Source organism: Anoxybacillus suryakundensis, from assembly GCF_001418025.1.
In the GTDB taxonomy this organism is placed as follows: domain Bacteria; phylum Bacillota; class Bacilli; order Bacillales; family Anoxybacillaceae; genus Anoxybacillus; species Anoxybacillus tengchongensis.
Genome location: NZ_LIOK01000001.1, coordinates 173,015 through 229,479, shown reverse-complemented (window position 1 = coordinate 229,479; position 56,465 = coordinate 173,015). Strand labels below are relative to the sequence as shown.

Below are 56,465 nucleotides of genomic sequence, written 5' to 3'. Positions count from 1 at the left end.
GTTTTCGATCCGAAAGCCTGTCGGCGTACCTTCAAAGGCATGTACGTTCGTAATTAAAATGGCAGAAGCGGCTGCCCCAATGGCAACAAACGTCAAGCTCACGATGCGCATCGTTGGAGAAATGCGGTTAGCAGCATATACGTAAATGGATAAAAACAACGCTTCAACGAAAAACGCATAAATTTCAATTTGAAATGGGAGTGCCATCACTTTGCCGATCACTTCCATAAACCCTGGCCATAAAAGAGAAAGTTGTACGCCCGCAATCGTTCCAGACGGGATTGCTACGCCAAGCAAAATGGCAAGCGCTTTCGTCCAACGATTTGCCATGAGTGCATAGTCATTGTCTTTTGTTTTTTGATATAGCAACTCAGCTAATAAAATCATAAGCGGAATACCAACTCCGAGCGTCGCAAAAATAATGTGAAACGCCATCGTTGTTCCAAAGAGCGTTCTTGCTGTTAATACGTGATCCATACCGAAATGTTCATTCCTTTCCATACATTGTCGTTTCATAGTTTGATGTGAAAAGAGAAAAAATATGCAAAAAAAATAAGCGACCGTTACGATCGCTTATTGTAGTGCTTTTTTTAATGCCGATATATTGTCATTCATAATGGCAAAGTAATCTTTGCTATTTGCGATATCATCATTTGTACGAGCTTCTAAATTATGAAGAATGAGCACATCAGCACCAACTTCATTTTTTACAACTTCAGCAATTTTGGATGTCACGTTTTGTTCAAAAAAGATATAGCGTATATTATGTTCTTTTGCCTTCTTGATGATTGAAGCGAGTTGTTTTTGTGAAGGTTCGTTTGTTGGTGATAGCCCCGTTACGCTTATTTGTTTTAAGCCATATCGTTTTTCCCAATAGCCGTATGCGGCATGAGCAACAAGAATTTCTTTTGTTTTCGCGTCTTTTATCAATTGTTGAAACTGGCTATCGAGCTGTTCAAGCTGCTGTTTTAACGAAGCAAAGTTTTGTTCAAAATCTTGTTTCGCCTCAGGTTTTAGTTCTATTAGCGTTTGTTTAATTGTTTCAGCCATTTGAATGGAATAAATCGGATCCAGCCAGATGTGAGGATCTACATCTCCATGATCATATTCGTCTTTTTGTTCATCTTCATGCGCATGTTCGTTTTCGTGAACATGCTCATCTTCATGAGTATGATTGGATCGAAGTAAATCCATTCCTGCGGTTGCTTCCACGAACTTGACTCGCTCATTTTCTAGCGTTTTGACGATGCGTTCAACAAATCCTTCCATGCCTTGACCGATGTAAATGAAAGCGTCAGCATCTGCGATTTGTTGCATCGTTTTTGCTGTCGGTTCATATGTGTGAACATCGACACCAGGAGGGTATACGCTTTCCACTTGAACGTGCTCGTCGCCGATTTTTTGAGCAAAATCTTGAAGTGGGTATACAGTTGTATAAATGATAAGTTTGTTGTTTGTTTTCTCTGTCGTTGACGGCGCTAGTTGTTCTTGTTTATTACATCCAAATAATGTTAGTGTGATCGTAAGAATGATTGATAAAATGATGTTCAACCTCATTTTTTTCCTCCTTCCAAAAAGAAGGATGTCTCTGAAAAACAGAAAACATCCTTTTCTCTCGTTTTATTATATCGTAATCGTTACGATTTGAAAACTATGAAAAACTAACAAATGGCGGAAGTGGGTCGACAAATGTTGACCAATCTTTGCCCATTTCTTCATCCGTTAACAAGCATGTATCGAGTGAAGAAGAAATTTCCTGTTCATCCATATCGATTCCGATAAACACGAGTTCTGTCATACGATCACCATACGTATCATCCCATTTTGCACGCAATTCTTGTTCTTCTTGCAAAATGCGTTCACGTTCATGTGAAGGATATGTCGCAATCCATTCGCCAGCCCCCTGAATCATAATGGACGGTCCAGCTTGCGAAAGAAGTCCACACATATTGTTGCGCGAAGCGAGCCAGAAAAAGCCTTTTGCACGAACGATTTCAACAGGCCAATGTTCAAGCCAATGCATCAAACGCTCAGGGTGAAACGGTCGACGGCGTCGATATACAAAAGAAGAAATACCATATTCCTCTGTCTCTGGTGTATGTTCTTCATTTAGTTCTTTGATCCATCCAGCCGATTGACTTGCTTTTTCAAAGTCAAATAAGCGCGTATTTAAAATATCATGGAGCGCTACTTTTCCATATGTCGTTCGAATGATTTTCGCTTCTGGATTTAATTTGCGCAAAAGAGTTTCTAATTCGTCTGCATCTTCTTTTGAAATACAATCGATTTTATTTAAAATAAGCACGTTCGCAAATTCAATTTGATCAATTAATAGATCAACGACTTCGCGTGTATCCGTTTCATCGATCGCTTGTTTACGATCCAATAACGTTTCACCTGAAGCGAAATCATGCCAAAAACGATTAGCATCTACAACTGTAACCATCGTATCTAATCGACAAGTTGATGTTAAGTCAATACCAAACTCTTCGTCGATATACGTAAACGTTTGTGCAACAGGAATCGGTTCGCTAATGCCGGATGATTCGATAACGATATAATCGATGTTTCCTGCATCAACAAGTTTTTTGACTTCTTTCATTAAATCTTCCCGCAGCGTACAGCAAATACAGCCGTTTTGAATTTGTACAAGTTTTTCTTCGGTGCGTGAAAAGCCACCTTGTTGAATGAGTTCGGCATCAATATTGACCTCGCTCATGTCATTGACGATGACAGCAATTTTTAATCCTTCCCGATTGTTTAAAATATGATTAAGCAACGTTGTTTTCCCAGAGCCTAAATACCCACTTAATACGGTGACAGGAACTTTCATCAATATTATTCTCCTTTCTTAAAACGTAATTATTACGATTTACATCGTTTATCATACCGAAAAAAAAGAGAAAGGGCAATTATTTTTCCTCTTTCTCTGGTACAGGATCAAATCCACCGGGATGAAACGGATGGCATTTTAAAATGCGTTTTATTGTTAAATAGCCTCCTTTAAGCGCACCGAAGCGACGAATAGCTTCTAATCCATAATGAGAACAAGTTGGATAAAAGCGGCATGTTGGCGGTTTTAAAGGGGAAATAAATCGTTGATAAAAGCGAATGAGTAAAATGAATATATGCTTCATATCATACACCTACCCCTATTTTTTCTTATTGTAACATAGATGTATAAATCCATTCCAACAAAAAAAGATGAAAAAAGTCGGACTTTTGTGTATGATAAAAACGTAACAATTAAAAAAGAGGTGGGACATATGCCTTCAGTAGAAAGCTTTGAGCTGGACCATTGTGCGGTCAAGGCACCGTACGTTCGCCATTGTGGTGTCCATCAAGTCGGCAGTGACGGTGTTGTGAATAAATTTGATATTCGCTTTTGTCAGCCAAATAAAGAAGCAATGCAGCCAGCAGCCATTCATACGCTTGAGCATTTACTAGCGGTGCACATTCGTAAGCATGCCGAAAAATATGATCATTTCGATATTATCGACATTTCCCCGATGGGATGTCAAACAGGTTATTATTTAGTTGTTAGTGGTACACCAACAGTCGAAGAAATTATTGACTTGCTTGAGGCGACAATGAACGAGGCATCGATGGTTACAGAAGTGCCAGCCGCAACAGAAAAAGAGTGCGGTCAAGCGAAATTGCATGATTTAGAAGGAGCCAAACGGCTTATGCGCTATTGGCTATCGCAGCCAAAAGAAGAATTGAAAAAAGTGTTCGGTTAAAAAGTTCAGGATTTTTTCCTGAGCTTTTTATAAAATAATACAGTACGTTTCATTTTCCAAAAATTTTTTTGTTTGCTACAATGAAGAAGGGGAAAGTTTATAGTTAAGGAGGGAATAAGCGTGAAAGAGAAATTAATTGACATAGTTAATAAACAAATTGCAAATTGGAACGTGCTTTATGTGAAGCTACACAACTATCATTGGTATGTGAAAGGACCACAGTTTTTTACATTGCACACAAAATTTGAAGAGTTATACAATGAAGCAGCGCTACATATCGACGAGTTGGCTGAGCGTCTGTTGGCGTTAGGTGGAAAACCGTTAGCGACGATGAAAGATTATTTAGCGGCAGCTTCTGTACATGAAGCAAAAGGAAATGAAACAGCAGAAGAAATGGTGGAAGAAATCGTTCGCGATTTTGAAACGATGATTCAAGAGCTAAAAGATGGCATGAACTATGCGGGAGAAATTGATGATGAAACGACAGGTGATATGCTTTTAGGCATTCATCAAAGTTTAGAAAAGCACGTATGGATGTTAAAATCGTTTCTTGGATAAGGTGGGGAATCCCACCTTTTTGTGTTTTGTCGAGCGTTTTATGCTTTCGTTGCATGAAAACAAATGGATCGACTCACACTAACCGTAACAAATGGAAAAGAGGTGGGCCGATGAAAAAAACGTATTATGTTTCAGTGGCACGCGGTGAAATTTCACAAATAAAAACCGCTTCACCATGGGAATTTCGCATTGAGGCGACGGATGAAGAAATCATTCAATTACGTGAGTATTTTGATGAAATGTACTCATCCGATTGGCAATCATTTTGGCGCGCACATGTGCCATATGTGCAATACCATTATGATCGGCCGAACGACGGGTATGACAACGCAATGAAAAAAGTGTATGAAATAATTTATGAACTTGGAGATGAAGAAGCAAAACAACAAATTGAAGAGATGGGAGTTATAGAATCGTAAAAGCTGTCGATCATCGACCTGTGTGGTACAATAAAGAAAACATCTAGTTGAGGGTAGACGGTGATGATAGTATTTCAAGATTATTACGGATATGATGTTCGCCTTTCTTTTTCTGACCATCCTTTTTCAAGACACCCGAAACATGTATTTGTCATTTGCCGTTACGATAACCATTGGCTGTTGACAAATCACGAAACACGCGGTTGGGAGTTTCCGGGTGGAAAAGTGGAAGAAGGAGAAACAGCGAAACAGGCTGCCATTCGCGAAGTAAGAGAAGAAACAGGGGGGATTGTTCAAACGATCACATATATCGGGCAGTATGAAGTGAAACGCCCAAATGAAACGATCGTAAAAAATATTTATTTTGCCTACGTAGCTTTTCTTGAACAGAGAGAGTCGTATTTTGAAACAAACGGTCCTGTACAAATGGAGTACATACCAGATGATGTAACGACAGACGGGCGGTTTAGTTTTATTATGAAAGATGGCGTATGGGCATATACGAAACAAGAGTTACAGCGGCGGGGAATGATTTAAAACCCCACCGCTTTTTCTTTATGCGTGGGGTTATACGCGTTTTATTAATTTTTTTTCAAGCCAACCGACAAGCTGGTACATGATGCTAGAGAGCAAAGCAATCATAAGCAAACTTAATAAAACGAGCGTAAAGTTAAACACTTGGAATCCGTAAATAATCATATAACCGAGCCCTTGTTTAGAGACGAGAAATTCACCGACGATGACACCGACCCAAGATAAGCCAACGTTCACTTTTAGCGTTGAAATAATGGTCGGAAAGGAAGCAGGTAAAATGGCTTCTGTAAACCATTGTCGCTTCGTTGCACCGAACGTTTGAAGTACTTTCATATAATTTGCATCTACTTCTTTAAACGAGGTGTAAACGACAATCGTTGTAATAATGATCGAAATGATCGCTCCCATCGCGACAATCGATGTCATATTTGGTCCGAGTGCGACGATGAAAATCGGGCCAAGTGCTACTTTTGGCATGGCGTTTAAAATGACTAAGTACGGATCAATAATTTTTGAGACGCGAGGAAACCACCAAAGTATTGCAGCAAAACAAACGCCAATCATCGTGCCAACAATAAAGCCGAGTATGGTTTCTGTTAATGTGACGGTTGTATGTGAAAGCAATGTGTGATCGCGTATTTTTGTCATAAACAAATGCCAAATCGAGGACGGTGAGCTAAATAAAAGAGGATCGATCCAATGAAAACGGCTTGCGATTTCCCATAAGCTGAAAAATGCAATGACAATGATCGCTTGAAAAAAGCGGACAATTCGTTTTTCACGTTTTTCATATGCCATATACTGATCGTATATACGTTGCAACCATTCATGTTTGTTCAATGCTCTCTAACTCCTTCCAAATCATTTGAAAGAGCGGTGAAAAATCTGGATGTTGACGAGCTTGAAACGGTGTACAAGCTCTTAATGAATCTGGAACGGTAATGATTTTTTGAATTTTTCCTGGTCTAGCGGTAAATAAAACGATCCGATCGCTCATTGCAATGGCTTCACCAATATCGTGCGTGACGAGAAGTGCCGTTTTTCTATATTGTTTTAACGTCTCCCATACGAGATCTTCTAGTTTAAGTTTTGTTTGATAATCGAGCGCAGAAAAAGGTTCATCTAACAACAATATTTTCGGATCGGTTGCAAGTGTACGTACGAGGGCGGCACGCTGGCGCATTCCTCCTGACAATTCATTCGGATAGCGGTTATCGACATCGCGCAGACCGATTTGGTGCAATAAGGCGAGCGTTTGTTTCTTCGTTTTCTCGCTATATTTGCCCGTTAGTTTTAATCCGAGTGTGACGTTTTGTTCAATCGTTTTCCACGGGAACAAATAATCATGTTGGAGCATATACCCAATCGCTTGGCGCATTGTGTGTATCTCTTTTCCTTCGATCAGCACACGCCCTTTTGTCGGGGTGATCAATCCAGCAATAATGGAAAGAAGCGTCGTTTTTCCACAGCCGCTTGGGCCGAGGAAGGAGAGAAATTCTCCTCTCTCGACATTGAGCGACAAATGATCAAGCGCTAATACGGCAGATTGATTGGTGACGTAGGCGTGCATCACTTGATCAATTGTTAAAATGGGCATGATGTTCACCTACTTTTTCGCTTTTTCAGCGAACGATGTATTCACTAAAATCGAGTGGTCAATGTAGGAAGGTAACTCATTTGCTTCTTTCATCACGTTTTGAAGATGATTCCACTCTTCTTCGTCTAAAATCGGATCAGTTGCATATGAGCCTTGATTTTTATAGCGCTCGACGACTTTTTCGATAAGAGAGATATGTGTATTTTCAAAGTATGGCTGAATGACTGTTGCAATTTCTTTTGCATCGTGTGCTTGCACCCATGTCTGTGCTTTATAGAGGGCACGTGTAAATTTTTCGATGACATCTTTATTTTCGTCAATAAAACTTTGTTTTGCCATAAATGTTGTGTACGGGAGGTGTCCAGATTCTGTTCCGAACGAAGCGACAATATACCCTTTTCCTTCTTGTTCAAAAATACTAGCCGTCGGTTCGAATAGTTGGACGAAATCACCTGTTCCGCTCGCAAACGCATTGGCAATATTGGCAAATTCAATATTTTGAATGAGATGTAAGTCTTTATGTGGATCGATTCCGTGTTGCTTCAAGACATACTCTCCGACCATTTGCGGCATACCGCCTTTTCGTTGCCCTAAAAATGTACTTCCTTTCAGTTGATCCCAAGTGAAGTTGGCGATTGGTTCGCGGGAAACTAAAAATGTACCATCGGTTTGTGTCAATTGCGCGAAATTGATGACCGGATCAACGGCTCCTTGACTGTATACGTAAATAGATGTTTCGGAACCGACAAGTGCAATATCTGCTCCGTTCGATAAAAGCGTCGTCATTGTTTTATCGCCGCCCCACGTTGTATTTAGCTCAATATGAAGTCCTTCTTCAGCAAAAAAACCTTTCTCAATTGCCACGTATTGTGGAGCGTAAAAAATTGATCGAGTGACTTCGGCAATGCGCAACGTTTTTACATCATTTGATGAGCAAGCCGCGAGTAAAAACGTCAAAGCAATGAGCAAAAACCCCCATTTTCGCATCTTCTTCCCCTCTTTCCTTTCGTTTGCTTTATCGTATGCGCCTAATAAAAATGTGTGAATGCCCGAAAAAGAAAACCGCCGTGACAGGTGACACGACGGTTTAATTAATCGAATGTAAGGAAATCAATTCATATGTAACGATCGTTGTCTCGTTTTCAAGAACAAGTTTTTTGACAACAGCTTGCCCTGTTGCTTCTCCGTGTTTTGTTCGTCTTACTTCTAATGGGATATCAAGCGGATATAGACGATAGCCTTCTTTTTGCAAAGTGAATAGATTATGTTCGATTCGTTTTTCTTTTCCGTTCGTGACGATCATCGTTTGAATCTCTAACGGCATACCCATATGGATCACCCCACATTTTTACCTTCATTGAAACACATTTATGACAATTACACAACTACATTTCATATTTTTGTAACTATATCATATAAACAAATCATATTACCTAGTAATAAATTCTATTGACAGGACAAGAATGTAAATGATACGATGGCAATAAGCTTTAGAAAGAGATATTAGAATATTCATTTCTTTTTGAAGCGAAGTGTTTATGTATGAGGGGAGTTTTTTTATTGATGAAACAATTTCATTCATTTGGGTGGTACGCGGCTCGCATTGCCCCGTATTTGCCTGAGGAAGCGTTCCGTCCTGTTCCATCTCGTCTGTTCGGTGGCCTTGCTTACATGCTCGTTTTAGTTAGTAGCATTGTCACGATTTCTTTATTTGATCTACATTGGTTATGGAATGGATTGCTTTCGATTGTTATTGGGTTTTGTTTTGCAGGTTTAGGGTTTTTAGGACATGAAATTTTGCATGGAACGGTCGTAAAGAGAGCATGGCTTCGTGATTTATTAGGCGGCATCGCATTTTTGCCGCTTTGCACAGGTCCAAAGTTATGGAGAAAGTGGCATAACGCAACGCATCATGTGCATACTCAACATGAGGAGCTCGACCCAGATGCGTGGCCGACGATCAAACGTTTAGCTCAAAGTCGTTTTCTTCGCTGGATTTACCGCATTCCGTTTCCGATTCGTGCGTTTTTCTCATTTTTGTCTTTAGCAGGGATGTTTACGGTTCATTCACTTCATATGCTTCTTCACTTTTGGAAGGAGTTTGAACGGGGCAGTCGTCGGGCTGTATTTTGGCAGTTTGTATTACCTTGGTCGATATGGATTGGGTTATTGTTGATGATCGGAGTGGAAAAATGGCTCTTTGCGTTCGTTCTTCCATTGCTTATTGGAAATGCGATCGTTATGGGGTACATTTCAACGAATCATCGCTTAAATCCACTCGTTCCGGTTAACGATCCGCTAGCTAATAGCTTAACAGTTATTGTGCCGAAATGGGTTGATGTGTTGCATTTTAACTTTTCACACCATACAGAACATCATTTATTCCCAGCAATGAGTTCAAAATATTATCCGCTAGTTAAACAATATATTAAGCAACTATGGCCGGATCGTTATCATGAAATGCCGATGACAAAAGCATTAATTGCTCTATGGAAAACGCCGCGGCTTTATCATGAGCAAACAGAACTCATCGAACCACGCCAAGGATACGTATACGGAACGCTCGGAAATGGATTGAATATAGATGATCTTTCTCATAAAGTGAAAGAAAATGTTTTAGAAAAAATGGTCAAACAAAAATAAGCGTCATATATGGGCGCTTTTTTTGTTTGTAGAATAAAGAGAAGACGTGGCAATGAGCCACGCCTTATTTTTTCCTTTGCAGCATAAGAGGGAGCTCTAAGTGATGTTCATGTAAAAACGGTTCGTTCGTTAACACGTTTTCTGTCGGACCGTCGTATACGATCGTTCCGTTTGCAAGTACAATCGTTCGCTCACAACATTCAAGTACGAAGTCAAGGTCATGTGTCGTTACAATTTTTGTGTGTGGCAACTCTTGAACGAGGTGAATGAGCGTTCGCCGCGCTTTCGGATCTAACGCCGCCGTCGGTTCATCCATCAGCAAAATTTTCGGTTTCATTGCAAGCACAGTTGCTATAGTGACGAGTCGTTTTTCTCCTTCAGACAAACGATAAGGTGGACGATCTTTTACATGCATAGCACCAACAATCGTTAAAGCATTTGCTACCCGCTGGTTCACTTCATCTTCATTTATGCCGTCATTGCGAAGTGCAAATGCGACATCATCGTAGACAGTTGGCATAAATAATTGATCATCTGCTTGCTGAAATGTAAAGCCAACAATTTGACGAATATGTCGTAACGTTTGTTTCGACATGCGCATATTGTCAATGACAATGCATCCACTTTGTGGTGTATATAATCCGACGAGCAGTTTTAATAACGTTGATTTCCCTGCCCCGTTTGCTCCAATAATCCCAATGCATTCTCCCTTTTGAACCGAAAAGGAAAGATCGCGAATGGCTTCATGACCATCTGGATATACGTAGAAAACATTTGATACACTTATCATCATATGATCACCAAACGATAAACGATGAACAATATAACCGTTACATATGTGTATACCATCTCTTTCATTGTCCATCGTTTTATTTTTATATGCATATGTTGAATAGAAAAGCCTCGCAACGTCATTGCTTCATACACGCGCTCAGCGCGATCGAAAGTTCGTAAAAGTAAATGTCCAACGAGCGATCCCCAAACAGATAGTTTGATAGCGCGATGGTGTGGGGCTCGCAACATGTACGCCTCGCGAAGGCGTTTTGCTTCCTCTAAAAATAAAAAAATGTATCGATGTGTCAAAAGCAATTGAATAACGAGAAAGCGTGGAATGCGCAAAGAAAGGAGCGCACCAGCAAGTTGTTCAATCGGTGTAGTTAAAAATAAAATGGTTGCTGCAAGTATTGCAAGTGTGTTTTTTAAAACAAATGTAGAAAATGCCATCCATCTTGCTTCGATGTACCAATGAAAAAATAATATATGTTCATCAATAAAAAGCAATTGCGAAACTCCTATGACTGTAGCAAATGGCAATGAAGCGATGAGTACGTGTTTTATATGACGAATAGAAAGGCGATAAAAAATGATCATAGCGATCGGGTAAAGCGATAACGGTACCATTTCAATAAAAGCATATGAATGAAACGATGCAACGACGAAGATGTATGTAAACGTTATAATTAGTATACTTAGCGGATGAATATGACGTCGTTGCACAATGTTTAGCATATGTGGATAGATCAAGCTTCTCTTCTCCATTTTTTAATGATGTATGGCGCCACGATTGCTACAGCAACAATGAATGCACCGATAACACCAGAAATACTTGTCCCGATATCTAGCCATCCGATTGATGTGCCTCCGCCTTTCAGATTGTAGTCAGGAAGCAAAGCAAGCGATTGTTGGAGACGTTCAAGTGCGTGATGAATTGCCGTTGTTGCATGCAGTTCATCCGTACCGATCGTATGAAAAATAGACCACTCTAATCCATCTGGCTTAGAAGAAGCGATGGATGAAAAAATGCCACCAATGATGAGAGCAAGCAAACCGAGCGTCCCGATGAGGCGATTCATCGGCGTCTCTATTGTTGGCGAAAGCTCTGGTTTTGTTTTTGCAACAAAGGAGATAACAGTAGCGGTAGCTATTCCTTCTACAATGCCAATCGCTAAGTGAATAGGTTGCATAAATAACGTGAAAGTTGTAAATGGAAGCTCGACTTTGCCTGACAACAATGTTTGAACGACGACACTAAATGCACCGAGTTGTAATCCAACGACAGCAGCGATAATGGAGGCGAACCATATGTTCGTTCGACGAATGAGCTGCTTATATAACGGATACGCGATAAAACATGTGTAAAAGCCGAGATTAAGCACGTTACATCCGAAAGCTAAAAGTCCACCATCTGCGAAAAAGAGTGCTTGTATAAATAAAACGACGGATAACGTTAAAAATGCTGCATACGGACCGAGCAAAGCGGCAAGCAACAGTCCACCTCCTAAATGTCCGCTCGATCCTGTACCCGGAATAGCAAAGTTAATCATTTGCGCGGCAAATACAAATGCTCCGAGCACTCCCATAAGTGGCAGCTTTTTTTCATCAGCTTCAATGTTCAGTTTTTTTAATGAGTAGCTTGCTATACCTGCTGTAGCCCCCCACATCGCTATTCCTACCGTAGGTGAAATGAGCGCATCTGCCATATGCATCGCCAGTATCCCCCCTCATGCTTTATTATAGGGGAGATGTACGATGAAAAGCTATTTTATTTTTTCTTTTAGCTTACTTATTATATAATTTTTCGTCTTTTCGTCATAAACACCATTTTTATTTCCACCAGAAAACATGAGATTGACCCGTTGCACAGCATCTAACGTTTTTTTGCCGAATATCCCGTCTTCTGCTCCACATTTGAAATTGATTGCATTTAATGCTTGTTGTAAGATGCGCACGTCTTCACCACGATCACCGTATCGTAATACTTTATTCGGAAGTTTGCTTATTAGTTGTTCAATTGGATTTTGCTGTTTTAGTGGTTGATTGACCGATTGCGATGGAGACTTGACTTCTGATTTGTTTACTTGCTTTTCGATAATTATTTGTTGGCCAGGCTGTAATGTTCGTGGATTGATGTCTGGATTTAGACGAAGTAACGTTTTTACACTTACCCCTGTTTTTTGGCTAATTGCCCATAACGTATCTCCTTGTTGAACGGTATATTGTTTTACTTCTTCTTTGATCTGAACAGTGACGTTTTCTTTTTCATTTAGTACTTCTAAGTAGTTAAAGCACGGACATTGTTTCCATTCATATCCTTTCAGCTCGTTATGTCCTTTTACGTCTTTATAGTTCGGCATGATGCTGACAAGTGTTTTGTATAATGCTTTCAATGATTGTTTTTGCTCATTTGTCGGTTGTTGTGTGCGAAAATCCCCTGTTAAACAAATGCCAATGCAGTATGAGTTATGATTACCAACATGGTAGCTAATTGTTTCTAAATCGTTGCAAAAATGAATCGTTCCGTCTTGTTCGATAACAAAATGGTATCCGATTCCTGGCCACCCCTTGCTAACATGATAATTAGCAAATGCAAATGCCGAGCCTGTTTTCGTTAAACTATGATGAATAATAATATGTGTTTTTTGCTGCAATGTTGTTTTTTTGTACGACTGTCCAGAACGAGTAGGGAGAAGATGACGTACATCTTTTAATTGCGGGAGAGCAAATAGTCCATTCATTTTGTATCCTCCTTTTGTTCACTTCTATACACTACTATATGTTTCATAGTAAAAATGGTTTGTACGAAGTCATTAAAAATAAAAAAAGCTGCCGAATAAGCAGGCAGCTTTTGTCATTTATCCAATTGGTCCACCGAACTGTTCAATGCGTGGATCAACGTTTTTGAATTTCTTGAAGTTTTCGCGGAACTTCGCCGCAAGCTCTTTTGCTTTTTGTTCGTACTCTGCTTGATCCGCCCATGTACTTTTTGGTTGTAGCACTTCATCAGGAACACCTGGGACGTGAAGTGGAATGTGTAATCCAAAAATAGGATCTTGAACGGTTTCGACGTTATTTAACTCTCCTTCTAACGCTGCTTTCACCATCGCGCGCGTATACGACAGCTTCATTCGTTCACCAACGCCGTATCCACCACCAGTCCAACCAGTGTTCACTAAAAAGACTTGAACGTCGTGAGCATCGATTTTTTGTCCGAGCATGTCTGCATATCGTGTTGCTGGAAGCGGTAAAAACGGCGAGCCGAAGCATGTAGAGAACGTTGCTTCTGGTGCTGTAATCCCGCGCTCTGTACCTGCTAACTTGCTTGTATACCCGCTTAAGAAATGATACATTGCTTGCTCTTTTGTGAGTTTGCTAATTGGTGGCAATACACCGAACGCATCTGCTGTTAAAAAGACGATTGTATGCGGGTGGCCAGCAACGCTTGGCTGAACGATGTTATCCATCGCTTCAAGCGGGTATGCGGCACGTGTATTTTCAGTTAACGTCGCATCGTCATAGTTTGGTATGCGCGTATCTGGGTCAATCATGACGTTTTCTAATACAGAACCGAAGCGAATCGCGTCAAAAATTTGTGGCTCTTTTTCACGTGATAAGTTAATGCACTTAGCATAACATCCGCCTTCAATATTAAAGACACCGTTGTTTGACCAACCGTGCTCATCATCGCCAATTAAGCGACGGTTTGGATCGGCAGAGAGCGTCGTCTTTCCTGTGCCTGATAAACCGAAAAAGAGCGCGACATCTCCTTCTTGACCAACGTTTGCTGAACAGTGCATCGGGAAGATTCCTTGCTCTGGCAATAAGAAGTTCATGACGGAGAAAATTGATTTTTTCATTTCACCTGCATATTCTGTCCCACCAATTAGCACAGTGCGACGTTCAAACGAGATGATAATAAATGTTTCTGAACGCGTGCCGTCAACAGCTGGATCGGCTTTAAATGTTGGAGCAGAAATGACTGTAAATTGTGACTCATGCGCTTGTAATTCTTCCGTTGTTGGACGAATGAATAACTGATGGGCGAATAAGTTATGCCAAGCAAATTCGTTGACAACTTGAATTGGCAAACGATAAGCTGGATCAGCGCCTGCAAAGCCATTAAATACAAACAATTCTTCTTTTGTCATTAAATAATCGATCACTTTGTTGTAAAGTTTATCAAATACTTCCTCAGAAATTGGTTGATTGACAGTTCCCCAATCAATTTTATGTTTAACAGATGGCTCTTCGACAATATATTTATCTTTCGGGGAGCGACCTGTATATTTTCCTGTTGTTGCACAAATCGCTCCTGATAAAGTAAGAATGCCTTCTTTCCGAGTTAATACTTTCTCTACTAGTCGTGGTACAGATAAGTTATGAAAAACCCCATCCCTTTGTAAGAGTGTCGATAATTTGTTTGTCAGTTCAATGGAATTCATTGGACAAAACCTACCTTTGTTTGATTTATCTTTATGTAAAAAGTATAACACATTTTAATAAATAGTCCATACTAATTAGCGTATTTTTCTTGAATTTATTTTCAAAATCATTACAGTAGAAAAAACGTTGACTCGCTGATGATATATGTGATATGATGCTGAGATGAACGGATACTCTTATCCCGAGTTGGTGGAGGGAGACAGGCCCGATGAAACCCAGCAACCGTCACGTATGTGAAAAGGTGCTAACCTGTGGCAAGGGAACGCCCTTGAACGATAAGAGTGAAAGGCGCAGACAAATGCAAAAACCTTTCCTCTGAAGGAAAGGTTTTTTTCACGATAGACCATAATAAGAGGGATGAGTACCGTATCATTTGTCATTATTATTGAGGAGGAATGTTTGAATGCCTAAACGTCGTCTGTTTACATCTGAATCTGTAACGGAAGGGCATCCGGATAAAATTTGTGACCAAATTTCCGATGCGATTTTAGATGCGATTTTAGCGAATGATCCAAATGCGCGTGTTGCGTGTGAAACGAGCGTAACAACAGGGCTTGTTTTAGTGAGCGGGGAAATTACAACATCTACATATGTAGATATTCCGAAAATTGTCCGTGAAACGATTCGTGAAATTGGCTATACGCGCGCAAAATACGGCTTTGATGCAGATACGTGCGCTGTATTAACATCAATTGATGAGCAATCTCCAGATATTGCGATGGGTGTTGACAAAGCGTTAGAAGCTCGTGAAGGGCAAATGACAGATGAAGAAATCGAGGCGATCGGTGCAGGTGACCAAGGATTAATGTTTGGCTTCGCGTGCAACGAAACGAAAGAGCTTATGCCGCTTCCAATTTCGCTCGCACATAAACTTGCGCGCCGTCTAGCTGAAGTGCGTAAAGAAGATATCTTACCTTATTTACGTCCAGACGGAAAAACGCAAGTGACAGTGGAGTATGATGAAAACGGCAAACCTGTACGTATCGATACGATCGTTGTTTCTACACAACATCATCCAGAAATTACACAAGATCAAATTGTACGCAACATTAAAGAGCATGTCATTCAACCTGTTGTTCCAGCGGAGTTGATCGATGAAAACACAAAATATTTCATTAACCCAACAGGTCGTTTCGTGATCGGTGGTCCACAAGGTGATGCAGGGTTAACAGGACGCAAAATTATCGTTGACACGTACGGTGGTTATGCTCGTCACGGTGGTGGAGCATTCTCAGGAAAAGACCCAACGAAAGTAGACCGTTCGGCAGCATATGCCGCTCGTTACGTAGCGAAAAACATCGTTGCAGCAGGTCTTGCAGATAAATGTGAAGTGCAGTTAGCGTATGCGATCGGTGTGGCGCAACCAGTATCAATTTCCATTGATACGTTCGGCACAGGTAAAGTATCTGAAGATGTATTAATTGAAGTGGTGCGCAACAATTTTGACCTTCGCCCAGCAGGAATCATTAAAATGCTTGATCTTCGCCGTCCAATTTACAAACAAACAGCTGCTTACGGTCACTTTGGTCGCACAGATATTGATCTTCCTTGGGAGCGTACTGATAAAGCGGAAGCGTTAAAACAACAAGCGTTACAGTTAGCGAAGTAAGAAAAGGGAGAGAGTTACGTCATGTAGCTCTCTCTATTTGTTAGTGAAACGGGGTGAAAACATGTGTGGCTTTGTTGGAGTGATATATGATCAACCAAATCAAATATGCGGTGAATGGAAACAAACGTTTCGTCAGATGAATGATGCGATTATTCATCGTGGACCAGATGACGAGGGATATTTTTTCGATGAGCATGTGCATTTTGCTTTTCGTCGTCTGAGCATTATTGATTTAGAGGCAGGTCATCAGCCGCTTTCCTATGAAAATGATCGATATTGGATTATTTTTAATGGAGAAATCTACAACTATATTGAATTGCGCGAGCAACTTGAGCAAAAAGGATATAAATTTACGACACATTCAGATACAGAAGTTATTTTAGCGTTATATGCTGAAACAAAAGAGGCTTGTGTTCAACAATTGCGCGGTATGTTTGCTTTCGTCATTTGGGATAAAGAAGAAAAAATAGTATTTGCTGCACGCGATCCGTTTGGTATTAAGCCATTTTTTTATACGATTGAAGATGATCGTCTTCTCGTTGCTTCGGAAAAGAAAAGCCTCTTATTAGCAATTGATGGAGATATCAACAGAGAAGCACTCCATCATTATTTAACGTTTCAATATGTGCCAGAGCCACTTACAATGACAGCAAATATTTGTAGACTGAAGCCTGGGCATTATATCATGAAAAAAATTGGCGAGCAACCAATGTTTGTTCGTTATTTTACACCAACATTTATGCCGATCCATCAATCAGAAGAAAAGTGGATTAGTGATATTCGTGATGCGCTATTCAAATCCATTGAAGTGCATATGCGTAGCGATGTGCCTGTCGGTTCTTTTTTATCCGGTGGGATTGATTCCTCACTTGTTGTTGCAATAGCTAAACAATTTCATCCGCAGCTCGAGACGTTTTCGGTTGGATTTGCTCGAGAAGGGTTTAGTGAAATAGATGTGGCGAAAGAAACAGCTGATCAACTACACGTTCGACATTACAGCTATATCATTTCTCCAGAAGAGTACGTACAAGCACTTCCACGTATCATGTGGCATATGGACGACCCGCTCGCTGATCCTGCCGCTGTTCCGCTTTATTTTGTCGCTCGTGAAGCGAGAAAGCGTGTGACGGTCGTTTTATCGGGTGAAGGGGCAGATGAATTATTTGGAGGTTACAATATTTACCGTGAACCATATTCGTTGCGCCTATTCAACCATCTCCCTCGGCCGATGAAGCGCGCATTGCGTATACTTGCCCGTCTTCTTCCTGAAGGAATGAAAGGAAAAAGTTTTATTGAACGCGGTACGACACCATTGCGTGATCGGTATGTTGGCAACGCGAAAATGTTTGAGGAAAAAGAAAAAGCTCTTACATTAAAAGAATACAATAGTGATTGGGAATATACGAACGTAACGAAACATTTATATGATGAAACAGCGTTATACGATCCTGTCGAACAAATGCAATATGTCGATTTGCATACGTGGTTATGTGGAGATATTTTGTTAAAGGCTGACAAAATGACGATGGCTCATTCGCTTGAGTTGCGTGTCCCGTTTTTAGATAAAGAAGTGTTCGCTGTGGCTAAACATATACCTGCTCACTTGAAAACAGCTAACGGTACAACAAAGTATATATTGCGGAAAGTGGCAGAAGGCATTGTTCCAGATCACGTATTGCATCGTAAAAAACTCGGTTTTCCTGTTCCGATTCGTCATTGGTTAAAAGATGAGTTGTACGATTGGGCAAAAACGATGATCCAACAAAGTGAAACGAATCATTTATTCCATAAGCATGTTCTTTTGCAGTTGCTTAATGACCATGCGACAGGAAAAGCCGATTATAGTCGAAAATTATGGACGGTACTGATGTTTATGGTTTGGCATGCCGTGTACGTAGAAGAAAAGTACGATTTTGCAAAGCTATCTCCACTTCTTCGCTCTTACGCGTAACGAGACTCGCGTTTATGCATCACTTGTTCATAGTGGGAAAGAAGTTCGGTGAATATGCTGTTCCAGTCTTTCGTTTCTGCGTATTCCCGAGCGGCTTTCCCCATTTGTTTTCGTTTTTCTTCATTTTTTAACATATATTCAATTGCTGCTCGCCAAGTGTTTAAATCATGAGGAGGGCATAATAAACCTGTTTGTTGCTCTTTCACAATTGTTGTTACGCCACCACGATTTGCGCAAACAACAGGAGTTCCTGATGCGAATGATTCTAATACGACATTGCCAAACGTTTCTGTTGGCGATGGAAATGCAAATACGTCCGCTGCTGCATATGCTTCAGCGAGTGCATCGCCCCTTAAAAACCCTGTAAACGTCACATTACTTGGAGCTATTTGTTGTAATTGCGCTTTTAACGGGCCGTCTCCAACGATCATCCAACGAATAGAAGAAGGCATTTGTTTGGCGAGTTGGATGAGTAAATCGACATTTTTTTCCCGCGCTAACCGACCGACATATAAAACGATATACGGTTCAGTAATGCCATATGCCTGTCGGAATGATCGGTTGTCTTCTTTCGGATAAAATATTGTACAATCAACGCCGCGCGACCAAATGTGTAAGTTTGTAAAGCCGCGCTGTTGCAATTCGTTGAGCGTTTCTTCAGAAGGGACGAAAATTTTTTCGGCAGAACGATGAAACCAATGCATATAACGCCAAAGCCACGGTGATAAAAAATCGAGGTTGTAGTAGTGTAAGTATTGATCAAAATGGGTATGATAAGAAGCGACAAAGGGGATATTCATTTTTTTGGCATAATGCAAACCGCACAGACCGATGTTAAATGGAGTAGCAATATGGATGAGCGTCGGTTGAAATTGCTCTAGCTGCTCTCTTATAGTCATCGTGTTTGGGATTGCCAAACGACATTCGGGATAAAGAAAAAAACGAAAGCTTTTGAAGTGATAAATACAATTTGTCGAAACATCTTCTGTCCGCGTTTCCGGAGCGAAAACGCGGTACGCAACTTGGTGACTTTCTAAAAAATCGACCCATCTTTTTAATGTGTGGGCTACCCCGTTTACTTCAGGGGCAAACGTGTCGGTGAATAAAGCAATTTTCATGCCCATTCCTCCCTTATAAAATGACAGAAAATGAAGCGACGCCAAACAACGTACCGAGCATACAACCGGCAAGCACATCAGACGGATAATGGAGCCCTAAATAAATGCGTGAAACAGCGACACTACATGCGATTGGCAACAGCCAAATCATTAATGGTGGAGCGTATAATAAAAATGGAATAACGACAGAGAATGTGGCCGTCGTATGTCCTGATGGAAATGAATGGTCAGTTAATGGGTTTTTTGTTACCTTCGTGTTATGCAGTGAAATATACGGTCGTTTGCGAGGATACATTTTTTTCATTATTGCGACAGGAATATGGCTAAGTGCTAAGGCGATCGCACTTGCGATAGCAGTATCGCGCCATTCATCATGCAATAACCAAATGGCTAGCATAACGGCTGTAATGGAAAATGTTGCCCCTCCAATGTGTGTAATCGAACGAAAATAGGCGTTTAGCCATTTCTGATCAAAATAACGATTAATGTTGTAAAATAACTTGCATTCCCATTCGTACCATTTTCGTAACATAAGCAAATCCCCCTGACTTTATGATAAAATACATATGTTAAGTAAATAATAAAACAATGTAAAAATACCACGCTTATTTGTCGCGTGGTTTGTTTACTTGAAGTGATTTATAATATTGACCTTTTTCTACGTATTCTCGGCGAATGCGTGCCATTTCACGCTCATCTTCTTCAGTTAGTTCACGGATCACTTTCGCTGGGCGTCCGAATGCAAGTGTGCGGGGAGGGATTTTTTTCCCTTGAGGCACGAGGCTGCCAGCACCGATAAATGCACCTTCACCAATTTCAGCACCGTCTAAAACGATAGAACCCATGCCGACGAGAGCGCCTTTTCTGATGATGGCACTATGTAAAATGACTTGATGTCCAACGGTGACATCATCTTCAATGATGAGTGGGTTGTTTGGACTTTGATGAAGGACAGCGTTGTCTTGAATGTTTACACGGTTGCCGATGATTGTCGGTGCGACATCTCCGCGAATGACCGTGTTAAACCAAACGCTCGTTTCCTCTCCAATCGTTACATCGCCTGTAATTGTGACATAATCTGCGATAAAGGCGGAAGGTGCAATGTTTGGTGTATGTTCTTTATACGGATAAATCATTTCACTCGTCCCTTTCGTTTCGATTTGTTATATTTAGTGTACAAATTTTTCGGCTATTCGTAAATATAAAGGGGGGCAGTATATGTGGAAATGGGAAGGAGAAAACGCTAAGGGAACGATCGTGATCGTTCACGGTGCAGCTGAGCATCACGGTCGGTATAAATGGTTGATTGAAATGTTTCGCATGCACGGTTTTCACGTTGTTGCAGGAGATTTACCGGGGCAAGGAACGACATCACGCAGTCGAAGAGGACATATCGATTCATTTGACGAATATATTGAAGCAGTCGCAAGTTGGGTTCATGAAGCAAGCGTGTATGAACAGCCTATTTTTTTACTCGGTCACAGCATGGGTGGGCTCGTTGTTATTCGCACATTGCAAGAAAAGCGTCTTCCTGTGCGAGGTGTCATTTTATCTTCCCCATGTTTAGGACTCGTTCATTATCCATCCAAAGCACTTGAAGTCGCCTCGCGCATTTTAAATATTATTCATCCGAAAAAGCGTTTTCCATCAGGGTTAACGGTAGAGATGGCGACCCGAAATGAAGAAGTGCGCGAGATGGATAAAAATGATTCATTATATGTGACGAAAGTGTCTGTTCGTTGGTATCGTGAGCTAGTAAAAGCCATTCGCATTGCTCACGAGAAAATTGCGGATTTACCAGACGTTCCGATGCTTGTCATGCAAGCAGGAGATGATAAAATTGTCGATAAAAGTGCAGTGAAATCATGGTTTGATCAGCTGACGGTAAGCGAAAAAGTGTATAAAGAATGGCCAAAGCTATATCACGAAATTTTTAACGAACTTGAACGTGAACAAGTATTTTTATATGCCCATACGTTTTTAGCTTTGCAACTGCAAAGGGGTGAACTCATTGAACGTTCCGACAAATCCGTTTAGTCTCATGCGAGCTGTATATCGTCGCGTTTTTCCGCTTGTTCACCGCGAATTAGCTGTTTGGAAGAAAAGGGCAGAAGCTATTCCGGATGAAGAATTGCGCAAACAAGCGTTAGCGAGCATCGCAACAAAAACGTTTCATTGTGAGGGAGGCGCCATTTTATCTTTACTTGCAGGAAAAGAAATGGAGCGATGCATTCGTTTTATCGTTGCTTATCAAACGATTAGTGATTATTTAGATAATTTATGCGATCGCAGCACGTCGCTTGACCCGACTGACTTTCGTGCGTTGCACGATTCGATGATCCATGCGTTAACTATCGGGGCAAAAAAAGAGGCGTATTATCGTTATCGTGCCGAACAAGAGGACGGTGGCTATTTGCATGCTCTTGTCGATACGTGCCAAGAAATGTTGCAAGAAGTGAAACATTATGACGTCATTGCTCCATTTTTACATGAACTTGCATCATATTATTGTGACTTACAAGTACATAAACATGTAAAAAAGGAAGAGCGCATTCCCCGCTTGAAACAATGGTTCGCTAAACATGAAGCATCGTTGCCAAAAATGGAGTGGTACGAATTTTCCGCTTGTTCTGGTTCGACGCTCGGTATTTTTTGTCTAGTTGCTTACGCTTATACCGACTCGTTTGATATTCGCCTTGCTGAACGGGTACGGGATAGCTATTTCCCATATGTACAAGGATTGCATATTTTGCTTGATTACTTCATTGATCAAGAAGAAGATCGACAAGGTGGAGATTTAAACTTTTGTTTTTATTATCCAAATGAGGAGACGTTATTTGCTCGTTTATGCCACTTCGTTGAAGAAGCAGAACGTCATATTGCACAGTTGCCACATCGTGAATTTCATCGCTTTATTCATCGTGGTTTGCTCGGATTATATTTATCAGATGAAAAAGTGCATGAACAAGAAACGATTCGTCAGTTGGCGAAACAATTGTTGCGCGCTGGTGGCATGACATCTCACTTCTTTTATTGGAACGGCAGAATGTATCGAAAATGGCAAAAATGGATGTATGTATGAGAAAATCGCTGTATAATGAAAGAAAAGAAAAGAGGGATGATCATGTCGTTTCCTCGCTTTTCGCATGTGACGTATGAACAATATTTAATGATGCGCCAAAATAGTGATGAAAGGTTAGAATACATTAATGGTATTGTTTATATGACTCCTTCGCCTAGCATTCAGCATCAACTTGTATCGAGCAATCTTCATACGATATTTGGGAATTATTTAAAAAGAAAGACATGTAAAGTATTTGCGGCTCCAACAGATATTGAATTAGTGAGTGAGAAATGTTCTGAGCGAAAACTTGTCATTCCTGATTTAAGCATTATTTGTGATCCATCAGGATTTACAGACACAAAATATGTTGGTGTTCCAACGTTAATTGTTGAAATATTGAGCCCTTCCAATCAAGCGCATGATTTAGTAACGAAATTTAATTTATATATGGAATATGGTGTAAAAGAATATTGGATCGTTAATCCGATGAAACAAGCAGTTACCGTTTATGCATTAAATGAAGACGGGTTGTACGAGCAGGCAGATATTAAGGTGAGCATAGGGATTGTTCAATCTGTTTACTTTTCGGATTTGTTTGTTGATTTAGAAGAAATATTTCACTAACTAAACAAAAGTAGCGATAGGGAGAACTGATCGCTACTTTTTTATCTCTTCTCAATCGCGACGATAAACGGTGGGTGGTTGATTTGATTGATAAATTCGTATCGCATGACGTGTGCGCGTTGTTGATCGATTGCTGAGACGTATTGCAACAGGGCATCCCGTTCGATCGCTCCTTCAGGATGACCGTGGTAAATCACGAGTACAATCATTCCTTCAGGAGCCATGATGTCGAGCAACTGTTCAATGGCAGCAATCGTTGAGTTTGGCTTTGTGACAATTTGTTTATCTCCCCCGGGCAAATAACCGAGATTAAACATTGCCCCGGTGATGCGTCCTTTATATTCAAAAGGAATATGGGTATAAAGTTCCGCGTGGCTTGCTTGCACAAGCGTGACGCGTGTTTCTATATGATGTTCCCGCAATCGTTTTGTCGTATTTTCAATTGCTTGTGCTTGAATGTCGAACCCGAACACATGTCCAGACGGTCCGACACGTTCAGCTAAATAAAGCGTATCATGACCGTTACCAACCGTTGCATCGACGACAATATCGCCCTCTTTGACCGCTAAATCGATGAGCGAGCGGGCAAACGGCAAAATGCGCATTAGTTTCATCATCTTTCTTCCTTTCGCACATATTTTTTTCCTTGATAACTATTACGTCGCTCTAGTTCAGCATCGATAGCGTTTAACACTTCCCATTTGTTGACGCTCCACATCGGACCGATCATTAAATCGATTGGACCATCTCCTGTAATGCGATGAACGATCATTTCTGGCGGCAACACTTCTAACTGATCGCAAACGAGTTGAACATACTCATCGAACGTTAAAAAGCGAAGCATTCCTTTTTCATATTGTTTTACCATTGGTGTTCCTTTTAACAAATGAAGCAAATGTATTTTAATACCTTGCACATCTAAATGCGCGACCGCCTTTGCTGTTTCCATCATCATGTCGTACGTTTCAAGCGGCAATCCGTTAATAATATGAGCACAAACACGAATGCCGTGTTTGCGTAGCTTTTGTACCCCTTCTACATAACATGAAAAGTCATGTGCGCGGTTAATTAAAGCAGCTGTTTGTTCATGAACAGTTTGCAAGCCAAGCTCGACCCATAAATACGTTCGCTCATTCAATTCGGCTAAATAGTCAACGACATCATCCGGCAAACAGTCAGGTCGTGTCGCGATTGATAAACCGACGACCCCTTCTAAATGTAATACGGTTTCGTATTTTTCACGCAATACGTCAACAGGAGCGTGCGTATTTGTGAACGCTTGAAAATAGGCAATGTATTTGCCATCTCTCCATTTCGTATGCATTTTTTCTTTAATCGTATGAAATTGTGTCACTAAATCGTCCGTTCGTCTACCTGCAAAATCACCAGAACCCGCAGCGCTACAAAATGTGCAACCGCCGTATGCGACCGTGCCGTCGCGATTTGGACAGTCAAATCCTGCATCAAGCGACACTTTAAACACTTTTTCACCAAACGTTTGGCGTAAATGATAATTCCATGTGTGGTACCGTTTATTGTCGTTTGTATATGGAAAAGGATTCATATTTATCACCTCGCATCATTTTAGCATTGTAGCACGTTTCAAGCGTGAAACTCAATGGTGCTGTGATAAATGACAAGAAAATGTACAAACTATAAAGCGATAGAGAAGAAAGGAAGGGATGCGTATGGCAACAAGACAGTCGATGGATGAATTTTTGCAGCATTGTGAAGATGTGCTTCGCTACGCGAAAGAGCAATATACGGAAGCGAGCAAGCTTGAACATTATAACGATACAGAATATGTAAAAGCACAGCAAATGCTTGAACATGCGGTGACCGATTTGGCGCATTTTTCGTTAAGTTGTAACGCCCAACAGCGCGAACAATTACATCGCATGCGCCTGCAACTTGAACAATTACAAAACGATATGATTTTACTTCGTCACTAGGAGGAAAACGATGAAAAAACGTTCGAAACAAAACAATCCAGAACAAAAAACGTTGCATGCGAAAGATTTCGGTGATCCGGTAAAAGAAGTGAAACAAAGGAATGCGAAAAAGGGTCAAGAAGCGAAAGCAGAATATCACAATGAAACATAACAAATCCACTCGGAACATTTCCGAGTGGATTTTATTTGACTAACTTTATCTAATTTGATAAAAATCTAATTAGATAATTATCGAATTTGGGAGGTCTTATGCAGTTAAATCGGCTAGTTATCTTTTTCAAAACAATTGGTGATCCAACGCGTTTACGTATTATTAAGCTTCTTTCTGAAGGACCATTGCATGGCCAAGCGATCGCTGGGAAGCTAGGGCTTACACCGCCGACGATTACGCATCATTTGCATAAATTGCGAGATGTCAATGTGGTATATGAACGACGTGAAGGCAACATAATTTATTTTTATTTAAATCAATCTGTTGTTCGACATTACGCATCTGCTTTAATGGATTTATCGACAGGTGAAGAGGTGAAAAAAGATATGAAAGACGTGATGGCGGAAAGACAAAAAGTAATCGATAATTTCTTTACAAGCGATGGACGGCTAAAACATATTCCTGCACAACGGAAAAAGAAGTTGATCGTGTTTGAGCATATGCTTAAAGGACTACAAAAAGGAAGAAAGTATGAAGAGAAAGAACTAAATGAGTATATTAAAAAGTTTCACGATGATTACGCTACAATTCGTCAAGAGTTTATCATTAACAACTACATGTACCGTGAAAACGGCATATATGAATTAAATCCTGAAGAAATGTGGGCGAAGATCGAGTGATAGTTTGTAGAATAAACATTTTTGTAGAGCAGCTCAGTCAAGCGAATGTTTCTTTATTTCACATCATATACGTGTCGTGCATATGATTGAGCAGCCATACTTGGTATGAGTAAAATGTTTGTGGGAGAAAAAAAGACAGGTTCCTGATTTGGTATAATCAGGAACCTGTCCGATATGTAAGCAAAATAGATGAAAAATGGGCTCTCCTCCTGTAAGGCAGTAAGTGCGAAAAAATAACCAAAGAAAGGAGTGGAGCCCATGCAGGATTATATCACAGATGGAGTCACATGGAAAGACATTGAACAGTTATTGTTTCGGCATATGCAAAAAGAATATGGTCAACTGCTTCAACAGGTGTTGGAGGACATCGATCACACATTAGCGGAAAAACGAGATAAAAAACGATACGCGCTCAAAGATAAGCGGGTGATATGGATGTAGACGATGTTTGGGGAATTGGAAGTCAAGCGGAACTATTACTTCGATCGGGAAAAACAGGGGTATGTCTGTTTGTTGGATGCTTTTCTTCAGTTTGATGGGGCACATGGAGTCAGTCCGTTGTTAGAAGAAACAGCGATTCATCTGGCAGTGACAGGTTCATCGTATCGACAAGCTGCCCAGTCCTTAGAGAAACTGGTGGGATATGCGTGCATGAGCCACGAAACGATTCGTCAGTTGATTGTCGAGGCTGAAGTCGTTGGACACCGCAAGATGGAGAAAAAAGGTCGGGTGTTTTTCATTGAAGCGGACGGGTTGTACGTCAAACGGCAACGAAGCCGCATGAAAGGAAAAGAAGAGAAAATTGTGACGATTCACCAGGGATGGGAGAAAAACGGCAAACGAGTTTCTTTGGTGAACCGACGCTACTATGTTCATCAAACGAATGAGCCAATCTGGGAAGCCATCGAGAGCTTCTTAGTGAAAGAATATGGGTATGATCCACTAGAAGATTGGGTCGTCATCAATGGAGATGGTGCCCCATGGATCACGGGTTGTCGTGAATATTTCGGAGATAGAGGGTACTTTCAGCTCGATCAGTTCCATGTAGCGAGAGAGATTCGGCAATTGTTCCGAGGTCATGCGAGATATCGGGCGATTCGAAAAACATTCGCGTCATGGGATGAAGAGGGGGTGTTACGAGAACTCACAAGTGCCATCGGTACGCTAGAACATGGGGAGAAGGAAAAGCAACTCGAGGCGCTTGTTCGTCGAATCGAGGAGATGCCAGGATGTTTGCGTGACTATCGCATATGGCTGAAGGAAAAAGGGATCGACACGACAAACATGAGAGCGATGGGGAGTGCGGAAGGAACGATGCATGTGTTTGCGAAACGAAGTAAAAACGGTCGAAGCTGGAGGGATGCAGGAATTGAAGCGATGTTGCGAGCGATCGTCGCGATAAAAGATACGTTACTCATTCGGACACGCCGTGGGGTGATGTATGGCGTGGAAGAACGAGAAGAAACGAAACGAGAAACGATCGTGAGAAAGGCACTGAAGCGCGTGCAAACGCAAATGGCAGAAGTGGTACGACATCATATCTCATACCTTTGCAATCTTCAGGGGCACCGATTTACGAGGTATTGCAAGCATTGAAAGGTTTTTAAAAACACAGATATAGGCACATACCTACAGGATAAGAGTAGATAAAAGCGCTTACATGAAACAAGTCCATAAAACCATATATAACCAAAAAAATCGGTCGAGAAAAAAATCTCCCACAAAGTCTTGACTCAAACCCATACTTAAATACACTTGCAACGAGGGTGTAAATTTTTTAAAATAATGTGTATAATGAAATAATGGAAATGACGGTGAAAAGGAGTAGTAGTAAACAAATGGTCGGCAGAGAGTTGACGGGTGGTGCGAGTCAACCGAAGTTTGTTTACGAACTCGCCTTGGAGTCGCGTATGCGAATGAAGTAGCGTGCGTCGTGAATCTGCGTTAATGATGAAAGTGAGCGTACGATTCGTGCGCTAACAAGGGTGGTACCGCGGGAGAATCCTCTCGTCCCTTTTTGGGATGGGAGGTTTTTTGTTTTTCATTTTTGTTAAAAATGGATCAAAAGGAGGTTTGTCACGTGAGTTTTAATCATCGTGAAATCGAGAAAAAATGGCAAAAGTATTGGGAAGAAAATAAAACGTTTCAAACGACAGAAGATGACGGAAAGCGAAAGTTTTATGCGCTCGACATGTTCCCGTATCCATCAGGGGCAGGTTTGCATGTTGGTCACCCAGAAGGATATACAGCAACGGACATTTTAGCGCGCATGAAGCGCATGCAAGGATATAACGTGTTGCATCCAATGGGGTGGGATGCGTTCGGATTGCCAGCTGAGCAGTATGCGCTTGATACCGGAAATGATCCAGCGGAATTTACGGAAAAAAATATTAACAACTTCCGCCGTCAAATTAAATCGCTCGGTTTTTCATATGACTGGGATCGAGAAGTGAACACGACCGATCCGAACTATTACAAATGGACACAATGGATTTTCTTAAAGCTATATGAAAAAGGATTAGCGTATATGGATGAAGTGCCGGTCAATTGGTGCCCAGCATTAGGAACGGTATTAGCGAATGAAGAAGTGATCGATGGAAAAAGCGAGCGCGGGGGACATCCAGTCATTCGTAAGCCGATGAAACAATGGATGCTTCGCATTACGGCATATGCGGACCGTTTACTTGAAGATTTAGAAGAATTAGACTGGCCTGAAAGTATAAAAGAAATGCAACGCAACTGGATTGGTCGTTCAGAAGGAGCAAATATTCATTTTCAAGTCGATGGACACGATGAAACGTTTACGGTGTTTACAACGCGTCCAGATACGTTATTTGGTGCAACTTATGCCGTGCTTGCCCCTGAACATCCGCTCGTTGAAAAAATTACAACACCTGAGCAAAAAGAAGCGGTTGAAGCTTATTTAAAACAAATTCAAAGCAAAAGCGATCTTGAGCGCACCGATTTAGCGAAAGAAAAAACAGGTGTATTTACCGGAGCATATGCGATCAATCCGGCTAATGGTGAAAAATTGCCAATTTGGATCGCAGATTACGTGTTAATGGGCTACGGTACAGGCGCCATTATGGCAGTGCCAGCGCATGATGAACGCGATTATGAATTTGCGAAAAAATTCAATTTGCCAATTAAAGAAGTCGTTGCCGGTGGTGATATTTCAAAAGAAGCATACACAGGCGACGGGGAACATGTGAACTCTGATTTCTTAAACGGTTTAAATAAAGAAGAAGCAACGAAAAAAATGATCGAATGGCTAGAGGCCAATGGAAAAGGTGAGAAAAAAGTTTCGTATCGCCTTCGCGATTGGCTATTTAGCCGCCAACGTTATTGGGGCGAACCGATTCCAATTATCCATTGGGAAGACGGTACGATGACGCCAGTGCCAGAAGAACAATTGCCGCTCGTATTGCCAAAGACAGATGAAATTAAACCGTCGGGCACAGGAGAGTCTCCACTAGCAAACATTGAAGAATGGGTGAACGTTGTTGACCCGAAAACAGGCAAAAAAGGTCGCCGTGAAACGAATACGATGCCACAGTGGGCAGGAAGTTGCTGGTATTATTTACGTTACATTGATCCGCATAACGATAAACAATTAGCTGACCCTAAAAAATTAGAAAAATGGTTGCCTGTCGACATTTATATTGGCGGGGCAGAACATGCCGTATTACACTTACTATACGCGCGTTTTTGGCATAAGTTTTTATACGATATTGGTGTTGTACCAACAAAAGAACCGTTCCAAAAACTATTTAACCAAGGGATGATTCTTGGAGAAAATAATGAGAAAATGAGCAAATCAAAAGGAAATGTCGTCAATCCAGACGATATTGTTGAAAGTCATGGTGCAGACACGTTGCGTTTGTACGAGATGTTTATGGGTCCTTTAGAAGCATCGATTGCATGGTCGACAAAAGGACTTGACGGTGCACGTCGCTTTTTAGATCGCGTATGGCGTCTGTTCGTTGAAGAAAACGGCGAATTAAATCCAAAAATCGTTGATAACCCAGAAACAGATACGCTTGAGCGTGTATATCACCAAACGGTGAAAAAAGTAACCGAAGATTACGAAGCGCTTCGCTTCAATACAGCGATTTCGCAATTAATGGTGTTTATTAATGAAGCATATAAAGCGCCTGTATTGCCAAAAGTGTATATGGAAGGATTTATAAAGCTATTGTCGCCAGTTTGCCCACATATTGCTGAAGAGCTATGGGAAAAGCTTGGACATAACAATACGATCGCATATGAAGCTTGGCCAGCATACGATGAAGCAAAATTAGTCGAAGATGAAGTCGAAATCGTCATTCAAGTGAACGGAAAAGTGCGTGCGAAATTGCATGTGCCAGCTGATGCAACGAAAGAACAACTTGAGCAATTGGCGATGGAAGACGAAAAAATTAAGGAACAAATTGAAGGAAAAACGGTGCGTAAAGTGATCGCTGTGCCAGGCAAATTAGTCAACATTGTTGCAAATTAATCGTGAACGAAGCCTCTCACATATACGGTGAGGGGCTTTCGTTAAAAGAAAGGGAGAGATCGATGAAAGAAATGACAGCAGTACAGCTAAAACAAATGATACAAGCAGGTGAGCATGTTCACGTCATTGATGTACGCGAAGATGAAGAAGTCGCCTTCGGAATGATTCCATCAGCGATACATATAAAAATGGGGGATATTCCAGAAAGAATGAACGAGCTAGACAAAAATGAAACGTATATCATTATTTGTCGTTCTGGTGTTCGTAGTGAGCATGTGTGTCGTTATTTAGAGGCGCATGGGTATGATTTTTGTAACGTCATTGATGGCATGCTTGGCTGGGATGGAGAACTTGTATAATGGAAGAAGCCAATAAGATCGCTTGATCGACGATCTTATTGGTTTGCATAAATGGCAGCATGCATGCCGGCAAGCCGACCGGTCACAAGGGCAGCGGTAATATTATAGCCGCCCGTATAACCATGAATGTCTAAAATTTCTCCGCAAAAATAAAGACCTTTCATCAGTTTAGATGCCATTTCTTTTGGATGAACTTCTTTGACGGATACTCCTCCACCTGTGACGAACGCTTTTTCAAGTGGCAACGTGCCATGTACGGAAAAAGAAAATTTTTTAAATAAGGCAACAAACGCCCTCACTTTGTCATGGCTTAACGTGCTTGCAACCGTATGTGGATCAATGGTTGCTTGCTCGAGTAAAAACAATACGTATCGCTCTGGGAGGGAAAGCGTCGCCTTAACAATGGTTTTTATCGTTTTTTTCGGCTCTTCTTTCATGGCGCGCACAATACGTTGAAATAATGTCTCTTCTTTTTCATCTGGCAACGCATCAATCACCATGGTCACAGAAGATTGTTTTTTTAACTGTTTCACAACAAATTGGCTACATCGTAAGGCAGCAGGTCCTGAAATACCGAAATGCGTAAAAATCATATCCATTCGGTGTGTGACGGTTGGTTTTCCTTTTTCGTTGAATACGCTTAATGCAACATTACGCAATGATAGTCCTTGTAACGTTCGCTTTTGAATAAATGGTTCATGTGAAATAATCGGCACTTCCGTTGGAAATAGCTCTGTAATTGTATGTCCCGCTTTTTCTGCCCATGCGTAACCGTCGCCTGTCGAACCGGTATGTGGCACAGATTTGCCACCAACGGCAACGACAACCGCTTTTGCTCGAATCATTTCCCCAGTTTGCAACGTCACTCCATATACGGATCCATCTTTATATTCAATGTCTTTTACGGGGGTATGAACGCGAATGTCAACGCGCAATCGTTTTAACTCGCGAAGAAGGGCTTGTACGACAGATTGCGCACTATCGCTCACCGGGAACATACGACCGTGGTCTTCTTCTTTTAACGGAACACCGAGTCGTTCAAAGAAACGAATAATATCTTCATTATTAAACATTGAAAATGCGCCATATAAAAAACGACCGTTCCCTGGAATATGTTGAATGAGTTCATCAATCGGCTTTCGATTCGTCACATTGCAACGCCCACCGCCCGAAATGGCCAATTTTCGTCCGAGTTTGTCCCCTTTATCAATAAGGAGGACACGTCCGCCTTGTTCTCCAGCAGCGATGGCTGCCATTAATCCTGACGGTCCTCCACCGATGACTACAACATCATATACCATCACTTTCACGTCCTTTCTGTTATGATTATAATGATTTTATGTAAAAGAAAAAAGTGTGCTAAAATAAGTGAAGCAATGAATCCGTTAAGGAAGGGATAACATGTCATCATCAAAGTTATTGCGAGGAACATTTATTTTAACGGGGGGCGTGTTTTTGTCGCGCATATTAGGGCTTATATACGTTTTCCCGTTTTACCAACTTGTTGGTAAACAAGGGGGAGCCCTTTATTCGTATGGATACGTTCCGTATACGTTATTTATTAGCATCGCGACGATGGGGGTGCCGCTTGCGGTATCCAAGTTTGTGTCGAAATACAATGCGCTTGGGGAATATGCTGTTGGGCGAAAATTGTTTCGTTCAGGGATGATGTTAATGGCGATCACTGGTTTTTTTGCTTGGCTCATTTTATATATGAGTGCGCCGCTGTTAGCTCCGTTTGTCGTGAATGATGATGGCCATGGCAACTCGATTGCTGACGTCACTTCTGTCATTCGTGCAGTCAGTTTCGCTTTATTGCTTGTGCCGATGATGAGTTTAATTCGCGGTTTTTTTCAAGGACATGAATCAATGGGGCCGACAGCGTTGTCCCAAGTTATCGAACAACTTGTCCGCATCGTCTTTTTGCTTGCAGGTAGCTATATTGTTTTACGCATTTTCGACGGTTCACTTGTGACTGCCATTCAAGTGGCAACGTTTGCTGCCTTTATTGGCGCTGTCGGTGGACTAGCTGTTTTATTCATATACTGGTTTAAGCGAAAATCGTTTTTAGATGAACTATTAAAGCAAGATCGTGGCACGATCCATATGTCGTTAAAACATATGTATAAAGAACTGATCGCCTATGCAGCTCCGTTTGCTTTTGTTGGTTTGGCGATGCCGTTATATCAGCTTATTGATCAATTTACATTTAACAAGGCGATGGCAAGTATCGGTCTCGCTGCGATTTCTGAGGACGCATACGGCATTTTTAATGTATGGGCACAAAAGTTAGTCATCATTCCCGTAACACTTGCTACATCGTTTAGTTTAACGCTAATTCCAACGATTACGAAAGCATATGTACAAGGGGAAAGCAAGCAGTTACGAAAGTATTTAAACGATACGTTTCAAGTCGTCATGTTTATTACACTGCCTGCTGTTATCGGCATGGCGCTTTTATCTGAATACGTATACGCAGCTTTTTACAGCTATGACCCCCTCGGAACAGAAGTGTTACGAGCATATGCGCCAACGGCCATTTTCTTTGCTTTATTTTCTGTGACAGCTGCTATTTTGCAAGGGATTAATAAACAAAAATTTACTGTGATCAGTTTAACGATCGGGCTGTTGTTTAAATTATTTTTTAACTACATATTTATCGTCTCGTTTGAAACGATGGGAGCCATTTTAGCGACGACAATCGGATATGCATTGTCAGTTGGGTTAAACTTATGGGTCATCCAACGTTATACAAATTATCGTTATCATTTTGTCGCCAAGCGTATATTGTTTATGGGGATTTTGACGGCGATTATGTGCGCTGCTGTTTGGCCAAGTGCAAAGCTGATGGATCGTCTTCTTCATTACAATGGAAGCATGATTCAATCAGTGATCATTGTTGCATTTGGTGGACTCATTGGGGCGGCTGTTTATTTTTATTTAAGTGAACGGTCGAACTTGTTATATGCTTTATTTGGAAACCGTTTTTCATTTTTACGGAAAAAAGAAAAGAAGGCTGTGTCATAGCCTTCTTCTTTCTATCTAGAAGTCGCTGCTAAATGGAAATCCGAGTTGGCGCTCAACGCGTTGGAGACGTCGATTTAAATTGTTAATTTGTTGTTGTTGGCGCTCTGTTATGCGCTCAAGGCGATCGATTCGACGCTCAAGTGAGCCGCTTGGAAAACCTGGTGTTCCTGGAAAACCTGGTGTTCCTGGAAATCCACTTGGAACCCCTGGCATGAACGGGGTGCCCCCGTAATAAGGCATGCCTGGCATTTGTTGCTGTTGTTGGCGTTCATCCATTTGGAAAACTCCTTTCGCTTTAATTGTTACGTAGGCAGTATATGTGACAGTAGACATCGGTGTATGGACGAACGCCTAAAAATGAAAAACATTTGGAGGGATTGTAGTGCTACGAATTGATAAATTATTAGCTAACATGGGATATGGAACGAGAAAAGAAGTAAAAAAGCTGTTGAAAGCAGGCGTAGTTAAAGTCGATGGAACGATCGTTAAAGATGCAAAAATACATGTCGATCCAAAAGCGCAGGTTGTTACTGTATGGGAAGAAGAAGTGGAGTATAAACCGTTTATTTACTTAATGATGAACAAGCCAAAAGGAGTCATTTCAGCAACGGAAGATGCGGTGGAAGAAACGGTTGTTGATTTGTTAGAAGAGGAAGATCAGATTTTTGATCCATTCCCGGTCGGACGACTTGATAAAGATACGGAAGGGTTATTGTTGTTAACAAACGATGGACAACTTGCCCATCAGTTGTTGTCACCAAAAAAACATGTCCCGAAAACATATGAAGCGATTATTGATGGGGAAGTCACGGAAGCGGATGTTGCTGCATTTCAGCGCGGTGTTGTGCTTGATGATGGATATGAAACGAAACCAGCAGAACTTGTCATTATCCGTTCCGGTTTGCGCTCGGATGTTCAGGTTACGATTACAGAGGGGAAGTTTCATCAAATTAAACGAATGTTTCAAGCGATCGGTAAACGTGTTGTTTATTTAAAACGTATTCAAATGGGACCCATCCCGCTTGATGAAACGTTAGAACCGGGAGAGTACCGTGAATTGACAGATGAAGAAATTGCTTTATTAAAGGGAGAGGACAAAAAATAGGAACCTGCATCGCTCAGGTTCCGTCTATATACATTTCATTATGACGACATCTTCACTCTTTTTTTAGTTGTTGTCCATTTACCTTTGCTAGGGCTGTGAATTAAGTCGTTGTATGCTAACACGTTTAAATCCCGCTGAATCGTTCGTGGAGTAATACCAAATTCGTCCACGAGCTCTTGCGTTGTCACTGTTCCTCTCTCATTAATGAACATGTAGACGGACTTAATACGGGTTAGCATGCGATCGGTAGATGGTTTCAAATGATCACTCCCTATCGTCACATCATTCGCATGGTACAACAAAGATGAAAAACTAGATGTCTCACTATTTATTTTACACGAAAGCATAAGAAAAATGCTATAAATTTGCTGAATTTTACACAATATTTACACAATTAATACCATATTTTTCTTAAGGAAAGGTGAAAGTGACGATGAATATGAACTGGATGGAAGAAGTAAAAAAGCGAGAAAAAGCCCTTTTGCAAGATTTACAAACATTTTTGCGCATTCCAAGCGTACGTAATGAACAAACAGCCACGAAAGAAGCACCGCTAGGAAAAGAAGTGTATGAAGCGCTTTGTTACATGCTAAAACGCGGGGAAGAAGAAGGGTTTGTTGTGAAAAATGTTGACGGATTAGCCGGACACATTGAAATGGGTGACGGAGAAGAAATTGTTGGGGTTTTATGTCATGTTGATGTTGTTCCCGCTGGTGACGGTTGGACGTTTGATCCGTTTGGGGCAACGATTGTCGATGGGAAAATTTATGCACGTGGTGCTTTAGATGATAAAGGTCCGACGATTGCCGCATTTTATGCGATGAAAATTGTGAAAGAGCTAGGACTAACACTATCTAAGCGCGTACGCATGATTATTGGAACAGATGAGGAAAGCGATTGGCAATGTGTTGAACGATATTTTCAAACGGAGTCCATGCCGACGCTTGGCTTTGCCCCAGATGCTGACTTTCCGATTATTTACGCTGAAAAAGGGATTGCCGACTTTGATCTTATTCAACAGCCAATGAATAAGCAAGCACATGATTGTGTTCTTCTTTCGTTTCAAGCTGGCCGTCGATACAATATGGTTCCAGATTTTGCGGAAGCTATTTTGCAAAACGGAAACGACATAAAAGATCGTTTTCTCGCATTTTTACGTTCGCATACGCTTGAAGGTGAGGCATATGTAGATGGCGACACGGTGAAGCTATATCTTCAAGGTGTTTCTGCTCACGGCATGGAACCGAACAACGGAGTGAATGCGGGGCTATGGCTTGTAAAATTTTTGGCGAATGAAGCACTTGATCCACAAGCAAATGAATTTGTCCGTTTTGTTTCTCAATACTTTTATGGAGATACGCGCGGACAGCACTTAGGGATTGCACATACAAATGAGGAACTAGGTGATTTGACGATCAACGTCGGTGTTCTTTCATATACAAGTGAACATGGGGGGAAGATCGGTATTAATTTGCGCTATCCTGTGACGAGCGACATTGCACATACGAAAGAGGCAATTGAGCGAGCAGCAAGCCGTCATCACTTTACGTTAACAAACTTTTCTCATTCTTCTCCACATTATGTCGCAAAAAACCATCCGCTCGTTCAAACGTTACAACGTGTTTATGAAGAACAAACGGGAGAACGTGCGTCGTTGCTTGCGATTGGCGGTGGGACATATGCGCGTTCTTTACAAGCGGGAGTGGCGTTTGGCCCGCTATTTCCGAATCGTCCAGATGTGGCACACCAAAAAGATGAGTACATGTTTATTGATGATTTAGTTAAAGCAACAGCTATTTACGCTCAAGCTATTTATGAGTTAGCAAAATGACAGTTTCCAAAAATATGTTATAATGAAAAGTGCCGTCGATCATGACGGTACTTTTCGTCATTTTATATCGATATGGGGGATTTTTGTGTATACACGTATTTTTCGCATGTTTTACTTTTTGCAGTTTTTTAGTTTCGGTTCGCTTTTTCCATTATTATCTGTGTACTTAAAAGATGAAGTCGGATTGTCGGGGACAGAAATCGGGATGATTATGTCGATTAGCCCGATCGTTATGATTTTCATCCAGCCAATTTGGGGAATGATAAGTGATTATACGCGTAAACCGGTTCAAGTGTTAATCGTATCTTTATTAGGAACAGCTTTTTTTGGCTTTATGTATTCGCTTGTTCACTCATATGTATGGTTGCTTGTGATTGCCGCATTACTTGCAGTTATGCAAAGTGGTATTGTTCCACTGTCTGACAGCATTACGCTTCATTATGTGCAAAAAGCGAATGAGCGGTATGGTTCGATTCGTTTGTGGGGAGCACTTGGATTTGCAGCTGCTGTTCCGATTGCAGGACAAGTCGCTCAGTTATTCCATCTTCATTTTATTTTTTACATTTTCGTTGCTTTGCTCATTATTTCGAGTGTACTAGCATGGAAGTTGCCAAGAGAGCAGTCAAGTGCAAAAGTGAACATTCGAGAAGGAATGAAAGCATTGATTCGTATTCCTAGGTTTCTTTTATTTTTGTTGACGACATTTCTCGTTTTCGGTCCGATTTATGCTAATAATTTTTATTTCGGTATTTTGATTACTGATTTAGGTGGAACGCTTGCAGGCGTAGGACTTGCCTTTTTATTAGCCGCAGGAAGTGAAGCACCATTTATGAAATTTGCTGACGGTGTCGTCCGAAAGTTCGGGATGATGAGTGTGTTATTAGTTGCGACAGCTTTGTCTTGTGCTCGGTGGACATTTTACTTTTTTGAACCACCGCTCGCTATTGTATATGCAACGACAATTGTACAAGGGGCGTCCGTCGGTTTGTTTATTCCAGCTGCTCTCCAATACGTTCGTGACATTACCCCCGCGCACGTGCGTACGACGGCCGTATCGCTTTATGCCACGGTTGGAAATGGGCTTGGGAGTTGGTTTTGTACGTTTGTAGGAGGGTATATTTTAGAGCGTTGGACGATTGAGCACGTATATTTATTTTTTGGATTGTTGACATTTGGGGGGATGGTCATTTTTGCTTGGCAGTCAAAAAAGACATTGCATAAAGTATCGGAAATTTGATAAAATTTAGAAAATTAAAAGGTGGGACGATAAATGCACTATTTTTTAGCAATTCCTTTGCCGAGCGAAGTGAAAAAGCGGCTACATCATTTTATGTCTCAATGGAAAGCGCCATTTCGTTTGTTCGTTCACGAAGAAGATTATCATATCACACTTGCGTTTTTAGGGAGGGCAACGGAAGAAGAGCGAAAACAAATTACAGAGCGTATGCCAAAAACGGTTCGAAAACATAAGGCATTTTCGTTGCAACTGAGTGAAGTTTATTCGTTTGGCTCGCGTATTTTATGGTATGGCGTAAAAGAAGAGCCTCGTTTGTTTTCCCTTCGTCAAGATGTGTATGATGTTTGCGAGAAGATTGGTTTTTCTCTTGATGCACGACCGTTTACACCACATATTACGCTTGCGAAAAAATGGAACGGATCGTTTCCGTTTTCACTTGAAACATATCCACGAAAAATGGAAGGAGAAGACGTTCGTTTTTTTGTGCATGACGTTGTGTTATATGGGACACATGTAAATGAAACACCGAAATATAAGCCGCTTATGCGCTTTCCTCTTTCATGATCTATAAGAGGGGGAGAAGAGATGGGGATTGTGATCATTCAAATAGGGGTATTGTATACGTTGTATGTTGTCGGTTCATTTATTCAGCAACTGCTACACATTCCTATCCCTGGAAGTATGATAGGGATGTTGTTGCTATTTTTATTGTTAATGACTGGAATAGTGAAGGAAGAGTGGATCTCTCGTGGTGCCAACATGCTTTTGTCTCATTTAACACTGTTGTTTATCCCGGCAACTGTTGGTGTCATGGATTATGTTGAACTTTTTTCAGGGAAAGGGATATGGTCCATTTTTGTTGTCATCGTGAGCACAATGATCGTCATGTTGTTTGCTGGTTTCATTGGTCAATGGGCACAAACACGTGAACAAAAGCGAGTGCATGAGGTGAAAGGGGCATGATTGGCGCTAGTATGCTTTTATGGACAATAGTTGTGTATATGGCGATGCGCAAATTGTATGCTCGCTTTTATTTTCCATTGCTTGTGCCAATTGCAACGAGCACAGTCGTTATTATCATCACATTATCGCTTTTTCATCTATCATATGAACAATATATGGTCGGAGGAAAATGGCTTGTTCATTTGCTAGGTCCCGCAGTTGTCGCGCTAGCTTTGCCGCTTTATCAACATCGTTATACGCTCAAAAAGTTTTTATGGCCGTTATTATGTAGCACATTTTTCGGTACGATTATTGGAATAGGAAGCGGTTTATTATTGGCACGTCTTTTTCATTTACCTGAACAAGTTGTTCGATCAATTATTCCGAAATCAGTCACTTCACCCGTTGCAATGGATATTGCAACGCTCATTGGCGGCATACCAACGCTTGCTGCTGTATATGTCATGGTTGCAGGAATTTTTGGCGCGATGTTTGGACCAACGATTTTTCAACGCTTACGCCTGAATACAGCTTTAGGGATCGGAAGCGGACTTGGGTCGGCTTCACATGGTATTGGTACTGCAAAAGCGCTTGAAATGGGTAAAAAAGAAGCAGCGATTAGCTCGGTAGCAATGACGTTAAGTGCGATTTTTGCTTCCCTTCTTTGCCCGTTGTTGCTTTTGTTGTAGAATGAAAGTAACAATAGATTGCTGGAGGTTAGGGCGTGGGACAGCTTATTAAGCTTCAAGATTATATTTCGCGCTACGAGCTAGATATTTATCATTATCCAAGCGAGTTCATTCGCTTAAAGAAGAAGCAATGGGAACGAATGAAGCATGCATGGGAGACGGGGCAACTTGCTTTAAGGGTAGAACCACATTCATATGAATCATGGAAATGGCTTGAGGAAGAGCCGTCTCTCTTTGATAAAATTAAGCAAATATGGACAAGAAAAAAAGTCAAAGATGTGACGGACGAAAATGAACGGCTGGAAGAAGAGGAAGACTTTATGTTTTCCATTACGTCCGAACCGAAAACGATTGAAGAGTTAAAAATATTATTTTTAGAAAAGCTGTTTCAACTGCAAATTCGTTGGGCGAGTTCAACGCTAACGGAAGAATCCATTATTGATCCGAAATATTATTATGATGTATATTTGAAATATTTTTTGCAACGTTTTCCTGATACGTACTTATGTATGTATAAACCTGTGTTTTTATTGAAAAAAGCTCCTGTCGAGCTAAATACGATTTTAATTAGCCCAACGACAACATGGTGCATTGCGTTTACGGAAGAACGAAAAAATAACATTATTGTTGGTTCAGCTGAACGGTTTTGGACGGAGATTTTTGATGATGCGGAGCGAAAAATCGTCAACCCGATGATTTCGCTTCACCGAACAGAAAAAGTTGTTCAAACGATTTATAAACAATTTTCTGTCGATATGCCGATCAAAAAAGTGTTGATGAATCGAGAAGGATATATTGATTATCGTTACGCACCGAGCGATCTTGATATCATCGATCGCCGTCATTATGATGCATGGTTTACGTCACTTAGACAGTTGACAATGCCGTTAAAGCATATGCAGCTGAAGGCAGCACAATCATTGTTGACGTATTGTGATACACGCTATTACGATCCGCTCGTCATTGAAGAAGTTGAGGAGGCTGATGAGTAGAGCTCAGCCTCTTTTATAGCGGATTTGGGCTCGGTTTGCCGATATAGTAGCCTTGGGCAAACGGAATGCCAATTTCGCGACAGTAGTCTAATTCTTCTTTTCGTTCAATTCCCTCAGCAAGTACGTGAATGCCAAGCGTCTGGGCAATTCGAGTTACTTCTTTTAAAAACGCTTGTTTCTCTTTTTCTTGGTCACAATTTTGAATGTAGTGGCGATCAATTTTTACATAATCAGGTTGTAATAGCGTAAGCATATCGATTGTTGAAAAGCCGGCACCGACATCGTCTAACGCTACTTTCATTCCTGATCGTTTATATGTGGCAAATACGTTCTTTAAATGGTCAATATCAATGATTTTTTCCGTCTCGACAACTTCAAATACAAGATCTTCAGGTGCTACCTCATATTGTTCGACGATGGAAAATGTGTGCCGAAGACAAAATTCGGGATTGTAAATTGTTGATGGTAAAAAGTTAATGAAACTTTTTATCCCTTTTTTTATTTTTGTACGTGCTCGAATCGCTTCTTCGCGTGCTCGCCGATCTAAAAATGTATGCAAACCTGTTTGTTGCGCAACAGAAAAAAGCTGTTTAGGCGAAAAGTGGTGTGAGCGTAGTAAACATTCATAACCGAAAATGTCTCCTGTTTTTGTATGAATAATCGGTTGTAAATAACTAACCAACGGTCCGTTTGTTATGCATTGGACAACGTCTTCATGCTTAATTCGCATGCTTAACTCATGAAGTGGAATGAACGGCCCCGGTGAATCGGGGTTTTTGCATAACGCTACGAATGTTTTTTCTTTTGGAACGATTGTCTCTACATATGTCGCTAATTGTTGCAATGAATCATACGAATAACATAAATACTTTTTTTGTTCTTCCTGCATAATAAGTAAGTAACCAGATTGTAAAATTGGAAATGGAACGCTACACGAGATGCAAGAATGCATCATTTCTCCCCCCCTTTATCTTAATCCATTTTACAATAAAAATGATTGACTTCAAAAGTGGAAGTTGGTGACCGATAATGATGACAAGACAACACCCGTTTGAAGCCTACTTAGATGATCTAGAGTTAATTACCATTTTGCTACCGAACGATGTTGTTCACGAACGCGCACCAATATTTTTTTTATGCGATGAGGAACAAACGGCATACCGTTTAACAGTTCGTTCAAGTGAGAAACAGCAACCATTTACAAAATATGAGTGTTCCGTCCCTTTTATTGTTCCATTAGGGAAACGGTATGTCGTTTATACGGAAGAAGGATGGCAAGCTCCTTTACAAGTAGGAGCAGTGATGAGAACAAAAGCATTCGATGAATTATATGCATATGATGGAAATGATCTCGGTGCAACGTACAAACCGGAAAAAACGACGTTTAAAGTGTGGGCTCCGACGGCAACAAAGGTGTTATTAAAGCTTATTCATCCAAAGACGAAAGAAGAAACGATTCATGTGATGGTACGAGAACAAAAAGGGATATGGACATATACAGTGTATGAAAATATGGAATATTTTTTGTATACGTATAAGACATATATCAATTTTGTTTGGCGGGAGGCAGTGGATCCTTATGCAAAAGCGGTTTCTGTCAACGGTGCATACGGTGTTGTTGTTGATTTGACAAAGACAAATATACCAAAGCCAGTCATGCCTCCGTTTATTTCTATGACAGATGCGATCATTTATGAAATGCATGTGCGTGATTTTACGATTCATCCAAGAAGTGGAGTAAAACAAAAAGGGAAGTATATAGGTTTAACGGAGCGAGGAACAATAGGTCCCAACGGAACACTAACAGGTCTTTCTTATATTAAACAGCTCGGTGTTACGCACGTTCAACTCATGCCTGTGCAAGATTTTGAAGGAGTTAATGAGCTCAAGCCACTTGAATACAACTGGGGATACAATACGGTACATTACAATGCACCAGAAGGAAGTTATGCAACTGATCCGACTGATCCATATGTGCGTATCATGGAGCTAAAACAGGCAATTCGAGCATTTCAACAGGAAGGTATTCGCGTCGTTTTAGACGTTGTATATAATCACGTATATATTCGTGAAACATCATCGTTTGAACATCTCGTCCCGGGCTATTATTTTCGATATGAATCAAACGGTTATCCGTCAAACGGCACAGGAGTCGGAAATGATTTAGCATCTGAAAGAAAAATGGTACGAAAATTGATTATTGATTCAGTGACATATTGGCTAAGTGAATACGGTGTCGATGGATTTCGTTTCGATTTAATGGGCATTTTAGATATCGATACAATGAATGACGTTCGCCGTGCCATCGATGCAATTGATCCGACGGTTCTTGTTCTTGGTGAAGGTTGGGAGTTAGCTACTCCATTACCCCAAGAAAAAAAGACAACGATTGCAAACGCAAAACATACGCCACGCATTGCTTACTTTAATGATCGATTTCGTGACTATGTCAAAGGTAGCACATTCCAAGTGCACGATCGAGGATTTGCGTTAGGGGATTGCTCATATAAAGAAGCAGTAATGGAAGTTATTCGTGGAAGCATTCATCTATTTTTTTCACCAAGGCAAAGTGTCAATTATGTCGAATGTCACGATAATCATACATTATGGGATAAAATGATCATCGCCAACGCACATGAAAGCGAATATATTCGTCGCAAACGTCAAAAGCTAGCTACAGCGATCGTTTTATTATCGCAAGGTATTCCTTTTTTGCATAGCGGGCAAGAGTTTTATCGAACAAAACAAGGGATTGAAAATAGCTATAACGCTCCTGATGAAGTGAATCGAATCGATTGGGAGCGGAAAAGTGCATGTGAAGAGGATATTCGGGAGATGATGGCTCTCATTGCGCTTCGTAAAAAACATGGCGCGTTTCGTTTTTTTACTGCCGATCAAGTTCGGCGTCACATAAAATTTTATGATACACACCCATCTGTTATTGCTTATCAACTAGTTGACGTCGGTGCGTATGGCTCATGGGAACAAATTGTTGTTGTGCATCATAATGAGGAGAAAAAAACGACATTACCCCTTTTTGAAGGAAGATGGGAAATTATATTTAGCTCGAATGAAAAAGATATAGGAAAAATAAGCGAACGGTATATTGAAATAAATGGAATTGGTACGTGGGTATTAATTGAATGTTGACGGGGAAACGATGAGAAAGATAAAATCTAGTAAGATGACAATTGCAATTTTTATTTTGACTAAGTCGAAAGGTGAGCTCACTTGGAACAGTTACTAGGTAAGGAGTGGGAAATTTCCCCGGCAGGTGGTGCGACAGGGGATGCATATATTGCAGAGCACGATGGGAAGAAGTTGTTTTTAAAGCGCAACTCTTCTCCATTTTTAGCTGTTTTATCAGCAGAAGGAATCGTTCCAAAATTAGTATGGACGAAACGAATGGAAAATGGAGATGTCATTACTGCCCAACAATTTTTACAAGCGCGTGAATTAAAGCCGCATGATATGACTAGCAAACAAGTTGCACAATTGCTTCGAAAAATTCATCGCTCGAAAGAATTGTTGGGGATGATGGAGCGTCTCGGTAAAAAACCTTTGGTACCTCATCGTTTGTTAGAGGAAATCAAGAAAAATGAATATGTTGAGTTAAAAGCGCACTCGGCCGTTCGAGACGCATTTGCATTTTTAGAGCGACACGTAGACGATGTGTATTGTACAGATTATGTCGTTTGCCATTGCGATATGAATCATAATAATTGGCTGTTAACAGAAGATAATCAACTATATTTAATTGACTGGGATAGTGCAATGATCGCAGATCCTGCGATTGATATCGGAATGTTATTATATGCTTACATTCCACGAGAACAGTGGGCGAGTTGGTTAGAAGAATATGGCATGGAGTTCGATGAACAATTGCAGTTACGGATGAAATGGTATACTGTTGCCCAAACGGTTGGGTTGCTTGCATGGTATAAAGGACGGAATAATGAAAAGGAAATGCAACGACTGTTGCATTTCCTTGAACATGTGCTACGTTAATTGATCCATCCAATCAGCAAGTTGCTGTTCATGTTGATTGATATGTGAAGAAAGATCGGTTGCATTTTTGCCGTTTTGACTGTACGTGTAAATATGGGACAATGTTTGTTTCAGTTCAGAATGGACAGCATCGTTCGCCATTAACGATTTAGCGAGCCGCTCAATTTGTTCACATTCTGCTACCGTTCCTGAACGATCAAGTTGGTGTTCCGATAAAATATCTTTTAATACAGTTAATTGATGCTCATGATTAATGGCCATGTTCATCCCCCTATTCGCTTATTAATATGGCCATTTTTATCTTTTTATATGCAAAGAAACGGAGGATGAGACGTGCGTTTAAGAAATAAGCCTTGGGCGAAAGAAAAAATTGCAGCATATCCACAATACATTATCCCGCAACCTGAACGATACAAAGGGCGTTGGCGTGAATTGTTTTCAAACGATCATCCGATTCATATCGAAATTGGTACAGGAAAAGGTCGCTTTATTACGGAAATGGCAAAAATGAACCCGAATATTAACTATATCGGAATTGAATTGTATGAGAGCGTCATCGTATGTGCGCTTGACAAGTTAATTGAAAATGATTTGCCAAATTTGCGCTTATTAAATGTCAATGCAAAAGATTTAACAAATGTTTTTGCCAAAGGAGAGGTTGAACGTATTTATTTGAACTTCTCTGATCCGTGGCCAAAAAAGCGACATGAAAAACGTCGCCTAACGTATCGTTCGTTTTTAGAGTTATACGAAAACATTTTAGTTGATGAGGGGGAAATTCATTTTAAAACGGATAACCGTGGATTGTTTGAATATTCTCTTGTCAGCTTCTCGCAATATGGTTTAGTTTTTCAATATGTCAGCCTCGACCTTCATCGAAGTAATTTCGAAGGAAATGTCATGACAGAATATGAACAAAAATTTTCAGAAAAAGGCAACCCGATTTACCGTTGCGAAGTAAAGTATCGGAAACCTATGTCATAATTAGGCATAGGTTTTTTTCTTTTCTGAATATTTTTGTAATGTTAAAATGAGTAATGAAAGAGGACAAGGGGGAGAAGTAATGGAGAAATTAACGATCGGTCAAGCAACAATGACGTGGTTAAATGGAGGAATTACACATTTAGACGGTGGAGCGATGTTCGGTGTCGTACCAAAGCCGCTTTGGGTGAAAAAATACCCATGCAACGAACAAAATCAAATTCCGCTCCGCACCGATCCCATTTTATTGCAAATGGATGGGAAAAATATATTAATTGAATCTGGCATCGGGCGAGGAAAATTAAATGAAAAGCAAAAACGGAACTTTGGTGTAACAGAAGAGTCCTCATTAGAAGAGCAGTTGGCGCTTCTTTCTTTGACACCCGAAGACATTGATTTTGTATTAATGACGCATTTGCATTTCGATCATGCGAGCGGTTTAACGAAATGGGAAGGGGACACGCTCGTTCCGACGTTTCCGCGTGCGCGCATTATTACGTCAGCGGTAGAGTGGGCAGAAATGAGAGAGCCAAACATTCGCTCGCGCAACACGTATTGGAAAGAAAACTGGGAAGTGATTGTTGATCAAGTCGATACGTTTGCGGAACAATTGGAAGTTGTTTCAGGGGTAACGATGATTCATACAGGCGGTCATAGCGATGGACACGCGATCATTATTATCACATCCGAAGGGGAAACAGCCGTTCACCTCGGTGATTTGATGCCGACGCATGCCCATCAAAATCCGCTTTGGGTTATGGCGTATGATGATTACCCAATGACATCTATTTTCGCTAAACAAACATGGCTTGCTTATGGAATGGAAAACAATGCATGGTTTACATTTTATCACGATGCATACTATCGTGCGGTCCGTTGGAATGATCAGTTTCAAATCGTCGAAGCGCTCAAACGTCAATAAAAACCCAAGCAAAGTCGCTTGGGTTTTACAATTCTCGTGCATCAATAATCGTTCCTGATTTTGCATCAATAAAACATTCATATGCACCTGTTGGACGAGTAATTCCCCCTCGATAGACGTCGTAACGCAATCCGTTTTTTTCGATCGTTTCAACGGTCGTTTGAATCCACGATCCTGTAATCGCACCAGTTTGTTGAAAAGCTTCTTTTGCCTTTTGAAGCGCTTGTTCAGATGAAATCAAACGTTTATGTTGCCACTGATGAAATATGTACCCAGCCGTTGCACCGACAACGATGCCGGTAAGAAATGTTTTGATGCGCATATGCATTCCTCCACTTTTTCTTTTAGTATACCGAATTGTATGGGTGGAAACTACATGTAAAATTCGCTACAATGACAAATAGCGAGAAAAGAAAGGGGAAACAGCGATGGATTTGCAATTGTTTCAAACGTTAACCGAATTGCCAGGAGCGCCGGGAAATGAACATGCGGTGCGCGCTTTTATGCGTGAGCAGTTACAAAAATATGCCGATGATATTGTGCAAGATCGGCTCGGAAGTATTTTTGGAGTGAAGCGAGGAACAGAAAATGGACCGATCGTAATGGTTGCTGGACATATGGACGAAGTTGGTTTTATGGTCACTGCTATTACTGAGCAGGGGATGATTCGTTTTCAACCGCTTGGCGGGTGGTGGAGTCAAGTATTGTTAGCTCAACGTGTGCAAATTATAACAGATCACGGTTCAATTACCGGTGTGATTGGTTCGACTCCACCGCATTTGCTCGATGAAGAACAGCGGAAAAAGCCGATGGATATGAAAAATATGTTGATTGACGTTGGGGCGGATGATCGGAACGATGCGGAACGTATGGGCATTCGTCCTGGGCAACAAATTGTGCCAATTTGTCCATTCACACCGTTAGCAAATGAGAAAAAAATTATGGCGAAAGCGTGGGACAATCGTTACGGTTGCGGTTTAGCGATTGAGTTATTAAAGGAGTTAAAAGATGAAACGTTGCCAAATGTATTATATTCTGGAGCGACAGTTCAAGAAGAAGTCGGATTGCGCGGTGCACAAACAGCAGCTACGATGATCAAGCCGGATATTTTCTTTGCGCTAGATGCAAGTCCAGCGAACGATATGACAGGCGATGAAAAAGAGTTCGGTCATCTTGGTAAAGGTGCACTTGTGCGCATTTATGATGCCACAATGATTACTCATCGAGGCATGCGCGAATTTATTTTAGATACAGCAGAAACAAACAATATTCCATACCAATATTTCATTTCGCCAGGTGGCGGAACAGATGCAGGCAAAGTACATATCGCAAATAGTGGTGTCCCTTCAGCTGTCATTGGCATTTGTGCACGGTATATCCATACGCATGCATCGATCATTCATATTGACGATTACGAAGCGGCAAAACAGCTATTAGTCGCTCTTGTGAAACAGTGTGATCGCGCGACAGTGGATGCTATTCGCCATAATGCTTAAGGAGATGGGGGGATGAAAATCGCTGTTGGAACGAAAAACAATACGAAAGTAAGAGCAGTGAAAGCTGTATTTCATGAGGCTCACCATACGATCATGGCGAGCGATGTACAACCGAGTGTATCAAAACAGCCGTTTTCTGATGAAGAAACGTTGCAAGGCGCTATTGAGCGGGCGACATTAGCAGTTTCCCAGCAACAAGCCGATATTGGGATTGGATTAGAAGGCGGCGTATTTGTTGCACAAGATGGGACGATTTGGCTATGCAATTGGGGAGCGCTCGTTGATCGGGATGGAGCCGTTGTTGTTGCCGGAGGGGCGCGCATTCCGCTTCCTAGTGAGATAGGTGAACAACTAAAAATGGGAAAAGAATTAGCTGAAGTGATGGATGGATACGCCAATCGCCACGACGTTCGTTCAAATGAAGGAGCGATCGGCATTTTGACGAATGGAGCAATCGATCGAACAACGATGTATACACATATCGTTCATATGTTAAAAGGGCAATATGAGCATAAAAAGAAAGGGTGGATCAATAGATGAAAACGATTGAACGTATCGAGCAGTATAATGAAGTCATAAAAAAGGGAAAAGTCATCATGATGTTTACGGCTGATTGGTGCCGTGATTGTCAATTCATCCAACCGGTTTTACCAGAGATTGAAGCACAATTTCCGGATTATACGTTTTATGCGATTGATCGCGACCAATGGCTTGATTTGTTTACAGCGCATAACGTATTCGGCATTCCAAGCTTTATCGCATATGAAAATGGGCAAGAACGAGGCCGATTTGTGAGTAAAGATCGGAAAACGAAAGAAGAAATTGTCGCGTTCATTCAAAGCTTAGGTGAGCGTGATGAATAGTAAACAAATAAGCGAGCATATCCAACAGCGGTTATCCCATTATCCATGGGATTTTCAATGGGATCGGAAAAAGGATACACTTCGCATTGAGCATTGTGAAACGAAAAAAGGGGTGACCATCTCCTTACCCCCTATTATTGCAAAATGGGAGCTTGAACAAGAGCGTGCTATTGACGAAGTCGTTTATTATGTCGAGCAAACGTTAACGGCATTACATGATGATTCACCGCTACAAGGAAAAGAAAAACATATATATCCGATCATTCGTTCTACCTCATTTCCGACAAAAACGAATGAAGGGGCGATGTTTATTTATGACGAACATACAGCGGAAACGCGCATTTATTATGCGCTAGATTTAGGAACAACGTATCGCCTTATCGATGAACGTTTAGTTGAATCGGAGCGCTGGGATGTGCAACAATTAAAAGAGATTGCACGTTTTAATGTTCGTTCATTGCCGACAACGGTGAAAGAAGACCGCGTCGCTGGCAATACGTTTTATTTTATAAACACAAATGACGGATATGATGCAAGTCGCATACTAAATGATGCTTTTTTAAAAAAGTTTGCTGAAAAAATAAAAGGAACGATGTTACTTGCTGTTCCTCATCAAGATGTGCTCATTATTGCTGACATTGAGAACGAAATCGGCTATGATGTACTTGCGCAGCTGACGATGAGTTTTTTTGCAAGTGGAAGAGTGCCGATTACTGCTCTTTCGTTTTTATACGAAGATGGGCAGTTGCAACCAATTTTTATTCTCGGAAAAAATCGTCGAAAGGATGAGAAACAATGAACGTATTTTACAACCGTGAGGGCATTGGCGATACGTTGCTTATTACATTAAAGGTTGTTGACCCACAAGAGCGTGCTTTTGAGAAAAAAGGAGATGTTGTGCGTATTTTTAATGAACAGACGGGTGAAACTGTTGGCTACAATATTTTTCATGCGTCTACATATGGCACATTTGAAGGAAATGGAGTTGTTGAGGTAACCGAACAAGTCATTACGACAATTAACGACATATTGCAAAAAAATGGTGTGAATGAACAAGTAAAGGCTGATTTTTCACCAAAGTTTGTTGTCGGTTACGTAAAAGAAAAAGAGAAACATCCGAATGCTGATAAGTTAAGTGTTTGTCAAGTAGATGTTGGTACGGAAACGTTGCAAATTGTATGTGGGGCTCCAAACGTAGAAGCGGGACAAAAGGTCGTGGTTGCTAAAGTCGGGGCGGTCATGCCAAGCGGTCTAGTCATTCAAGAGGCAGAGCTTCGTGGAGTGAAATCTTATGGGATGATTTGTTCTGCGCGCGAGTTAGATTTGCCAAACGCTCCACAAGAAAAAGGTATTCTTGTTTTACATGATGAGTACAAAGTAGGCCAACCATTTTTCAGCTGACTTCCGTGACGGCAGTCAGCTTTTTTTGTGGTAAAATAAAACCGAATGTACAAAAGAAAGAGTGAGGATGGAATGGGTTGGTTAAAAGCATTATTTCGTTATTTATTCGGGGAACAGCATGAGCCAAAAAAGATGCGAAAACAACAACAGTCCGTACCAACGAATGAATATAAAGAAATAGAAGCAAAAGTCGTTTATGAATATCCGAGAGGAAAATTTCGCTTTCCATTAATTCCGGATGAACCAAAGGGAAGAATAAAAGAGAGAACATATGAGCAAAAAAACGATTCATTTAAGAAAAAAACGTATCGCATAGAGCGAAAAGAGAGTGAATCACGCACGTTTCGCCCGACAGATGTACCATCGCCTGTATTTGGTTATAAGCGAATAGAGCATGTCGAACGAAAAAAAGAACATGATGTCGTTGTTGAATTTGAACTTCCGATCGTTGAAACGGTCGAAACAAACGAACGTGTACATACACAAGTAGAGGAGTCAGTAGAGAGACAACTTGTTGACGAAACAAATGAACATGTGCATATGACAGTAAGTGAGCCACTTCATGAAGGGAAAGAGGTTGATTGTGAAAAGGAAGTGGTTGAAGAACACATGGAGCAACATGAGGAGGAAGAAACGAAAGAGCGGGAACAGAGAGAAGAAAAACTCGAACAAATTCATGAGGAAAGAACGCGACAACGAAGCGGTGTACCATATAATGTCATGATGTTAAAACAAGATCGAGAAAAATGGAAAGAGCGACAGCAAAAACAATCATATGTATTCCCGTCATTATCGTTGTTGCATGCACCAAGTATACGTCATGAAGATGATGAAGCGTGGTTAAAAGAACAAACAGAGCGATTAAACGAGACGTTCAAAAACTTTAATGTTGGAGCAACAGTCGTTCACGTGACTCAAGGTCCAACGGTTACTCGTTTTGAAGTGCAACCAGAACTTGGAGTGAAAGTGAATAAAATTACGAATTTAGCGGATGATATTAAATTAAATTTAGCGGCCGTGGATATTCGTATAGAAGCGCCTATTCCCGGAAAAAACACGATCGGAATTGAAGTACCTAACCGATCAAGCCGCCCTGTTTTTATTCGTGAAGTGTTACAAAGCGAGGTGTTTCAGCAATCAAACTCCCCGTTAACCGTTGCTTTAGGATTAGATATTTCAGGAAAACCGATTGTCACCGATTTAAAAAAGATGCCACACGGGTTGATTGCGGGGGCAACTGGATCAGGAAAAAGCGTATGTATGAATGCGATGTTAGTGAGTTTATTATACAAAGCAGCACCACACGAAGTGAAGTTATTATTGATCGATCCGAAAATGGTCGAACTTGCACCATACAATCATATTCCACATTTAGTTAGCCCAGTTATTACGGATGCAAAAGCGGCAACGGCAGCATTAAAATGGGCTGTGTCTGAAATGGAACGGCGATATGAGTTATTTGCACATACCGGTGTGCGCGATATTGTACGTTATAACGAATTAATACGAAAAGCTCAAAAACCGGAACAACATTTACCGTATATCGTCATTGTCATCGATGAGCTTGCAGATTTAATGATGGTTGCCCCAGCTGATGTGGAAGAAGCGATTTGCCGTATTGCTCAAAAAGCGCGAGCATGTGGTATTCATTTGCTTGTTGCTACACAACGACCATCTGTTGACGTCATTACAGGTTTAATTAAGGCGAATATCCCTACACGCATTGCCTTTTCTGTATCGTCGCAAATCGATTCGCGTACAATCATTGATATAAACGGTGCGGAGAAATTACTTGGACGAGGCGATATGTTATTTTTAGAAAATGGAACAGCAAAGCCAGTTCGTTTACAAGGCAACTTTGTATCGGATGAAGAAATAGAGCGTGTCGTCGCCCATGTACGACAACAAATGGAACCGTCTTATTTATTTCAACATGATGAGCTATTGCAACAACATGTACAGGCTGATGAAGATGATGAGCTGTTTTATGAGGCGTGTGAGTTTGTTGTTCAACAAGGCGGTGCCTCAACATCAAGTTTACAACGTCGTTTTCGTATCGGCTACAACCGAGCGGCACGCTTAATTGAGATGATGGAGCAACGTGGCATCGTATCGGCACCGAAAGGAAGCAAGCCGCGCGATGTGTTAATTGATGAACAACATCTCGAGCAACTACAAGATACAATTTAGATGGAGTAGTCGTGAAATAGAAAACATGCTATGCTAAATACGTGAAAACGATGGCTGAAGGGGAAAGCAAAATGAAGGAAATTGAGTTGAAATTACAAGGGAAAATTAAACGACTAACAAATAAAACGTTTAAATTTGATGAGCGTGTGCGAGATGGCTGGTTTTCAGCTGTATATTTTTTAAAAACACGTGAAATCGTTAAGGAATTTCGTCCGGATAATATCGTTACGATGCAATTTTTTCAAAAAGAACATGCTGTCTTATGTGGAACGGATGAAGTCATTGCCTTATTGCATACATTTGCTGATGAACCAGAAAAATTGGAAATTTATTCATTGAAAGACGGCGATAAAATTAGTCCGTTTGAGACGGTGCTGACTATTACAGGCCCGTATCAAAATTTCGGGTATTTAGAAGGCATTATTGACGGGATTTTAGCTCGCCGAACATCTGTAGCAACAAACGTGTATAACGTCGTTAAAGCAGCGGCATTATCTGGTGTGCAAAAACCGGTCATTTTCATGGGGGATCGTGATGACCATTTTATGATGCAAGCTGGTGATGGATACGCAGCCTTTATTGGTGGCTCAACTGCTCAAGCGACACATGCGATGAACGAATGGTGGGGAAAACAAGGCATGGGAACGATGCCGCATGCGCTCATTCAATTGTTTGATGGCGATGTAGTTGCGGCAGCGAAAGCGTATCATGCAAAATATCCAGACGATGATTTAATTGTGCTTGTTGACTACAACAACGACTGTATTACAGACGCGCTGAAAGTTGCGCGTGAGTTTGGTGATAAATTAAAAGCCGTTCGTGTTGATACGTCCCGGACGATGATTGATCAATATTTTATTCGCCATCCAGAAGTGCTTGGCACATTTGATCCACGTGGCGTTAACCCGCCACTTATTTTCGCTTTACGTGAAGCGCTTGATCGTGAAGGATTTGAACATGTAAAAATCGTTGTAAGTGGCGGTTTTAATGAGCAGCGTATTATTGAGTTTGAAAAACAAGGTGTGCCCGTTGATATGTATGGTGTGGGAAGTAGCTTGTTAAAAGTGCATATTGGTTTTACGGGAGATAATGTATTGTTGAATGGAAAGCATCAAGCGAAAGCAGGTCGACGTTATCGTCCGAACCCACGTCTTGAAAAAGTAGAGTATACACCTCAGTAACACGGAAAAACTGATAGAAGAACGTTCTTCTATCAGTTTTTCTTATCATCGTGGACAAACGATGGTATAATGAAGTTTGTTACATAAGATGAAAAGAGCAAAACGGAATTTGTGTCATATACTGAGATATAGATCAACGATAGTTGGTGGAGGTTTTTTTATGACTATTTACCATTTTGTCGGCATTAAAGGAACTGGAATGAGTGCACTGGCACAAGTATTACATGATATGAAATGTGTCGTGCAAGGGTCAGACTATGATAAGCGATTTTTCACGCAAGAAGCGTTGGAAGAACGTGGAATACCTATTTTTCCATTCAGCGCCCAAAATATTCAAAAAAATATGGTTGTAATTGCTGGAAACGCCTTTCCTGATACACATGAAGAAATTGTAGCAGCTCGTGATCTTGGTGTACCTGTCATTCGCTACCATCAGTTTTTAGGTGAGTTTTTGCAAAAATTTACGAGCATCGCTGTGACAGGTGCTCATGGAAAAACATCAACAACTGGGCTGCTTGCTCACGTGATGCAAGGAGCAGAACCGACATCATATTTGATCGGTGATGGTTCTGGAAAGGGAAGAGAAGGGAGCAAGTATTTTGTATTTGAAGCGTGCGAATATCGTCGACATTTTCTAGCGTATTCACCTGATTATGCGATTATGACAAATATTGATTTTGATCACCCAGATTATTTTGCCAATATTGAAGATGTGTTTTCGGCATTTCAACAAATGGCGTGGCAAGTAAAAAAAGGAATTATCGCTTGTGGAGATGATGAGCATTTACAAAAAATTCAGGCTAAAGTCCCTGTTGTCTTTTACGGTTTTGGTGAAGATAACGACTTCCAAGCGCGAAATATGGTGAAAACACAGGAAGGGACATCGTTTGACGTATTTGTGCGTCACACATTTTTTGCATCTTTCCACATTCCGAGGTATGGCGATCATAACGTGCTTAACGCGCTCGCTGTGATTGCGCTTTGTCATTATGAAGGAATCGATGTAAGTATTATTCAAGAGCGACTAAAAACGTTTCCTGGAGTAAAACGTCGCTTTCATGAAAAGCTGTTCGGTTCACAAGTGCTTATTGATGATTATGCGCACCACCCTACAGAAATACGGGCAACCATTGAGGCGGCAAGACAAAAATACCCGAACCGTCAAATAGTTGCAATTTTTCAGCCGCACACATATACACGCACACAAACGTTTTTACATGAATTTGCACAAAGTTTATCATTAGCAGATGCGGTATATTTGTGCGATATTTTCGGATCTGCCCGAGAGCATCAAGGGAAACTATCGATTGAAGATTTACGCACCAAAATTGACGGTGCAAACCTTTTGCATGAGGAGCAAGTGGATGTTTTAAAACAGCATGAACACGCTGTGCTTATTTTTATGGGAGCAGGCGATATTCAAAAATTCCAGCAGAAATACGAACAATCCGTTCACGTATAAAAAAGCAACTATGATTCGCCCATAGTTGCTTTTTTCATTTGGTCATATGTGACGTTCCAATGGGAAGCATGCCACGCCACCCCTTTATCAGTGACCCATAATGCTTGAGGAGACTCATGTTTTACTTGAAACACTTCTGCGACATGTTGTGACAACGGACGAGAGTGTTGTACATGTAAGTAATATGCATGAATGTGCGGAAAATCTTTTGTAAAACGTTCGAACTCCACCCATGCCCGATGGCTAATTGGACATGTCAGACTATGTTTCATCAATAAAAATGGACGATAGGACGAACAAATTTGTTCGAATTGTTCAATTGTTTCAATTTTCTCCATGTGCATCAATTCCTTTATTCAAACGTTTTTCGACATCGTTAACTGCTTCCTTCGTTTCTTTTAACAACTGCTCGACATCTGATGAAGGAAGCGGAATAGGGATAGAGGAAAATGGCTTTTGTTCCTCTTGCTCCTTTTGTTTCTCTATGTCATGTGACACGTTTTCCTTTTCATGTTGTTGCCATCGCTTTATGTTCGTTTCGGTAAACTCTTGCAATAGTTGTTTTCCACGTTCACTTGATAAAAATAATGTGGCAGCTGCACCAGCGATTCCACCAACAATTGCACCAAGTAGAAAAGAACCGTTTTTAGCCATATAAAAACCTCCTTATTTTCGCTTCTCTTTCCATTTTGTCCATATTTCAATAAGTGTTTGGCCCCATTGAATGGCTTGCGTAATTTTTTTTTCGTTTGTTGTTAGTGTTTTGGAAATGGAGTTGTTAAATGTTTGAACGGTAACACCGACTTGTTTGACTGCATCAAATACACTTTGTAAGCTTTCCGCTTTTTTATGCACGTCATCTGCGAGCGCGTTCGTCTTATGTAGTAATTGTGCCGTTTCTTTTCCGATTTCATGCATTTGTTTTTCAACTTCTTCAACAGTTTTCGCAACATGTTGCAATGTTGTTTGAAGCGTTTTTAATGTTTGGACGACATAAACGACTAAAATAAGAAAGGCGATCGCGATGAGTGCAATACTGCTGTACAAAACAATATTCATTATGAAAAAACCCCTTTCTGTCTATCCTACGTTCCTTTCGACAAAAAGAGAAAAAATCCTGCAAAAAACCCAAAATTTTTTGTAGATCGGTTACAATATACATGTACATATGATGGAATGGAGGAATATAAATGAAAGATCCGCGTATTGAAAAGTTAGCGAAAAATTTAATTCATTACTCGTTGCGTTTACAAAAAGGAGAAAAAGTATTAATCGAAAACTTTGGATTACAGAGAGAGCTTGTGATCGCGCTTGTACGCGAAGCGTATGCTGTAGGTGCTTACCCATTTGTTTCGTTAAAAGACCATCAAGTCGATCGCGCGCTTTTGCTCGGTGCGCAAGACGAACAGTTTGACATGATG

The 56,465-nt window shown here is 40.9% G+C and carries 63 protein-coding genes, 1 pseudogene, 1 riboswitch and 1 other annotated feature (2 of these 66 running past the window's edge); of the genes and pseudogenes, 37 read left to right on the top strand and 27 right to left on the bottom strand.

Annotation, left to right across the window (positions count from 1 at the left end; genetic code table 11):
- From ASC42_RS01115 to yidD, 4 genes are all read right to left on the bottom strand, one after another.
- A protein-coding gene (locus ASC42_RS01115; RefSeq protein WP_082435653.1) for a cytochrome ubiquinol oxidase subunit I crosses the window boundary here: on the bottom strand, positions 1-501 show its beginning. The gene continues 852 nt to the left of window position 1, outside the view; only the first 501 of its 1,353 coding nucleotides appear in the window; it begins with the start codon at positions 499-501; the stop codon falls past the left edge of the window.
- A 72-nt stretch (positions 502-573) separates the two neighbouring features.
- Complete coding sequence (locus ASC42_RS01110) at positions 574-1,557, bottom strand: metal ABC transporter substrate-binding protein (protein ID WP_055440165.1); 984 nt, start codon at positions 1,555-1,557, stop codon at positions 574-576.
- A gap of 94 nt (positions 1,558-1,651) precedes the next feature.
- Entirely contained in the window at positions 1,652-2,833 is a 1,182-nt protein-coding gene (locus ASC42_RS01105; protein WP_280790519.1) for a GTP-binding protein, read from the bottom strand.
- Between the two features lie 79 nt (positions 2,834-2,912).
- On the bottom strand, positions 2,913-3,137 hold the full coding sequence (yidD, locus tag ASC42_RS01100; protein WP_032100458.1) for a membrane protein insertion efficiency factor YidD: 225 nt from the start codon (positions 3,135-3,137) through the stop codon (positions 2,913-2,915).
- Between the two features lie 129 nt (positions 3,138-3,266).
- Here yidD and ASC42_RS01095 point away from each other — a divergent pair, with 129 nt between their 5' ends.
- The 4 genes from ASC42_RS01095 (at position 3,267) to ytkD (ending at position 5,254) form a co-directional block, all read left to right on the top strand.
- Positions 3,267-3,740: an S-ribosylhomocysteine lyase gene (locus tag ASC42_RS01095; RefSeq protein ID WP_055440163.1), complete on the top strand. Its 474-nt coding sequence runs from the start codon at positions 3,267-3,269 to the stop codon at positions 3,738-3,740.
- Positions 3,741-3,860: 120 nt separating this feature from the next.
- Complete coding sequence (locus ASC42_RS01090; protein ID WP_055440162.1) at positions 3,861-4,298, top strand: Dps family protein; 438 nt, start codon at positions 3,861-3,863, stop codon at positions 4,296-4,298.
- Between the two features lie 110 nt (positions 4,299-4,408).
- Positions 4,409-4,717: a hypothetical protein gene (locus ASC42_RS01085; RefSeq protein WP_032100456.1), complete on the top strand. Its 309-nt coding sequence runs from the start codon at positions 4,409-4,411 to the stop codon at positions 4,715-4,717.
- A 63-nt stretch (positions 4,718-4,780) separates the two neighbouring features.
- Positions 4,781-5,254, top strand: coding sequence for an RNA deprotection pyrophosphohydrolase (ytkD, locus tag ASC42_RS01080; RefSeq protein ID WP_055440161.1), 474 nt, complete (start codon positions 4,781-4,783; stop codon positions 5,252-5,254).
- A 30-nt stretch (positions 5,255-5,284) separates the two neighbouring features.
- Here the strand turns inward: ytkD and ASC42_RS01075 are convergent, their stop codons facing one another.
- The 4 genes from ASC42_RS01075 to ASC42_RS01060 form a co-directional block, all read right to left on the bottom strand.
- A complete protein-coding gene (locus ASC42_RS01075; protein ID WP_209424205.1) occupies positions 5,285-6,091 on the bottom strand; it encodes an ABC transporter permease in 807 nt (268 codons plus the stop codon).
- A complete protein-coding gene (locus tag ASC42_RS01070; protein ID WP_055440160.1) occupies positions 6,078-6,848 on the bottom strand; it encodes an ABC transporter ATP-binding protein in 771 nt (256 codons plus the stop codon). The genes ASC42_RS01075 and ASC42_RS01070 overlap by 14 nt, the downstream gene beginning before the upstream one ends.
- A gap of 9 nt (positions 6,849-6,857) precedes the next feature.
- A complete protein-coding gene (locus ASC42_RS01065; protein WP_055440159.1) occupies positions 6,858-7,835 on the bottom strand; it encodes an ABC transporter substrate-binding protein in 978 nt (325 codons plus the stop codon).
- 100 nt (positions 7,836-7,935) lie between these two features.
- A complete protein-coding gene (locus ASC42_RS01060; protein WP_055440158.1) occupies positions 7,936-8,178 on the bottom strand; it encodes a DUF2584 domain-containing protein in 243 nt (80 codons plus the stop codon).
- A 233-nt stretch (positions 8,179-8,411) separates the two neighbouring features.
- On the opposite strand from ASC42_RS01060, the gene desB reads away from it, so the two are divergent.
- Positions 8,412-9,491 carry a Delta(10) desaturase DesB gene (gene desB, locus ASC42_RS01055; protein WP_055440186.1) on the top strand — a complete coding sequence of 360 codons (1,080 nt, stop codon included), beginning with the start codon at positions 8,412-8,414 and terminating at the stop codon, positions 9,489-9,491.
- 64 nt (positions 9,492-9,555) lie between these two features.
- On the opposite strand, the gene ASC42_RS01050 is transcribed toward desB, so the two are convergent.
- The 5 genes from ASC42_RS01050 to pckA form a co-directional block, all read right to left on the bottom strand.
- On the bottom strand, positions 9,556-10,281 hold the full coding sequence (locus ASC42_RS01050; RefSeq protein WP_055440157.1) for an energy-coupling factor ABC transporter ATP-binding protein: 726 nt from the start codon (positions 10,279-10,281) through the stop codon (positions 9,556-9,558).
- Positions 10,281-11,015 (bottom strand): energy-coupling factor transporter transmembrane component T family protein, encoded by a 735-nt coding sequence (locus tag ASC42_RS01045; protein ID WP_245191125.1) that lies wholly within the window; start codon positions 11,013-11,015, stop codon positions 10,281-10,283. Before ASC42_RS01045 ends, ASC42_RS01050 begins: the two co-directional genes overlap by 1 nt.
- Entirely contained in the window at positions 11,012-11,977 is a 966-nt protein-coding gene (locus ASC42_RS01040) for an energy-coupling factor ABC transporter permease (protein ID WP_055440155.1), read from the bottom strand. The genes ASC42_RS01045 and ASC42_RS01040 overlap by 4 nt, the downstream gene beginning before the upstream one ends.
- A gap of 51 nt (positions 11,978-12,028) precedes the next feature.
- Positions 12,029-13,006, bottom strand: a complete 978-nt coding sequence (locus ASC42_RS01035) for an N-acetylmuramoyl-L-alanine amidase (protein ID WP_055440154.1) — start codon at positions 13,004-13,006, stop codon at positions 12,029-12,031.
- A 117-nt stretch (positions 13,007-13,123) separates the two neighbouring features.
- Positions 13,124-14,710 (bottom strand): phosphoenolpyruvate carboxykinase (ATP), encoded by a 1,587-nt coding sequence (pckA, locus tag ASC42_RS01030; RefSeq protein WP_055440153.1) that lies wholly within the window; start codon positions 14,708-14,710, stop codon positions 13,124-13,126.
- Between the two features lie 174 nt (positions 14,711-14,884).
- Positions 14,885-14,993: riboswitch (SAM riboswitch) on the top strand.
- Positions 14,994-15,114: 121 nt separating this feature from the next.
- Here pckA and metK point away from each other — a divergent pair.
- Both metK and asnB read left to right on the top strand, forming a co-directional pair.
- Positions 15,115-16,320 carry a methionine adenosyltransferase gene (gene metK, locus ASC42_RS01025; RefSeq protein WP_004888955.1) on the top strand — a complete coding sequence of 402 codons (1,206 nt, stop codon included), beginning with the start codon at positions 15,115-15,117 and terminating at the stop codon, positions 16,318-16,320.
- Positions 16,321-16,381: 61 nt separating this feature from the next.
- A complete protein-coding gene (gene asnB / locus ASC42_RS01020) occupies positions 16,382-18,271 on the top strand; it encodes an asparagine synthase (glutamine-hydrolyzing) (protein ID WP_055440152.1) in 1,890 nt (629 codons plus the stop codon).
- Here asnB and ASC42_RS01015 read toward each other — a convergent pair.
- The 3 genes from ASC42_RS01015 to ASC42_RS01005 form a co-directional block, all read right to left on the bottom strand.
- On the bottom strand, positions 18,262-19,389 hold the full coding sequence (locus tag ASC42_RS01015) for a glycosyltransferase family 4 protein (protein ID WP_055440151.1): 1,128 nt from the start codon (positions 19,387-19,389) through the stop codon (positions 18,262-18,264). The genes asnB and ASC42_RS01015 overlap by 10 nt on opposite strands.
- A 13-nt stretch (positions 19,390-19,402) precedes the next feature.
- The gene (locus ASC42_RS01010) at positions 19,403-19,921 is read right to left on the bottom strand and encodes a phosphatase PAP2 family protein (protein WP_055440150.1); all 519 of its coding nucleotides are present in this window, start codon (positions 19,919-19,921) and stop codon (positions 19,403-19,405) included.
- 73 nt (positions 19,922-19,994) lie between these two features.
- Positions 19,995-20,525, bottom strand: a complete 531-nt coding sequence (locus ASC42_RS01005) for a gamma carbonic anhydrase (protein WP_032100444.1) — start codon at positions 20,523-20,525, stop codon at positions 19,995-19,997.
- 82 nt (positions 20,526-20,607) lie between these two features.
- On the opposite strand from ASC42_RS01005, the gene ASC42_RS01000 reads away from it, so the two are divergent.
- The 3 genes from ASC42_RS01000 to ASC42_RS00990 are packed head-to-tail and all read left to right on the top strand — an operon-like array spanning position 20,608 to position 23,077.
- The gene (locus ASC42_RS01000) at positions 20,608-21,426 is read left to right on the top strand and encodes an alpha/beta hydrolase (protein WP_055440149.1); all 819 of its coding nucleotides are present in this window, start codon (positions 20,608-20,610) and stop codon (positions 21,424-21,426) included.
- Positions 21,401-22,471, top strand: a complete 1,071-nt coding sequence (locus ASC42_RS00995; protein WP_055440148.1) for a tetraprenyl-beta-curcumene synthase family protein — start codon at positions 21,401-21,403, stop codon at positions 22,469-22,471. Before ASC42_RS01000 ends, ASC42_RS00995 begins: the two co-directional genes overlap by 26 nt.
- A 42-nt stretch (positions 22,472-22,513) precedes the next feature.
- Positions 22,514-23,077, top strand: coding sequence for a Uma2 family endonuclease (locus tag ASC42_RS00990; protein WP_055440147.1), 564 nt, complete (start codon positions 22,514-22,516; stop codon positions 23,075-23,077).
- A gap of 41 nt (positions 23,078-23,118) precedes the next feature.
- Here ASC42_RS00990 and mnmM read toward each other — a convergent pair whose 3' ends face one another.
- The gene (gene mnmM / locus ASC42_RS00985; protein WP_055440146.1) at positions 23,119-23,691 is read right to left on the bottom strand and encodes a tRNA 5-(aminomethyl)-2-thiouridylate-methyltransferase MnmM; all 573 of its coding nucleotides are present in this window, start codon (positions 23,689-23,691) and stop codon (positions 23,119-23,121) included.
- Positions 23,691-24,641: a tRNA modification radical SAM protein MnmL/YtqA gene (mnmL, locus tag ASC42_RS00980; RefSeq protein WP_055440145.1), complete on the bottom strand. Its 951-nt coding sequence runs from the start codon at positions 24,639-24,641 to the stop codon at positions 23,691-23,693. Before mnmL ends, mnmM begins: the two co-directional genes overlap by 1 nt.
- Before the next feature lie 124 nt (positions 24,642-24,765).
- Between mnmL and ASC42_RS00975 the strand changes: the two genes are divergently transcribed.
- The 6 genes and pseudogenes from ASC42_RS00975 (at position 24,766) to ASC42_RS00955 (ending at position 30,717) form a co-directional block, all read left to right on the top strand.
- Positions 24,766-25,029 carry a YtzC family protein gene (locus ASC42_RS00975; protein ID WP_003397789.1) on the top strand — a complete coding sequence of 88 codons (264 nt, stop codon included), beginning with the start codon at positions 24,766-24,768 and terminating at the stop codon, positions 25,027-25,029.
- 10 nt (positions 25,030-25,039) lie between these two features.
- The gene (locus tag ASC42_RS13955; protein ID WP_006320695.1) at positions 25,040-25,180 is read left to right on the top strand and encodes a hypothetical protein; all 141 of its coding nucleotides are present in this window, start codon (positions 25,040-25,042) and stop codon (positions 25,178-25,180) included.
- A gap of 98 nt (positions 25,181-25,278) precedes the next feature.
- Positions 25,279-25,860 carry a DUF2087 domain-containing protein gene (locus ASC42_RS00970; RefSeq protein ID WP_055440144.1) on the top strand — a complete coding sequence of 194 codons (582 nt, stop codon included), beginning with the start codon at positions 25,279-25,281 and terminating at the stop codon, positions 25,858-25,860.
- Between the two features lie 258 nt (positions 25,861-26,118).
- Positions 26,119-27,467, top strand: a pseudogene (locus ASC42_RS00965) (ISLre2 family transposase).
- Positions 27,468-27,665: 198 nt separating this feature from the next.
- Positions 27,666-27,878, top strand: a binding site (T-box leader).
- A gap of 62 nt (positions 27,879-27,940) precedes the next feature.
- Positions 27,941-30,358, top strand: a complete 2,418-nt coding sequence (leuS, locus tag ASC42_RS00960; protein ID WP_055440143.1) for a leucine--tRNA ligase — start codon at positions 27,941-27,943, stop codon at positions 30,356-30,358.
- 62 nt (positions 30,359-30,420) lie between these two features.
- Positions 30,421-30,717: a rhodanese-like domain-containing protein gene (locus ASC42_RS00955; protein ID WP_055440142.1), complete on the top strand. Its 297-nt coding sequence runs from the start codon at positions 30,421-30,423 to the stop codon at positions 30,715-30,717.
- 35 nt (positions 30,718-30,752) lie between these two features.
- On the opposite strand, the gene ASC42_RS00950 is transcribed toward ASC42_RS00955, so the two are convergent.
- Complete coding sequence (locus tag ASC42_RS00950; protein ID WP_055440185.1) at positions 30,753-32,018, bottom strand: BaiN/RdsA family NAD(P)/FAD-dependent oxidoreductase; 1,266 nt, start codon at positions 32,016-32,018, stop codon at positions 30,753-30,755.
- A gap of 100 nt (positions 32,019-32,118) precedes the next feature.
- On the opposite strand from ASC42_RS00950, the gene ASC42_RS00945 reads away from it, so the two are divergent.
- A complete protein-coding gene (locus ASC42_RS00945) occupies positions 32,119-33,744 on the top strand; it encodes a putative polysaccharide biosynthesis protein (protein WP_055440141.1) in 1,626 nt (541 codons plus the stop codon).
- A 15-nt stretch (positions 33,745-33,759) separates the two neighbouring features.
- Here the strand turns inward: ASC42_RS00945 and ASC42_RS00940 are convergent, their stop codons facing one another.
- Positions 33,760-34,020, bottom strand: a complete 261-nt coding sequence (locus tag ASC42_RS00940; protein ID WP_055440140.1) for a hypothetical protein — start codon at positions 34,018-34,020, stop codon at positions 33,760-33,762.
- 106 nt (positions 34,021-34,126) lie between these two features.
- Between ASC42_RS00940 and ASC42_RS00935 the strand changes: the two genes are divergently transcribed.
- Entirely contained in the window at positions 34,127-34,849 is a 723-nt protein-coding gene (locus ASC42_RS00935) for a pseudouridine synthase (RefSeq protein WP_072242633.1), read from the top strand.
- A 38-nt stretch (positions 34,850-34,887) separates the two neighbouring features.
- On the opposite strand, the gene ASC42_RS00930 is transcribed toward ASC42_RS00935, so the two are convergent.
- Positions 34,888-35,109 carry a DeoR family transcriptional regulator gene (locus ASC42_RS00930; RefSeq protein ID WP_012574138.1) on the bottom strand — a complete coding sequence of 74 codons (222 nt, stop codon included), beginning with the start codon at positions 35,107-35,109 and terminating at the stop codon, positions 34,888-34,890.
- 173 nt (positions 35,110-35,282) lie between these two features.
- Here ASC42_RS00930 and pepV point away from each other — a divergent pair, with 173 nt between their 5' ends.
- From pepV to ASC42_RS00900, 6 genes are all read left to right on the top strand, one after another.
- A complete protein-coding gene (gene pepV / locus ASC42_RS00925; protein ID WP_055440139.1) occupies positions 35,283-36,680 on the top strand; it encodes a dipeptidase PepV in 1,398 nt (465 codons plus the stop codon).
- An 85-nt stretch (positions 36,681-36,765) separates the two neighbouring features.
- Positions 36,766-37,917, top strand: a complete 1,152-nt coding sequence (locus ASC42_RS00920) for an MFS transporter (protein ID WP_055440138.1) — start codon at positions 36,766-36,768, stop codon at positions 37,915-37,917.
- A 33-nt stretch (positions 37,918-37,950) separates the two neighbouring features.
- Complete coding sequence (gene thpR / locus ASC42_RS00915) at positions 37,951-38,481, top strand: RNA 2',3'-cyclic phosphodiesterase (protein ID WP_055440137.1); 531 nt, start codon at positions 37,951-37,953, stop codon at positions 38,479-38,481.
- 21 nt (positions 38,482-38,502) lie between these two features.
- Complete coding sequence (locus ASC42_RS00910; protein WP_055440136.1) at positions 38,503-38,880, top strand: CidA/LrgA family protein; 378 nt, start codon at positions 38,503-38,505, stop codon at positions 38,878-38,880.
- Entirely contained in the window at positions 38,877-39,548 is a 672-nt protein-coding gene (locus tag ASC42_RS00905; protein ID WP_055440135.1) for an LrgB family protein, read from the top strand. Before ASC42_RS00910 ends, ASC42_RS00905 begins: the two co-directional genes overlap by 4 nt.
- Positions 39,549-39,583: 35 nt before the next feature.
- The gene (locus ASC42_RS00900) at positions 39,584-40,540 is read left to right on the top strand and encodes a hypothetical protein (RefSeq protein WP_055440134.1); all 957 of its coding nucleotides are present in this window, start codon (positions 39,584-39,586) and stop codon (positions 40,538-40,540) included.
- A 13-nt stretch (positions 40,541-40,553) separates the two neighbouring features.
- Here ASC42_RS00900 and ASC42_RS00895 read toward each other — a convergent pair whose 3' ends face one another.
- The gene (locus ASC42_RS00895) at positions 40,554-41,492 is read right to left on the bottom strand and encodes an EAL domain-containing protein (protein ID WP_055440133.1); all 939 of its coding nucleotides are present in this window, start codon (positions 41,490-41,492) and stop codon (positions 40,554-40,556) included.
- A gap of 77 nt (positions 41,493-41,569) precedes the next feature.
- Here ASC42_RS00895 and pulA point away from each other — a divergent pair, with 77 nt between their 5' ends.
- Positions 41,570-43,690 (top strand): type I pullulanase, encoded by a 2,121-nt coding sequence (gene pulA / locus ASC42_RS00890; RefSeq protein WP_055440132.1) that lies wholly within the window; start codon positions 41,570-41,572, stop codon positions 43,688-43,690.
- Between the two features lie 81 nt (positions 43,691-43,771).
- Entirely contained in the window at positions 43,772-44,548 is a 777-nt protein-coding gene (locus ASC42_RS00885) for a phosphotransferase family protein (protein ID WP_055440131.1), read from the top strand.
- Here ASC42_RS00885 and ASC42_RS00880 read toward each other — a convergent pair.
- Entirely contained in the window at positions 44,540-44,809 is a 270-nt protein-coding gene (locus ASC42_RS00880) for a YtzH-like family protein (RefSeq protein WP_055440130.1), read from the bottom strand. The genes ASC42_RS00885 and ASC42_RS00880 overlap by 9 nt on opposite strands.
- A gap of 72 nt (positions 44,810-44,881) precedes the next feature.
- Between ASC42_RS00880 and trmB the strand changes: the two genes are divergently transcribed.
- Both trmB and ASC42_RS00870 read left to right on the top strand, forming a co-directional pair.
- Positions 44,882-45,532 carry a tRNA (guanosine(46)-N7)-methyltransferase TrmB gene (trmB, locus tag ASC42_RS00875; RefSeq protein ID WP_055440129.1) on the top strand — a complete coding sequence of 217 codons (651 nt, stop codon included), beginning with the start codon at positions 44,882-44,884 and terminating at the stop codon, positions 45,530-45,532.
- 79 nt (positions 45,533-45,611) lie between these two features.
- Positions 45,612-46,451: a YtnP family quorum-quenching lactonase gene (locus ASC42_RS00870; RefSeq protein WP_055440128.1), complete on the top strand. Its 840-nt coding sequence runs from the start codon at positions 45,612-45,614 to the stop codon at positions 46,449-46,451.
- A 25-nt stretch (positions 46,452-46,476) separates the two neighbouring features.
- Here ASC42_RS00870 and ASC42_RS00865 read toward each other — a convergent pair whose 3' ends face one another.
- Complete coding sequence (locus ASC42_RS00865) at positions 46,477-46,773, bottom strand: PepSY domain-containing protein (RefSeq protein WP_072242632.1); 297 nt, start codon at positions 46,771-46,773, stop codon at positions 46,477-46,479.
- A gap of 106 nt (positions 46,774-46,879) precedes the next feature.
- Here ASC42_RS00865 and ASC42_RS00860 point away from each other — a divergent pair, with 106 nt between their 5' ends.
- The 8 genes from ASC42_RS00860 to murC all read left to right on the top strand — a co-directional run bounded on the left by ASC42_RS00860 (position 46,880) and on the right by murC (position 55,044).
- Positions 46,880-47,947, top strand: coding sequence for a M42 family metallopeptidase (locus ASC42_RS00860; RefSeq protein ID WP_055440126.1), 1,068 nt, complete (start codon positions 46,880-46,882; stop codon positions 47,945-47,947).
- 12 nt (positions 47,948-47,959) lie between these two features.
- On the top strand, positions 47,960-48,487 hold the full coding sequence (locus tag ASC42_RS00855) for a DUF84 family protein (protein ID WP_055440125.1): 528 nt from the start codon (positions 47,960-47,962) through the stop codon (positions 48,485-48,487).
- The gene (locus tag ASC42_RS00850) at positions 48,484-48,810 is read left to right on the top strand and encodes a thioredoxin family protein (RefSeq protein WP_055440124.1); all 327 of its coding nucleotides are present in this window, start codon (positions 48,484-48,486) and stop codon (positions 48,808-48,810) included. Before ASC42_RS00855 ends, ASC42_RS00850 begins: the two co-directional genes overlap by 4 nt.
- Entirely contained in the window at positions 48,803-49,609 is an 807-nt protein-coding gene (locus ASC42_RS00845) for a DUF1444 domain-containing protein (RefSeq protein ID WP_055440123.1), read from the top strand. The genes ASC42_RS00850 and ASC42_RS00845 overlap by 8 nt, the downstream gene beginning before the upstream one ends.
- Entirely contained in the window at positions 49,606-50,211 is a 606-nt protein-coding gene (gene ytpR / locus ASC42_RS00840) for a YtpR family tRNA-binding protein (RefSeq protein ID WP_055440122.1), read from the top strand. The genes ASC42_RS00845 and ytpR overlap by 4 nt, the downstream gene beginning before the upstream one ends.
- 72 nt (positions 50,212-50,283) lie before the next feature.
- The gene (locus ASC42_RS00835) at positions 50,284-52,401 is read left to right on the top strand and encodes a DNA translocase FtsK (RefSeq protein ID WP_055440121.1); all 2,118 of its coding nucleotides are present in this window, start codon (positions 50,284-50,286) and stop codon (positions 52,399-52,401) included.
- Between the two features lie 71 nt (positions 52,402-52,472).
- Positions 52,473-53,582 carry a nicotinate phosphoribosyltransferase gene (locus tag ASC42_RS00830; protein ID WP_004888994.1) on the top strand — a complete coding sequence of 370 codons (1,110 nt, stop codon included), beginning with the start codon at positions 52,473-52,475 and terminating at the stop codon, positions 53,580-53,582.
- A gap of 160 nt (positions 53,583-53,742) precedes the next feature.
- Positions 53,743-55,044 carry a UDP-N-acetylmuramate--L-alanine ligase gene (gene murC, locus ASC42_RS00825; RefSeq protein WP_055440120.1) on the top strand — a complete coding sequence of 434 codons (1,302 nt, stop codon included), beginning with the start codon at positions 53,743-53,745 and terminating at the stop codon, positions 55,042-55,044.
- 8 nt (positions 55,045-55,052) lie between these two features.
- Here murC and ytxJ read toward each other — a convergent pair whose 3' ends face one another.
- The 3 genes from ytxJ to ASC42_RS00810 are packed head-to-tail and all read right to left on the bottom strand — an operon-like array spanning position 55,053 to position 56,103.
- Positions 55,053-55,382: a bacillithiol system redox-active protein YtxJ gene (ytxJ, locus tag ASC42_RS00820; protein ID WP_055440119.1), complete on the bottom strand. Its 330-nt coding sequence runs from the start codon at positions 55,380-55,382 to the stop codon at positions 55,053-55,055.
- Positions 55,369-55,698, bottom strand: coding sequence for a hypothetical protein (locus tag ASC42_RS00815; RefSeq protein ID WP_055440118.1), 330 nt, complete (start codon positions 55,696-55,698; stop codon positions 55,369-55,371). The genes ytxJ and ASC42_RS00815 overlap by 14 nt, the downstream gene beginning before the upstream one ends.
- Positions 55,699-55,710: 12 nt before the next feature.
- Entirely contained in the window at positions 55,711-56,103 is a 393-nt protein-coding gene (locus tag ASC42_RS00810) for a DUF948 domain-containing protein (protein WP_032100406.1), read from the bottom strand.
- A gap of 131 nt (positions 56,104-56,234) precedes the next feature.
- Between ASC42_RS00810 and ASC42_RS00805 the strand changes: the two genes are divergently transcribed.
- A protein-coding gene (locus ASC42_RS00805) for an aminopeptidase (RefSeq protein ID WP_032100405.1) crosses the window boundary here: on the top strand, positions 56,235-56,465 show its 5' end (the start). It continues 885 nt past the right edge of the window; 231 of the gene's 1,116 nt are visible here — the first part of the coding sequence; the start codon lies at positions 56,235-56,237; its stop codon lies off the right edge, out of view.

Bases quoted from the DNA above. Each gene is read 5' to 3' on its own strand.
- ASC42_RS01110 (WP_055440165.1), bottom strand. From the start codon at position 1,557: ATGAGGTTGAACATCATTTTATCAATCATTCTTACGATCACACTAACA.
- ASC42_RS01105 (WP_280790519.1), bottom strand. From the start codon at position 2,833: ATGAAAGTTCCTGTCACCGTATTAAGTGGGTATTTAGGCTCTGGGAAA.
- yidD (WP_032100458.1), bottom strand. From the start codon at position 3,137: ATGAAGCATATATTCATTTTACTCATTCGCTTTTATCAACGATTTATT.
- ASC42_RS01095 (WP_055440163.1), top strand. From the start codon at position 3,267: ATGCCTTCAGTAGAAAGCTTTGAGCTGGACCATTGTGCGGTCAAGGCA.
- ASC42_RS01085 (WP_032100456.1), top strand. From the start codon at position 4,409: ATGAAAAAAACGTATTATGTTTCAGTGGCACGCGGTGAAATTTCACAA.
- ytkD (WP_055440161.1), top strand. From the start codon at position 4,781: ATGATAGTATTTCAAGATTATTACGGATATGATGTTCGCCTTTCTTTT.
- ASC42_RS01070 (WP_055440160.1), bottom strand. From the start codon at position 6,848: ATGCCCATTTTAACAATTGATCAAGTGATGCACGCCTACGTCACCAAT.
- ASC42_RS01065 (WP_055440159.1), bottom strand. From the start codon at position 7,835: ATGCGAAAATGGGGGTTTTTGCTCATTGCTTTGACGTTTTTACTCGCG.
- ASC42_RS01060 (WP_055440158.1), bottom strand. From the start codon at position 8,178: ATGGGTATGCCGTTAGAGATTCAAACGATGATCGTCACGAACGGAAAA.
- desB (WP_055440186.1), top strand. From the start codon at position 8,412: ATGAAACAATTTCATTCATTTGGGTGGTACGCGGCTCGCATTGCCCCG.
- ASC42_RS01050 (WP_055440157.1), bottom strand. From the start codon at position 10,281: ATGATAAGTGTATCAAATGTTTTCTACGTATATCCAGATGGTCATGAA.
- ASC42_RS01040 (WP_055440155.1), bottom strand. From the start codon at position 11,977: ATGCATATGGCAGATGCGCTCATTTCACCTACGGTAGGAATAGCGATG.
- ASC42_RS01035 (WP_055440154.1), bottom strand. From the start codon at position 13,006: ATGAATGGACTATTTGCTCTCCCGCAATTAAAAGATGTACGTCATCTT.
- pckA (WP_055440153.1), bottom strand. From the start codon at position 14,710: ATGAATTCCATTGAACTGACAAACAAATTATCGACACTCTTACAAAGG.
- metK (WP_004888955.1), top strand. From the start codon at position 15,115: ATGCCTAAACGTCGTCTGTTTACATCTGAATCTGTAACGGAAGGGCAT.
- asnB (WP_055440152.1), top strand. From the start codon at position 16,382: ATGTGTGGCTTTGTTGGAGTGATATATGATCAACCAAATCAAATATGC.
- ASC42_RS01015 (WP_055440151.1), bottom strand. From the start codon at position 19,389: ATGAAAATTGCTTTATTCACCGACACGTTTGCCCCTGAAGTAAACGGG.
- ASC42_RS01010 (WP_055440150.1), bottom strand. From the start codon at position 19,921: ATGTTACGAAAATGGTACGAATGGGAATGCAAGTTATTTTACAACATT.
- ASC42_RS01005 (WP_032100444.1), bottom strand. From the start codon at position 20,525: ATGATTTATCCGTATAAAGAACATACACCAAACATTGCACCTTCCGCC.
- ASC42_RS01000 (WP_055440149.1), top strand. From the start codon at position 20,608: ATGTGGAAATGGGAAGGAGAAAACGCTAAGGGAACGATCGTGATCGTT.
- ASC42_RS00990 (WP_055440147.1), top strand. From the start codon at position 22,514: ATGTCGTTTCCTCGCTTTTCGCATGTGACGTATGAACAATATTTAATG.
- mnmM (WP_055440146.1), bottom strand. From the start codon at position 23,691: ATGAAACTAATGCGCATTTTGCCGTTTGCCCGCTCGCTCATCGATTTA.
- mnmL (WP_055440145.1), bottom strand. From the start codon at position 24,641: ATGAATCCTTTTCCATATACAAACGACAATAAACGGTACCACACATGG.
- ASC42_RS00975 (WP_003397789.1), top strand. From the start codon at position 24,766: ATGGCAACAAGACAGTCGATGGATGAATTTTTGCAGCATTGTGAAGAT.
- ASC42_RS13955 (WP_006320695.1), top strand. From the start codon at position 25,040: ATGAAAAAACGTTCGAAACAAAACAATCCAGAACAAAAAACGTTGCAT.
- ASC42_RS00970 (WP_055440144.1), top strand. From the start codon at position 25,279: ATGCAGTTAAATCGGCTAGTTATCTTTTTCAAAACAATTGGTGATCCA.
- ASC42_RS00955 (WP_055440142.1), top strand. From the start codon at position 30,421: ATGAAAGAAATGACAGCAGTACAGCTAAAACAAATGATACAAGCAGGT.
- ASC42_RS00950 (WP_055440185.1), bottom strand. From the start codon at position 32,018: ATGGTATATGATGTTGTAGTCATCGGTGGAGGACCGTCAGGATTAATG.
- ASC42_RS00945 (WP_055440141.1), top strand. From the start codon at position 32,119: ATGTCATCATCAAAGTTATTGCGAGGAACATTTATTTTAACGGGGGGC.
- ASC42_RS00940 (WP_055440140.1), bottom strand. From the start codon at position 34,020: ATGGATGAACGCCAACAACAGCAACAAATGCCAGGCATGCCTTATTAC.
- pepV (WP_055440139.1), top strand. From the start codon at position 35,283: ATGAATATGAACTGGATGGAAGAAGTAAAAAAGCGAGAAAAAGCCCTT.
- thpR (WP_055440137.1), top strand. From the start codon at position 37,951: ATGCACTATTTTTTAGCAATTCCTTTGCCGAGCGAAGTGAAAAAGCGG.
- ASC42_RS00910 (WP_055440136.1), top strand. From the start codon at position 38,503: ATGGGGATTGTGATCATTCAAATAGGGGTATTGTATACGTTGTATGTT.
- ASC42_RS00905 (WP_055440135.1), top strand. From the start codon at position 38,877: ATGATTGGCGCTAGTATGCTTTTATGGACAATAGTTGTGTATATGGCG.
- ASC42_RS00895 (WP_055440133.1), bottom strand. From the start codon at position 41,492: ATGCATTCTTGCATCTCGTGTAGCGTTCCATTTCCAATTTTACAATCT.
- pulA (WP_055440132.1), top strand. From the start codon at position 41,570: ATGATGACAAGACAACACCCGTTTGAAGCCTACTTAGATGATCTAGAG.
- ASC42_RS00880 (WP_055440130.1), bottom strand. From the start codon at position 44,809: ATGGCCATTAATCATGAGCATCAATTAACTGTATTAAAAGATATTTTA.
- ASC42_RS00870 (WP_055440128.1), top strand. From the start codon at position 45,612: ATGGAGAAATTAACGATCGGTCAAGCAACAATGACGTGGTTAAATGGA.
- ASC42_RS00865 (WP_072242632.1), bottom strand. From the start codon at position 46,773: ATGCGCATCAAAACATTTCTTACCGGCATCGTTGTCGGTGCAACGGCT.
- ASC42_RS00860 (WP_055440126.1), top strand. From the start codon at position 46,880: ATGGATTTGCAATTGTTTCAAACGTTAACCGAATTGCCAGGAGCGCCG.
- ASC42_RS00855 (WP_055440125.1), top strand. From the start codon at position 47,960: ATGAAAATCGCTGTTGGAACGAAAAACAATACGAAAGTAAGAGCAGTG.
- ASC42_RS00850 (WP_055440124.1), top strand. From the start codon at position 48,484: ATGAAAACGATTGAACGTATCGAGCAGTATAATGAAGTCATAAAAAAG.
- ASC42_RS00845 (WP_055440123.1), top strand. From the start codon at position 48,803: ATGAATAGTAAACAAATAAGCGAGCATATCCAACAGCGGTTATCCCAT.
- ytpR (WP_055440122.1), top strand. From the start codon at position 49,606: ATGAACGTATTTTACAACCGTGAGGGCATTGGCGATACGTTGCTTATT.
- ASC42_RS00835 (WP_055440121.1), top strand. From the start codon at position 50,284: ATGGGTTGGTTAAAAGCATTATTTCGTTATTTATTCGGGGAACAGCAT.
- ASC42_RS00830 (WP_004888994.1), top strand. From the start codon at position 52,473: ATGAAGGAAATTGAGTTGAAATTACAAGGGAAAATTAAACGACTAACA.
- murC (WP_055440120.1), top strand. From the start codon at position 53,743: ATGACTATTTACCATTTTGTCGGCATTAAAGGAACTGGAATGAGTGCA.
- ytxJ (WP_055440119.1), bottom strand. From the start codon at position 55,382: ATGGAGAAAATTGAAACAATTGAACAATTCGAACAAATTTGTTCGTCC.
- ASC42_RS00815 (WP_055440118.1), bottom strand. From the start codon at position 55,698: ATGGCTAAAAACGGTTCTTTTCTACTTGGTGCAATTGTTGGTGGAATC.
- ASC42_RS00810 (WP_032100406.1), bottom strand. From the start codon at position 56,103: ATGAATATTGTTTTGTACAGCAGTATTGCACTCATCGCGATCGCCTTT.